Origin of the sequence: Dysgonomonas sp. ZJ709 (assembly GCF_011039195.1) — a bacterium.
Lineage (GTDB): Bacteria > Bacteroidota > Bacteroidia > Bacteroidales > Dysgonomonadaceae > Dysgonomonas.
Map to the genome: position 1 here is coordinate 57,672 of NZ_JAAKEM010000013.1, position 57,671 is coordinate 115,342.

A 57,671-nucleotide genomic window follows, 5' to 3' on the forward strand; every position below is an offset into this window, starting at 1 on the left:
TGCTGTATATAGATGTATGATATGGCAAATGATAGTAGAGGTATTAATACCACAGCTGCAATTTTGCGTAATGTGATAAATAGTGAATGTTTTTTTCGAGGAGTTTCCAGTTGCTTTATTCTCTCTTCTACACAGCGAAAAGAATCTTCGGTGGACGAATCGGCTTTTATATCCAGATTTTCCCATATTTCAAATAAAGTATTATCTTTTTCTTTCTCAAAAGCCCTATCATTGAGCCAATAGAAAAAGTTTTTCTTAACCATACCTGCATAGCTATGATTGAAGAAAAGATTAATAATACGATGTGTTTTCGACATAAGTTTTTCCTACCTGTTTATGATATGACAGGTAAGTATTGCCTTGCACCCAATGGAATTGTGATTTTCTTTACATAAAGAATACCAAGAAGAGAGAAATAGTCTTTCTTATCTCTTTTAAGGCTAGATTCAGGTGGTTTTCTACAGTCTTTTTCGAAAGGTTGAGTTGGTTGGCTATTTCCTCATTCGCCAAGCCATCTACACGGCTCATTTCGTACACTTTTTTGCGTTGAGGAGGCATATTGTTCACTGATAGCTGGATAAGAAGATTTATTTCTTTTGCATATAATTCTTCTTCGAATGGGAGTTCAACATGTTCTATATCCGATATATATTCGGCGTAATTTCTTTCTACTATTTGACTTTGACTATAATTAATGACCGCATTTTTGGCCATACGGTATATATAAGAATTAAAGGATTGGATTTTTAATACATCAGCTCTTCCCAACCAGATCTTTGTGAAAATATCTTGGGCAAAATCTTCAGCCAGTATATCTGATTTTATGAGGTGTGCAATAAAGTACTTAACTTTTGGAAAATATTTGACAAACAAAGCTTTAAATGCTTCATGATCGTTGGCAGCTAATCTTTTCAGATATTCCAGTTCTTTATCCTTTTCCATAGTAAGCCTAAAATTTAGGTGCGTAGCGCAAATTTATCACTTATTCCTTAATAACATTTAATAAAAGATAAAATTCCTTAGAGAATTATCTGTATGTTTTTAAGGAGCGATTATCAGCAAAAGTGTTTTTTCACATTTCTCTGTATTTATTCTCTTAGTATATCATTTAAAGCATCATCAATAGTTTCAAACCGAAACTTGTAGCCTAATTTTATCAAATGTTGAGGTACGACTCGCTGGCTGCCTAAAATCAAAGCCGAAGCTTCACCCATCAATAGAGATATAGCAAAGGACGGAATCCTGAAAAAGCAAGGGCGATTTAATTGTTTAGCCAAAACTTTCGAAAATTGTCTATTTGTAACAGGGTTTGGTGATGCTATATTAAAAACACCTTTTGTGTCATTGTGATTTAAAAGAAAGACAATGATATTTACCATATCCTCCAAATGAACCCATGAGAAATATTGCTTGCCTGTACCCATTACACTCCCAAGTCCCCACCTGAATGGTAAAAGAAGTTTTGGAAGCATTCCTCCGTTTAATGATAAAACAACACTTGTGCGTAATATACAGACTCTGGTCTGCTCACTTTGTGCCGCTAATGCATAATCTTCCCATTGCCTGCAAAGGTGATATGTAAATTCATCGTAAGGAACACTATCCTCTGTAATTATATTATCCGACTGAGCGCCATAGTAACCAATAGCTGAACCTGAAATGTATACTTCAGGAGGATTTTCACTAACTTTAATCAGTTGGGTTAACTTTTCTGTTATCTTCCAGCGGCTCTTACTCAAACATTCTTTTTGCTGATCCGTCCAACGTTTCCCGGCAATCGATTCTCCTGCAAGATTGATAATGGCATCATACTCATCCAATGATTGCAGAGTATTTAAGGATGCACAGTATTCTATCTTATTGCCCAGCTTTAATTTTGCCTTTTCTACATCACGGCTAAGAACCGTAATGTCGTGGCCTTGTAAGGCCAAAGTCTCTATCAATCGGCTTCCGACCAAGCCAGTGCCGCCCGTAATAAATATTCGCATAATCTTTATCTTTATATATAATGAACAGTTGAATGTCTTTTAATGTTTTATACCCAAAAGACATAGACTGATGAGAAATATTCTTATAATACTCATTCCAATAATAATCTGCTTTTTAGTGGGTTGTGCTTCCCAAAACTTTCAGGAGGATTCGATGGTTTCGTGGTATCCCTACCTCTGTAAGTCTCCACTAACTCCGCATAATATTGTATTTCCTGTTGCATGGAGTTTGTTATATCTTTTGATGGGTCTTTCTATCGGACTTTTTGTTACTTCTGATAAGCCACAAAAAAAGTATTTCATACTACTTTTCGCACTGCAATTATTTTTCAATTTTACGTGGAGCATTGCCTTTTTCTATATGGAAAATCCTCTGTTGGGACTAATCAACATTATTTTACTTGATTTCTTGATTATCTATTATGCCATTAAGATGTATCCCGTGTCGAAGATCAGCTCTATACTCTTTTTCCCTTATATCTTGTGGGTCGGTTTTGCAACTTATCTCAACCTCTATATTTTCTTATATAATTAAGCGGATTAATTTACATCCTTATTGAATGAATTCCTTTTCTTTGCAAAGATGTATTGTAAAGTTATGATATGGAATTGCAAAAACAAGATGTAGTTCGCTTACGAATGTTGAATTTATTAGCAATATGAAGAAATATTGGCAGATATTAAAAAAATACAAAGTAAATCTTATTGTTAGCCCCTTTCTGGTATTAATTTTTGTATTGTGCGAGACTATTCAGCCTTTATTCATGGCAAAAATTATAGATAAAGGTGTAATGGTTGGCGACTTGTCGGTTGTTACAACTACGGGTCTTTACATGATATTAATCTCATTAGCTGGTCTTGTTGTGAGTATTATTAATGTATTTATTTCTTCCCGAACAGCAATCGGTTTCGGTACCGATCTGCGGACTCTCTTATTTAATAAGATACAGCAACTCTCCTTTTTCGATATAGACCGCTTTAGTTCAGCATCATTAATCACCCGCTTGACGAACGATATATCGAAAATTCAGCAGGTAATACAAATGGCTATGCGTATACTTTTACGTTCGCCATTGATGATGGTATTGGCCGTTTTCTTTGTTGTCAGAATCAATTCCGATTTAGCAATGATTTTGGTTGCAGCCATTCCGATATTGTCTTTGGCTGTATATATAATACTTAAAAAAGCGTTTCCGTTTTTTATTAAAGTGCAACAAAAAGTCGATCGTTTGAACGGTGTTGTGAGAGAAAATCTCATAAATATACGGGTTGTGAAATCATTTGTAAGAGAAGATTTCGAAGCTAATAAATTTGTAAATAGTAGCGAAGACTTACGCGATATGGTAATCAGAGCATCTAACATAGTAGTTACAATATTTCCTGCTATGCAGCTGATAATGAATATATCTGTAACGGCTATTCTATGGTTTGGAGGGCGAAAAGTTATTTCAGGCGAATTGGAAGTAGGGCAACTTATTGCTTTTGTCAATTATTTGTCGCAAATACTGATTTCGTTGATGTTGCTTTCTATGATCATGATGTCTTTTTCGAGGGCATCGGCATCATCTGAACGTATTATTGAGGTTTTAGATACCGAGCCATCACTGAAAGATACGGCAGAAGGGTTATTAGATAAACATAAGATAAATGAAGGAAGTGTTGTTTTTCGCAATGTCTTTTTCAGATACGATGGTGGTGAAAATGATGTTCTGAAAGACATAAGTTTTCACGCCAAACAAGGTGAGACTATAGCCGTAGTTGGTGCGACGGGTTCGGCTAAAAGTTCGATGCTTCAACTGATACCCCGATTGTATGATGTTGCTTCGGGCGAAGTGTTGATAGATGGAGTAAATGTCAAAGATTATAATCTGGATGAATTGCATTCCCGTATCGGGATGGTGCTTCAAAACAATGAATTGTTTACAGGGACTATTATCGATAATCTGAAATGGGGAAAACCTGATGCCACGAACGAAGAAATTGAAGAAGCTGCGAAAGCTGCTCAGGCGCACGATTTTATAATGTCTTTTACCGATGGGTATGAAACATTGCTTGGTCGTGGAGGCATTAACGTATCGGGAGGGCAGAAACAGCGTATTTGTATTGCACGTGCTTTACTCCGAAAGCCCAAGATATTGATTCTTGATGATAGTACCAGCGCCGTAGATTCAGACACAGAGCAAAAAATACGAGCCAATCTGGATGCACTACTTCATGACACTACTGTTTTTATTATCACCCAACGGATTAATACGATGCAGTCGGCAGACAAAGTGATAGTTCTCGAAGACGGCGAAATTGACGCAATCGGTACTCCATCCGAATTGATAGAGAAATCGAAAGTGTATCAGGAAATATATTATTCACAACAAATCGCTTTTTGATATATGGGACATTCCAGCCATCTTAAGCAACACGAAAAACCGGTACATGCACGAAAAACTCTTTTCCGCTTGATGTCGTACCTGTCTTGTGACAAAAGCCTATTATTTGTTATCGGTTTCTTGATAATAGTAAGCATTATTTCTAATCTTTTAGGTTCGTATATGCTCCGTCCTATTATCAACGATTATATAATTCCACGCGATTTTGAAGGACTTGCTAAGATTCTTATTGTACTCGTTATAGTCTACTTAGTTGGTGTCGTAGCTGTCTATATTCAATACCGCCTGCTAAACAAAATAGGGCAACGGACAGTGACACGTATGAGAGTGGATCTGTTTAATAAAATGGAAAAGCTGCCCATAAAATATTTCGATAGGAATCAACATGGCGATTTAATGAGCCGATATACAAATGACATTGATCGGATAAGTGATGCGTTGACCGACAGCTTATCAGATATGTTATCGAGTGCATTAACCCTTATTGGTATCCTATGCCTGATGCTTTATATCAGTCCTATACTCACTTTAGTTGCCATGATTACAGTTCCACTGATGTTCTTGAGTGCTAAACTGATTGTGAAACGGAGCAGTAAATATTTCAAAGCACAGCAGGAAACATTGGGCGATGTGAATGGCTATATAGAAGAGATGATTAGTGGGCAGAAGGTTGTAAAAGTATTCGGACACGAAAAGAAAATAGAAGCTGATTTTGATAAACTGAACCAAGCCTTAAATGAAAAGTCTGAGAAAGCCCAGTTTTATTCGGGGATGATGATGCCTGTGATGCAGAATCTCAATACGCTAAATTTTGTCATAATTACGATTGCAGGTGCATTGCTTGCTATATTCAGAGGTTTCGATGTGGGTGGTTTGGCAGCCTTTTTACAATATTCCCGTCAATTTGGGCGTCCGATAAACGAACTTGCCAGCCTTTACAATAGTATACAAGCTGCAATTGCAGGAGCAGAGCGTATTTTTCAGGTAATAGATGAATCGCCCGAGAAGGTGGACGATTCAGATGCGATAATTCTCCGCGATGTAAAAGGTGAGGTTGTTATGAGAGATGTTTATTTCGGATATAAACCCGATAAGCTAATTCTGAAAGGAGTATCGATACACGCTTCTCCGGGTAGCAAGATAGCATTGGTCGGAGCTACGGGCGCAGGTAAAACAACAATACTGAATATGCTCCCCCGATTCTTTGATATCAAGTCGGGTGAGATTACAATAGACGGTCACCCCATTCAAAAAATAAAGCGGGAAAGCCTTCGCCGGTCTATGGCAATTGTTTTGCAGGACACACATCTTTTCACAGGGACAGTTTGCGAGAATATTCGCTTTGGGAGACTTGATGCAACCGACGATGAAGTTGTAGAGGCAGCAAAACTTACAGCGGCGAATTCTTTTATCAAAAGGTTACCCAAAGGTTACGATACTTTACTTGAGAATGATGGAGCTAATTTGAGTCAGGGGCAGCGTCAGCTACTCAATATTGCCAGAGCAGCAGTAGCCAATCCATCTATTTTGTTACTGGACGAAGCTACCAGTAATATTGATACCCGCAGTGAAATATTGATTCAGAAAGGTCTTGATCAATTAATGAAAGGTCGGACCAGCTTTGTTATAGCACATAGGCTATCTACGGTGAAAAATGCAGATAAAATATTGGTTCTCGATCATGGGCAAATTGTTGAACAGGGAAGTCATGAAGAACTCCTAAAAATGAGGGGGAAATATTACTCACTGTATCAGGAACAATTTAAATGAAGAAATAGATTTATCTCTCAAAATTTATTTCGGTCTATTCTTTGTTTTTTGTATTTTTGGGATTAATAAAAGTTTTCAAGAATACCGAAAAACACCAGTTATGAAAATCTTATTCCTTTCAATTGCTGTTCTATGCTCTAACCTTGCATTTTCTCAATCGAAAACCATTTATAAAAAAGGTTGGATTGATTTTAATAAAAACGGGAAGGTGGATATTTACGAGGATCCCACTGCCCATATAGATGCTCGTATAGACGATCTGCTGAAGCAAATGAGCACCGATGAGAAGACCGCTCAAATGGCTACCCTTTACGGTTCGGGGCGTGTACTGAAAGATTCATTACCAACTCCTGAGTGGAAGGTCGAAATCTGGAAAGATGGCATCGGTAATATAGATGAACAACATAACGGTTTAGGGAAATTTAAAGCTCAATTTGCATTTCCATTTTCTGCTCATGTCGATGCTAAACACAATGTTCAGAAATGGTTTGTAGAAGAAACCCGTTTGGGTATACCTGTTGATTTTACGAATGAGGGTATCCGTGGATTGTGTCATTATCAGGCAACGCTTTTCCCTGCGCAAAGTGGGCAAGGAGCAACATGGAATAAAAAACTTATCAGCCAGATAGCTGAAGTAACAGCTATCGAAGCAAAAGCATTGGGTTACACAAATATCTACTCGCCTATATTAGATATTGCACAAGATCCTCGTTGGGGTAGAGTTGTAGAATGCTATGGAGAAGATCCTTATCTAGTTAGTCAGTTGGGCAAAAGGATGATACGCGGTCTTCAAAAGCAAGGACTTGTATCTACGCCCAAACATTTTGCAGTATATAGTATTCCTGTTGGTGGAAGAGATGAGGAAACTCGCACAGACCCCCATGTGGCGCCAAGGGAAATGAGAACACTCTTTCTGGAACCTTTCCGTGTCGCTTTTCAAGAAGCGGGTGCATTGGGTGTGATGAGCTCTTATAACGATTATGATGGTATACCAATTACAGGCAATCGTCATTTCCTGACTGAAATACTTCGTCAGGAATGGGGATTCAAAGGGTATGTCGTTTCAGATAGCGAGGCGGTAGAATATTTATATAGTAAGCATAAGGTTTCTAAAGATGCTGTCGATGCGGCGGCAGAAACAGTCAATGCAGGATTAAATATAAGAACGAACTTCACACCTCCCGAAGATTTCATCCTTCCTTTACGCGAAGCTATAAAGCAAGGTAAGGTATCTATGAGCACAATCGACTCAAGAGTAAAAGATATACTCAGAGTGAAATTTATGCTCGGCTTATTCGATAATCCATACGTAGGCAATGGAAAAGAAGCTGACAAGATTGTGGCTAATCCCGAACATAAAATGATATCGCTTGATGCTGCCCGACAGTCAGTCGTGTTGTTGAAGAATCAAGATAATATTTTGCCGCTTGACAAAAATATCAAGAGAATTGCTTTAATCGGTCCTAATGCCGATGAACACAAAGATTTCGTATGCCGTTATGGTCCTGCAAACCCTCCTATTGTTACAGTGAAGGAAGGATTGCAAACGCTATTGCCTAATACAGAGATAATATATGAGAAGGGTTGTGATATCTTAGACAAGAATTTCCCTGAAAGTGAAGTAATTCCTTTCCCTTTATCTGCCGATGAGCAGGAAATGATAAACAAAGCAGTGAAAGCAGCACAGGAATCTGAAGTTGCTATTGTTGTATTAGGTGGGTCGGAAAAAACAGTAAGAGAATACTATTCCCGTTCTAATCTCGATTTACCGGGACGCCAATTCGATTTGTTGAAAGCTGTATATGAAACCGGTAAGCCAGTCATTCTCGTTCTGATAGACGGGCGAGCTGTATCAATCAACTGGGCAGATAAATTTATCCCGGGTATTATACAGGCATCCTTTCCCGGTGAGTTTACAGGAACTGCAATCGGTGAAGTATTATTTGGAGACTATAATCCGGGAGGAAAATTAGCTGTTACTTATCCCAAATCGGTAGGGCAGATTCCTTTTGCTTTTCCTTTCAAGCCGGGATCTGATACAGATGGTCCTGTTCGCGTATCAGGTGCGTTATATCCTTTCGGGTATGGACTTTCCTATACAACATTTGAATATTCAGATTTGAGAATAACACCGACTAATATGGGTCTTCTGTCAAATGTAGAAGTTTCATTTAAAGTAACTAACACTGGTAAACTAGCCGGTGACGAAGTGGTTCAACTATATTTGAATGACGAAGTAAGCAGTGTTACTACATATACTCAGGTATTGAGAGGTTTCGATCGCATTCACCTTAAACCGGGAGAAACAAAAGAAGTTAGCTATACATTAACTCCGCAAGATTTAGGCTTATGGAATAAGCACAACGAGTTTGTTGTAGAGCCTGGTTTTTTTGAAATCAGAATTGGTGCTTCATCTAAAGACATTCGATTAAAAGATCGTTTTGAAATTGTCAATAAATAATCGAATTATTAACTCTGAAATAGCAAAAAGTGCCTTTCGAATAAAGGTACTTTCTATTTACTAATGAGATGCCTGTATCTCAGTCTCAATAAGGGGTGATAGGCTCTCCGATAAATGAAAAATCTTATATTTCAGTGAGCAATAAACTATGTGTTAATTAATCTTAATCGCAAGGAAGTTATACATCTCTTGCATACTTTTGAATACAAATTTAATAAAGATGAAAACGAAAGATTTTGATACTCGTGATTTCTTACAAACAGGGGTAGAAGACCTTCTCCCCAGTGTTTCGGTTGATTGTGTTATCTTTGGTTTCCATGAAGGAACATTAAAAATTTTACTGAACAAATTCAAGTTCCACGGTACATGGATGCTTCCCGGAGGATTTGTATACAAGAAGGAAGATGTCGATGATGCAGCATACCGCATATTGAAAAGCAGAACCGGACTAGATAAAGTTTATTTGGAACAGTTCCACCTATTTGGAAATCACAACCGAACTAATATTCAAGAAAACGAAAAGATACTCAACCAAATTGATATGGGATCCGAAAAGCCTGAACACCATTGGTTCCTCAACCGATTTGTGAGTGTCGGATATTATGCTTTTGTCGAATACTCTAAAGTTGAAGTCTATACTGCTGATGGCGAAGATTTAAGATGGCATCATATTGACGAAATTCCGCAACTATATTCAGACCATAATAAAATTATAGAAAAAGCAATATTGACTATACGTTCCCAAATTGGAAATATACCGATTGGCTACGAGCTACTTCCTGAAAAATTTGCAATGACAGAACTTCGTATTATTTATGAAACCATATTTAATAAAAAGCTCGATAGACGAAATTTTCAACGTAAGATGCTTTCCACTGGTCTAATAAATAAGCTGGATGAAACAAGCAAAAAATGGGGTATAAAGTCCGCTACACTTTTCTCTTTCAATAAAGAAAAATACGAGCACGCAAAAGATAGTGAAAATGCTCTTTTCGATTAATAACGTTGCTTTTTACGGATAATTACTGACATAATCATCTTTTCATTCATGTATATACCATATCTATGGTATGAAAATACCGTATAAGAGGGATTTCATAGCATATGCTATACTTGTTACTTTGTAAATATTTTTTCATAGTAATTAAGTTTAATTATAGTATTATGCACCACCGACTAAAATTTAGAAAAGTTTATTTATTACTGCTGGTTAATATTTTCGCCGTATTAGCCCATTCGCAGACAGGCGAAGTGTTCACAATAAAAGGAAAAGTAACAGATGTTGCAGGTATAGAATTATCGGGTGTTACAGTATATCCAAAAGGTACGCCCAATGTAGGTACAATGACAGATGCTGATGGCAATTACTCAATATCAGCAAAAAAGAATGATTATTTAGTATTCTCCTTTATCGGATTCAAAACCGATGAAGTACAAGTTTTATCAAATAAAGCAATTAATGTAACTTTAGAAGAAGCTACTACCGAATTGAATGAGATTGTGGTAACTTCCTTAAATATACCAAGAGAACGGAAAGCATTGGGCTATTCAGTACAAGCTGTTCCGGGACAGGTATTAGAAACCCGTCCGGCAAATGCATTAAGTGCGTTGTCTGGTAGAATATCGGGTCTACAGGTAATCTCTAGTGGTGGTAATATGGGTGGATCATCCCGTCTTACACTCCGTGGTATTACCTCTATTACAGGAAACAATCAACCCCTATATGTTATCGATGGTATTCCATTAGACAATACCGATATGAACACAGCACTTACCATTGGTGGTAGTGCAGGTAAGGATGTGGGTAATACTATTCAGGATATCAACCCTGATGATATTGCAGACATTAGTGTTCTTAAAGGTCCTTCGGCCGCCGCGTTATATGGTAGCCGTGCCGCAAATGGGGTAATACTCATTACAACTAAAAAGGGTGATGGTGTAAACGATCGCATAGATATACAGGTAAATACAGGTATAGAATTAGAAAATGTAGTGCGCTTACCCAAACGTCAAAAATTATATGGCGGTGGCTATAATTCAACATTCGAGACTGCTAACATAAATGGTAAAGACTATAAAATAGTTGATTATGCAGCAGATGAAAGCTGGGGGCCGAGATTAGATGGAACTCCTGTGCTTCATTGGTATAATCTTGATCCTGAATTTGCCGGTGACTTCTTAAATCCTCAACCATGGGTATATCCCGAGAACGATGTAACAAGTTTCTTCAGAACAGGTATATCGAATACAAATAATATATCGTTGTCTAAGACTTCGGCAAAAGGTACGTTTCGTGTTTCTGTTACAAATAGAAATGTGACGGGTACAGTTCCCAATTCATCGTTAAGCCGTAACTCTGTGAACCTGTCAGGAAGTACTAAAGGTACAGTAGTATCATTCTTTGGTAACGTAAACTATATTAATAATAAGACCACAGGACGTCCCTGGACAGGTGCTTCGAATCGTAATATAATTCTCGAAGCATATCAATGGGGACAAGTGCAGGTAGATTATGAAAAACTGAGAGACTATAAAAGAGCCGATGGTACTCCTCGTCCATGGAACAGAACAAGCTGGGAAAATACACCTGCAGGAGAGAAAACAAAATATATTGATAATCCTTATTGGTCGGCTTACGAAAGTTATTTGAAAGAAAACAGAGATCGTGTTTATGGAAATGTGGGTCTTACGATAACTCCGGTTTCATGGTTAAATCTTTTGGGGCGTGTTAATGGTGACATTTACCAATACAATTCTCAAGACCGTATTGCTTATTATTCCCGTTCGCAATCGATGTATCAGGAATATTCTCAGAACTTCAGCGAGTTCAACTATGAATTTCTAGCAACAGCTAACAACCGTTGGGGCGAACACTCTTTAGTTACCAATGTTGGAGCAAACTATATGAGACGCAATAGAAGGATAAGTGATATTCAAACATCGGGCGGTCTGATCGTTCCACAGTTTTATAGTTTGAAAAATGCTACATCTGTTGTTATAAATCCGACAACAGGGCTGTATAAGAAAGCCATATCATCTATTTACGGAAGCTTCTCTTATGGTTGGAAAAGTATGGTTTATGTAGATGGTACATTACGTAACGACTGGTCGTCTACTTTACCAACTGATAATAATTCATTCCTTTATCCATCCCTTACGTCTTCTGTTGTATTGAGCGAGCTTGCTGCATTGAAGAATCAAAGCTGGTTGTCATTCGCTAAAGTTCGTTTAGGTTGGGCACAAGTAGGTAATGATACCGATCCGTATCAATTGTACAAAACCTACAAAGCAATGACTGCCGTTAATGGAAATGCGGCTTACGTCTTACCTGATCAGCTAAACAATCTGAATCTAAAACCGGAGATAACATCATCGTGGGAAACTGGTTTCGAATTGCAGCTCTTTAATAATCTGATTGGACTCGATTTTACTTATTATGATAATATGAGCCGTAACCAGATTATCTCGTTGCCTACATCGGATGCTTTCGGTTATAGCAGTAAGCTGATAAATGCGGGTAAGATAAATAATAAAGGTATTGAGGTTACACTTACTGCCAATATTATCAGACAAAAAGATTTGGACTGGACATCAGTAGTCAATTTTTCAAAGAATACGAATAAAATTATAAAACTATCCGATGCCGTTAATACATTGCAGTTAGACAATACACTTGTTTCTTTAGTGGCTAAAGAAGGTGATAGCTACGGACAAATAATGGGTTATGATTTTGTATATGCACCGGACGGGCAAAAAGTCGTAAATAGTGATGGAGTATATATGCGCACAGAACAATTAGTACCCCTAGGCAGTGTTATGCCCGATTTCTTATGGAGTATACATAATCAATTCCGCTATAAAGATTTTACATTTGGTTTCCTTGTCGATTCACGCATAGGTGGCAACTTCTTTTCACAAACATATAAAGTGGGGATGTACTCGGGTATATTAGAATCTACAGCTGCTAATAATATTCGTGAGACAGGTATTGTTGTAGATGGAGTAAGAGGAGATGTTGCGTTTAATCCCAATGGAACATATACAGTTACTAATACCTCGCCTAATGATAAGAATGTTAGTGCACAAGATTGGGCTCGCAATCAATATAATGGCCCTACGGCGCATACTGTTTTCGATGCAACATTCATCAAGCTAAGAGAATTGACACTAGGCTATACTTTCAATCTTCCTAAATATAAAATACAAAGTGTTTCGGTGACCGCTTATGCCCGTAACCTTTGGAATATTTATACCAAGAGTAAAGATATAGACCCTGAACTAACCAACAGTAGTGGTAATATACAAGGCGTAGAGGGTGGTAATATCCCCGTTCCTATTACCTATGGTCTCAATTTAGGTCTTAAATTTTAAAACAAGTAAAAGCATTTGATATGAAACTAAATAATAAATATATAATTGGGGCCGCTATTATTTCTCTACTGATATCTACTTCGTGTGTAGATGATATGAACGTAGACCCCAACCGCCCGTCTTCGGTGCCGACAACAACTTTGATTACATCGTCAGAGAAACTATTAATCGATAATATCCGTAACGAAAATATTTCGTTAAGAGGTTCGATGCTTTTTGTTCAATATTTTGCTCAGAATTCATATACTTCTCAGTCCCGATACGATATACCGTTCAGTTATTCTGATGATTACTGGCAAGACACATATTCGGTTCTGAATAATCTTCAGGATGTTATAAAACTGAACACGAATCCCGACACGAGAGATATAGCTGCAGCTAATGGAGTGGGGCGTAATACTACTCAGATTGCTATTAGCCGTATCTTGAAAACGTATGCATTCTATTCGTTAACAGATGTCTTTGGTAATATCCCCTATCAGTCGTACGGAAGCAATGATCCTGATTTTCAAGCATTGCAACAAGATCCCGATAATATTACTCCCAAGTATGCTTCGCAAGAAAAAATATATACAGATATGCTGAACGAACTGAAAGCTGCGGGCGATACTCTTTTAAGATACAACACTGAGAAAACCTTTGGTGCGGCGGATATTATTTACAAAGGAAGCAATGATAAATGGGCGAAATTTGCAAATTCACTTCGCTTACGCTTAGCAACGCGCCTGAAAGCTAAGAATCCTGCATTATATAAAGAGCATTTCGACGATGCTATAAACAAAGGAGTTTTCACCGGTAATTCGGACAATGCAGTATTTGCTTACTCCACAGCATCGCCTAACGAGGCTCCACTGTATAGAGCAACTATACCTGTCAATAGAACAGATTTTGCGGTGTCTGACGTATTTATGAGATTATTGAAAGGTGAGAATTCTGCATTGCCCATTGTCGATCCTCGTTTACCAATATATGCATCAGCATCGTCTGCAACAAAAGAGTATACAGGACTTCCTTATGGATTGACCGAAGCTGAAGCGGGTAAATTTGCGGTTACTAATGTTAGCTTGCCCGGTGCGGTAATTAATGCGGCAAACTACGCAGAAGTATTATTGGAATATTCAGAAGTTCAATTCTTGATTTCCGAGTATAAAGGCTGGTCGCAAGCCGAATATGAGGCAGGGGTTCAGGCATCACTCGATAAATGGGGTGTCTCGGCAGCTGATGCGGCTACTTATATAGCTGCACTTCCTGTCGCAAACCAAGAGAATGTGTTGAATCAAAAATATATTGCATTATACACACAAGGGTTAGAGGCATGGAGCGATTATCGCCGTACAGGCTATCCTAACTTCCTTTTGAACAAAGGTGATGTGAATTTTCAAGGAAAAATAGGAAATGTAGAGATAACTTACATTTTTAGTCCGCTATTTGGAGACGGAGGTGTGCCAAGTCGTCTTTATTATCCTATTAAAGAACAGAATGTAAATAAAGCTAACTATCAACAAGCTATTGCTGATCAAGGAAATGACAGGATAGAAACAACATTGTGGGTATTTAGGAAATAAGTAGAATAATATAGTCGGTGCTATATTTTAGTCATAACATTTTATTCTTGCTATACTTAAGCAAAGGATAACTTGTTATGACTTTTGTTCGTAGATTTGTATAAAACTGAAATAAAAAGAAACATGAAAAAGTATTTATTTATTATTGTCGCAGCACTGCTCATTTTTGTGTCATGTGACGGACAAAAAAACAATAAGCTGAAAAATGGTAAATGGCGCGGAGAGTTTTCGGCTTCCGATCAAAAAATCCCTTTTATACTCGATGTTGCAAATGCTGAAACAGATTCGGTAAAAGTATATCTGATCAATGGCGCAGAACGTGTCGCTTTAGATAGTATTACATATTCGGGAGATACAGTGACTATTCCTATTAAGGCGTATGATACACAACTTGTAGGGATTGTATACGATGGTAAAATAGATGGCTTCTTTAAAAAATTATATGTAGAGAATGACCCCGGTGTTCCTTTCACTGCAATATGGGGTGGTGCTCCACGCTTTGAAGTTGCTTCGGCTCCTTCTCCCGTGTCTTTAGTAGGTAAATGGGATATTAACTTTGTGAACCAAGAAGGCGATACGACTAAGAATGTCGGTGTATTCAGTCAGGAAAAAGATATCCTTACAGGATCTATTTTGACGAACTCGGGAGATTTACGTTATCTTGAAGGTGCATTAACGAATGATGGATTCCAGTTCTCTGCATTTGCCGGATTGAGTCCTTATCTGATCAAAGCGAAGTTTGAAGGTAATGACGCATTTACCGGTGAGTTTTATACCACAAGAGGAGTGACCAGGTTGATAGGAAAACGTAATTCGGAAGCTGCATTAGCTGACCCTTACAGTTTGACTTATCTCAAAAAAGGGTACGACCGCATCGATTTCACATTCCCGAATATAGAGGGAGAAAAAGTGTCTTTATCTGATCCTCGTTATAAAGGGAAAGTAGTTATTGTTTCTATTCTTGGTAGCTGGTGTCCCAACTGTTTAGACGAAATGGAATATCTTGCACCATGGTACAGAGAGAACAAGGAAAGAGGAGTCGAAATTATAGGGCTGGCTTTCGAGCGCAAAGATGATCCCGAATATGTGAAAACGGTCTTGTCCCGCCTTGTGAAACGATATGATGTTGATTATGAAATCTTATTTGCAGGTAAATTAGGTAATGATTCTGCTGAAAAAGCATTGCCGGCACTTAGTAAGATAGCAAGTTATCCCACAACTATCTTTATTGATAAAAAAGGTGTTGTTCGTAAAATACATACAGGATTTAATGGTCCTGCAACAGGGTTGTTTTACGATGAATTCAAGAAAGATTTCAACAAAATTGTTGACGATTTGCTTGCTGAGTAATCTATCATAATATAGTTAGTCCCGAAATATATCTGCTCTAGACAGTATATTTCGGGACTAATTGTATATATAGTATAACTATTATTGTTTCACCTCAACCCATTGTCCGGTGCTTCTGCTTTGCTCATCGGGATTGTACATTGCCTCGCAAGTGACTGCCGGCAGATAAAATCGTCCGCAGTAAGCTGCTTGCAATTTCACCTTGAATCCCATTGAATAGCCCGATCCGATATTGAAATAGGTCAACACTCTGTCATCACGTATGTCCTGATAATTGAATGATTGAGAATTCGAGTCTGCGGCTTCGTTGAACAGCCTATTATTAAATATCTCCCATCCCGAAGCGAATACCTGACTCAACGCCATATCGGTAAGAGCTTGTCCCGATATATTTTGAACAATCACATTGGCATAGAATTCTGTTCCTTGACGAAGCGATGTTACATCGATCTCTTTTCCATTATCATCCACATATTTTACATACAAATTAACACCGCCTTGTTGAGGAGGAATGTTGCCACCTAATGGTTGAGTTCTACCAAGCAAACGAACAAACAGTTCTCCTTGTCCTGTATTCTTGAAGTTAACATTAACCATCTCTTGTGGTTTGATTGTAATTTCTTGGAATACACTACCCGAGTTACCACTTTGTTGTTTCACGCCGTTCAGATGCCATTCGTAAGAAATAACACCCTTACCCATTTTTTCGGCTAGTTTAGACATAGCGATCAATCCGTAAGAAGCTGTTTGAGTAGAAATATAATTTGCACTCAAATCTTGCGATACCTTACGGGATAGTTTCAAGGCTTTATCTGTCTTATCCAATAATAGATATGTTTCCATAATCATAGCCATGTCACGACCGGGACTACCATAGGTATTATTATTGAACGAATAATTCTCAACCTCATCGCTTACGTTCGATATCAATTGGTTGGCAGCATCTTTCTTGCCTGCCACAGCATAGGCGGCAGCCAATCGCCAACGGGCTTGTATAGATAATCCACTCATTTCTTTTAAGCGATTCATTGCTCCCAATTCAGGATCTCCTGCTAAGGCAAGCGTATAGAGACGATATGCTTGTTGCAGATCGGTCATCGAATAATCGTAATACGAATTGTATATATCCTTTCTATCCCAATTTTGAGCAGTTTTCTTCTGGAATTTCTTCCATTTGTCAATCACTGAGTTCGGAACATCACGCCCTGCACGTTGAGCTTCTATAAGGAAATGTCCGGCATAACTTGTAACCCATTCGGTAGGATAGCGATTGCCCGGCCAGTAAGCAATACCACCATCGCCTAATTGGCGGGATGAAATAATCTTTATAGCCTCTTTTATGTTAGAATCAATCTTTTCTTTTTCCTTATCTGTAAATTGGCGGAAGGTTGCGACATACAGTAGAGGGAACGCCTTAGATGTTACTTGTTCGGTACATCCATGAGGATATTCAAGCAGGTAAGACAGATTCTTGTTCAGGTTGATCCCCGGCATACGCGACACCTCTAATTTTACCCAATCGCTGCTTTGTATAGCATCGAGCGTCAGTTTCAATTGAGCTGTATCACCTGCCGAAACAAGAGCTTGTTCACTTAACAATATGGCAGGGTTAGGATTGCGTACCTCTATATCGATAGTCTCGGTTGCGGTTTCTCCACCACCTGTTGCTTTGATGATAACCTTTTCTTGTCCTGTGCGTTTGGCTACTTTCACTTTGAAGTAAACCATCTTATCTCCGACATCGGAGAATGAAACTGTTTTGGTCGTTCCATCAGTGAACTGGAATAGCCCTGTTGACTGAACGGTGACAGTTACACTCTTCACTTTTTTATCCATCGCAAATACATTTACGGGAACTAATATTTCCTCATCAGGACCTGCAACACGTGGAAGTGTAGATAATATCATTAAAGGATTTTTCACCTGTACCGTTTTTTCGGCATTACCATACGCTCCCTTTGCATTACCTGCTACGATCATTGTACGTACCGAGCCAAAGTAAGATGGAAGGGTAATTTTATGAGTGTCGGTTTTGCCCCCTTTCAGCGTAAATGGTCCCATGTATTTAACCACAGGTTTGAAGCGGTTCATTGTATTATTAGATGGTTTTAGAGCCTCATCACCACCAATACTCAATAGTGGGCCGAGTTTACCCGCGTTAGCACCAACAACAAGGTCGTACATATCCCAAGTGCGGACACCCAGTGCTTGACGTGCGTAGAAATCAGACCATGCATTTGGCGTTTTGAATGCAGTGAGGTCGAGTAAACCGTCATCTACAATAGCCAAAGTATAAGTCATATCCTTTTTATTCTTTTCGGATACTGAAACTGTGAATTCTTTTTCAGGACGCAGTTCATCAGGCATAGAAATAACCGGAGTTAATTCTGTGTCTTTATTCTCTACACTGATATTTAGCACTCCATACATACGTATAGGCAGATCATTATCTGTTTGGGCATGCGGTTGTAGTAGCGTAGCGAAGATATAGAAGTTCGGATTCATTTCTTCCGTTACCGTAAAGGTGTGTTTGGTATCTTCCGCTGCACTGGTTTCTACCCATTCGCGAGATATAACTTTCGATCCGTTTTCAATACTTATTAAAGCCCTGCCTTTCGAACTCTTCGGTAATATGACAGTCGCTTTTTCACCTACCTGATATGTTTGTTTATCGGTTGTGAACGAAAGCATAGTTAATCCGCTTGGGTCTTGTTTTTCGGAACGACCTCTCCACGATGGCCAATCTACATATAGAACCCTACCCGCAGTATGTCCGCTTTGCTCGTCTTTAACCATCACGAGATAACGTCCCCATTCAGGATAATTTATTCGGAAGTTGACTTTCGCTTTTCCACCCACTGTTGAAATATTCTGATCCAGTACAACTTCGGTCGATGTGTTATTTACATAAGACGATAGATTGTCGCTATTCTCGTTCCACCACCACGACCAACGTACCTTATAAACCTTCACATTAATGTTGGAACGGTTTACAGGTTTACCATCAGCAGTAAGCGTTATAATATCAAGGGCATTATCTTTATCGGTTTCCAACCATTCATACTCGCTTTCAGCAGGCGTTTTTACTCCTACATATGTTGAAAATGGAGAATATGGCATACTTTGCGCATAGATACTGGCATCACCACCCGATTCGAATACGCGTGATACAATATTCGCTTTCAGCATACCCGGCGCACTGGCTGCTTGCGGTAAATTAGCTCTTACCGTAGCGTTACCCGAGGCATCCAGACGCCCTTCGAATATAGTATATGTATCTGATGTGAAATTGGTAGCCGGATTGTTGAATGAATATTTTGTATATCCTTCGAATGGATTTGCAGCAGGAGTAAGTGTCATTTCTACTTTTGCAGCAAGGTTAGAAGCAGGAGAGCCGTGCAGCCATTGGGACGATAACGATCCTGTAAGTATGCCATGGCTTGCATCTATCATCTTGCCCGCATCGAGTCTTATTTTCAAGCGGTTGGGTTTTACTGTTTCAACCTTTATTCTCTTGCTGAATGTTGCACCTCCTACTTTTATCAGGGCTTGCCAGTTTCCTGTTATAGCATCCGGGTCGGTAGCCATACGGAAAGCATAAAATCCGTCTTTGCCCGAAGTAGACATGTAACGTTGGTATAGCTGTCCGCGAGGAGTGTAAAATTCGAGTGATACAGGATGATCTTTCGGAAGGGTTTTATCCTTGTCTTCAAGAATAAAGGTAAGATAAATAGAATCACCCGGGCGCCAAACACCACGTTCGCCATAAATATAGCCCTTCAATCCTTTTTGTATCTCTTTACCACTGACATCGAAGTTGCTAAGCGATAATGATAAGTTAGAACTGACTTTTAGGTATCCTTTTTCTTTACCTTTTGTAGCTATTACGACAAATGGAACACCACCTTTATAGTCGACAGAAGCGAACCCGTCGCCATCAGTCTTAGCTGTTCCGATACGTTGCATCTGATAATTGTAGACGTCTATAGTAACACCCGATAGTGGTTTTGTAGTTAATACATCATTGATAGCAACAAATAATTTCTTGTCAGAACCCAGTTTGGCTGTCATTCCTATATTTGAAGCGAGAACAACACAACTTTCGGTTTTATTCATATAGTATGTAGGTTTGCAAGGGTCTTCCCTTTCATTCCATACATACTGGTCCCAATCGGTATTTTCGTAATAGTAATAACCCGGTACATCCCACTGAGCTTCATCTTCTTCGCTCATCTTGTTGTCGAATCGTTCTAATGAAGCATCTTGAGGAACTTGAGGAATTATGCCATCACACGGATAAAGAGAATATTCTTTTCTGATACTAAACTCTATTTTATAGACTGCTCCCGGGTCTTGTTTTATCATTTTCGATAAATCGAGAGGAAAGTCGTTCCATTCGCTCAGATTCTTGGTCGGGTCAGCATCAAGGCGGATACGTTCTTTTAGAATAAGTCTGCCAAAGCGCTTCAATTCGTCACTGCCTCCGAAATTATTGGCTTGTAAGTATCCCAATATATTATTTTCAAATATCTTGATTACTTTTACATCGACAGCCCATAGATTTACGGCTTGGAAAGGAATAACGAGATTTTCAGAGTTGGGAAGTATATTTCCCGCATTAATCATTTTCACAGCCGGCTTGTTTTTCTCAAAGTTGAGGCTGTAAGTATAGCTTTTATCTAGTGGTTTGTTTTCAAAACTTTTTAATTCCTTAAATATCTGGAGGTCGATACTCGAACTTCCATTATAATTATCAAGATAAAGTTTCAGAACATTCTTTTGGATATCATACGAGAAATTCTCTATACCATTCGGATTTATCAGGCCTTGAATATTCTGATTGAGTGATAAAGGGTCGCTGAATGTGATGCGGATACACTCTTGTGGTTCGTAGGCTGTACGAACATCAATCACTTGGAAAGTGCTGCCTCCGATTTGGGGCAACGATATAGCTAAATCTTCGGTTCGTTTGGCCGATATAGGTGAGCCGTCTATGTGTAAAGTGTATTCTATAGGTTTGCTTTCGCGGCGAAGGCTATCGATCAATAGATTATATTTACCTTTTATTTCGGTGGGAGTAATTTTTACTTTAGCATCTTTCGAACCATCGCCCGATAATGAAAACATATTTTTCACATTGTCGATGTTTGCATCATCGGCCAGCGTGACTGTTCCTTGCACAGCATTCCATTTAAGGTCATTATCTTTAATCGGAGAATAAGGCAGGATATCTACTCTGAAATTTTGTTCAGGCACATGAAAGTAGAAGTAGAATTCTTTAAAGTCGCTCTCTACTTGTAATACCTTATCGAGTTTGAACCAGGCTTCGTATTCTTGTCCCGGTTTCAATTCTCCCGGTTCAGGTACAAATTTTATAGTACGTGTGCTTGTCCAATACGCCTTTCCGGCTATAGATGGCGAGAATTCGAATAGTTCCTGATCTATTTCCTTGTCAAGTTCTACACTAGGAATATCTTGTGTCAACTCAATTTGGATATCGGAGGTGGAAGACACTTTTCCGTACGAAAAGGCAGCGATATAACGGGCGAATTCAGGATTGATTTCGTGATTGCCACTCCTTTTACATGAACTGCACATTAGAAGCAGTATCATACTGAACAGACTGAAAATGGTTAGCTTTTTGCTCATGCTGTGTATTGTTGTTTGTTGTATTAATGTATTGAAGCTATTTATTCCTTTTGTAGTTTAAGATCATAAACGGTTGCTATGCAAATATATGACTAAAAATACAATACGTTACTTAATAGTAATTTACAAATATAAATAATATTTCAGGGCTTATAATAATGTATACTGTTTATTATTCGACTAATGTTTATAGAATTGGGTACTTTATGATGTTGGTAAATAGTTTTGAACCATGTGAATAAACTATAATATTGTTGTGATCAACCCTTTGTTCTTGTTACGAAAAACCGCTATCTTTGAATGTCTTATAGTTTTCATCAAATATTCGATAAAATGAACCGTCGTGTACATTACATACAGCATGTTGCTTTCGAAGGATTAGGTTATTTGGAAACATATGTAATAGAAAAGGGATATAGTTTGTCTGTATCCAGAATGTACGAAGATTATAAATTTCCGAATCCGGACTCTTTCGATCTGTTAATTATAATGGGTGGCCCGATGGGGGCATATGAAGATGATAAATATGCTTGGCTAAAAGAAGAAAAAGCTTTTATTCGTTCAACTATAGATGCTGGAAAAGTTGTTTTAGGCATTTGTTTAGGTTCACAGATTCTGGCTAGTGTGTTGGGTGCAGAAGTTTACCCGAATAAAGAAAAAGAAATAGGCTGGTTGCCGGTAACATTTACAAATCAGTCTTGTCAGAATTTTTTCGATAGCAGAGAGAAATCTCAGACAGTATTTCAATATCATGGTGATACATTCGATCTGCCCGAAAATGCCAAATTATTAGCTACGAGCGAAGTGTGTGCGAATCAGGCTTTTCTCTATAAAGACAAAGTGCTTGGCTTACAATTTCATTTGGAGGTGACAGAGCCAAGTTGTATTGAAATGTTGGATAACGGATCTGATGATTGGGAAGAGGGGGAATATATTCAATCCCAAGATTTGATCCGAACAAATATGCATAATATTCCGTTGTGTAACCAAATGATAAAATCGGTATTAGAGAAACTGACAGATAAAATATGACACATACCGCTTCGAAAACAAATACAGGTGCCCTGTTATTTATTATCTGTCTGGCTGCATCCTTAGTTCCCTTTATGGGTTCGGCATTGAACTTAGCTTTGCCCTATATTAACGAAGATTTATCGTTGAGTGCTGTTATGTCGGGGTGGGTTCCTACATCGTATATGCTGTCTACGGCGATACTCCAAATACCTTTCGCTCGAATGGCGGATATGGTAGGGCGTAGGAAAGTTTTTCTGGCTGGTGTAACTATACTTACGATATTCTCTGTATTAAGCGGTTTTGCAACAACGGGTGTGAGCCTTATTATATACCGTTTTCTGGCAGGAATCGGAAGTGCTATGATGTTTGGTACAAGTACCGCAATTCTTACTGCTTCTGTCCCTAACGAGAAAAGAGGGCAAGCATTGGGAGTAATAGCTGCAACCGTTTATTTTTCGCTTGCGGCAGGTCCTTTTGTTGGGGGGATATTAACGCAATATTTCAACTGGCATAGTATTTTTTTCGTTTCGGCCGCCCTTAGCCTTATTGTTGCTGTGGGAGGTTATGTTATAATAAAAGATGATTGGAAAGAAGAGACTAAGACAAAATTTGATTTTGTTGGTTCCCTTCTCTTTGTCGCAGGTCTTTCATCTCTCATATACGGATTCTCAAGACTTCCTCACACGCAGGGTTTTATATTGATTGGATTAGGCGTGATCGTATTATTATATTTCTCTCATTATGAGAAGAAACAAGAATATCCGGTATTCAATATCCGGATCTTTTTAGGGAACAGGGTATTCAGATTGTCGTCGTTATCGGCATTAATAAATTATTCGGCTACCTTTGCCATTTCTTTTATGTTAAGCTTGTATTTGCAATATGTTCGGGGACTATCTCCACGTGATGCAGGGCTTATACTTATCACTCAGTCGGTAATACAGGCTGTTGTATCGCTTAAATCGGGAAGGTTGTCTGATAAAATGTCCGCTACATTCTTAGCATCATTGGGTATGGCTATTATTGCTTTAGGATTGTTTGGCTTATGTTTTATTTCCGAAACAACCAATCTATATTACATTGGGGCAATACTCTTATTGTTGGGGTTGGGCTTTGGCATATTCTCATCACCCAATACAAATATCATAATGAGTTCGGTAGAGCGAGAGTATTATGGTTTTGCGTCGGCAACAATGGGAACAATGCGTCTTGTAGGACAAGCATTTAGTATGGGTATTGCTATTATGGCAATTTCTATATTTATAGGTAATGTGAAAATTACGCCTGCTGTACATACCGAATTGATAGGCAGTATGCGGATAACATTTATAATATGTCTGGCATTATGCCTTTTCGGGGTTTATGCTTCGCTAGTTAGGGAAAAAAGAAAAGAGGTAGAATAAAGTAAGTACAATGATAAATTATTTCAAGAAATTAAAGAAAGATTATAGGACTCGCAATCCAAAACTTAAATCAAGTGCATTTGAGTTGTTGAAATATATTGGTCCCGGACTATTGGTTACCGTTGGCTTTATCGACCCGGGCAACTGGGCTTCGAATTTTGCAGCCGGATCGGAATTTGGTTATGCCTTGTTGTGGGTAGTAACCCTATCTACAGTTATGCTGATTATTCTTCAACATAATGTAGCCCATCTCGGAATTGTTACAGGACTTTGTTTGTCGGAAGCTGCTAATAAATATCTGCCACGCGCCGGATCACGTTTTATTCTGTGGTCTGCAATCGGGGCATCCATATCAACATCTTTAGCCGAAATATTGGGAGGTGCAATTGCCTTGCAAATGCTTTTCGATATACCGATCAAGCTGGGTGCGGTTCTTGTGACAATATTTGTTTTTATAATGATGTTCTCCAACTCGTATAAAAAGATTGAGCGCTATATTATTGCCTTTGTGTCTTTGATCGGATTGTCATTTATTTACGAATTGTTTCTGGTCGAAATAGATTGGCCTGTAGCTATAGAATCGTGGGTGAAACCATCTATTCCGGAGGGCAGTATGCTTATTATTATGAGTGTATTGGGAGCAGTGGTTATGCCGCATAACTTGTTCTTACATTCCGAAGTTATACAAAGCCGCCAATGGAATCTTGAGGACGATAAGGTAATAGAGAAACAATTGAAATATGAGTTTTTCGATACTTTCCTTTCCATGGTTATTGGTTGGGCTATCAATAGTGCTATGATTTTACTTGCTGCTGCTACGTTTTTCAGAGAAGGTATGATTGTAGACGATCTCGGACAAGCACATTCTTTGCTTCAGCCACTTTTGGGAAACAATGCAGTTATTGTCTTTGCTATAGCATTGTTGTTTGCAGGTATCTCTTCTTCTATGACATCGGGTATTGCAGCCGGTTCTATTTTTGCAGGGATGTACGATGAGCCATATAATATAAAGGATATACATTCACGAACAGGGGTTGTTATCTCACTGGGAGTTGCGTTGCTGATTATATTTCTGATAAGTAATCCTTTTATGGGTCTGATCATTTCGCAAGCTATTTTAAGTATGCAGTTACCTATAACAGTCTTTTTGCAAGTGAGGCTGACTTCGTCGGAACAGGTTATGGGAAAATATGCAAATAAGTCTTTTACGAAGTGGATGCTCTATACTATTGCAGGGATAGTAACTATCTTAAATATTCTCCTACTTATAAGCTTTTTCGTAGATTTTAATTTTCAATAACACTCTATCCTTTTTATCTCCTTAATAAGCTGTATCTTTGCAACTATTTTTTAAAAGGATAACAGAAATGGGAAATACGAAACAAACAGGAACAGCTTTTGCAATGCTTACATTGCTCGGTATATCACACATGTTGAACGATACCTTGCAGTCGCTTATCTCTGCTATTTATCCATTGCTGAAAGATTCTTTATTGCTCAATTTTACTCAAATAGGGCTTATTACACTCGTCTTCCAGATGGCATCTTCTGTTTTTCAGCCGGTGATTGGGTGGATTACCGATAAGCGGCCTCAGCCCTATTCGTTACCTGTTGGGATGTCATTTACGATGGGCGGGATACTATTTCTTGCTTTCGCATCCGGCTTTGCTCAAGTCCTGATTGCTGTATTCTTTGTGGGTTTTGGCTCTTCTATTTTCCATCCCGAAGCATCTAGGCTGGCGTATCTGGCATCTGGAGGAAAACACGGATTGGCACAATCAATATTTCAGGTAGGAGGGAACTTCGGTTCTTCATTGGGCCCTCTCCTTGCACTTTGGGTAATTACTCCTTACGGACAACAAAATATAGCATGGTTTTCTATCGTAGCCTTTATCTGTATTGGTGTAATGCTTGTTATCAGCCGATGGTATAAAGCCAATCTTTACAGAATAAAACCCAAGGCGAAGGATGGTGATGTCCTTTCTGTTTCGCCTTATCCGCGTAAAACGATAATTATGGCAATATCTATATTGCTTGTTCTTATCTTTTCGAAATACATCTATATGGCTAGTCTTAGCAACTTCTATATGTTTTATCTGATCGATAAATTTGGAGTCGATGTACATGATGCCCAGTTATATCTTTTTGCTTTCTTGTTTGCTGTGGCAGTAGGTACAGTTGCCGGAGGGCCTATTGGTGACCGCATTGGGCGCAAGTATGTTATCTGGGGATCGATCTTAGGTACTGCACCTTTTGCTCTGGCTATGCCTCATGTCGGCTTGGTGGGAACATGTGTATTGAGTATTATTATCGGTTTGGTACTATCATCTGCTTTCTCAGCTATCTTGGTGTATGCACAAGAGTTGTTGCCGGGCAAAGTCGGCTTAATCGGAGGTCTATTCTTTGGGTTGGCTTTCGGTGTCGCGGGGATTGCGTCAGCGGCACTCGGCAAAGTTGCCGATGAAACGAGTATTCAGCACGTGTATAATATATGTGCTTATCTCCCTCTTATAGGTTTGGTGGCTGCTTTTCTTCCGAACACGAAGAAGCATAAGGCTGCTTAATTACGTTACATTATCATTTGAGGTGGTATATTGATAAGTTTTAACGTGAAGGGCAGGCCAGACTTTATTACTTTTGTTTCTCACAAAAAAAAGTATCAATGAGAAAAATATCCACTCTGTTTCTTCTTTTTACATCAATTATAGGGGCTCTTTATGCTCAGGAAACGATAATCACAAAATCACAAACTGCGAAAAAAATGCAGGAATCAGGTATTGTTCTACCCCATGCTCCTGCGCCTGTAGGTAGCTATGTTCCATATAAGAGAGTTGGCAATCTGATTTTTATCAATCAGGTTTCACTGGTAGATGGCAAAATACTAACTCCCGGCGTTATTGGAGAAGGTGTAACGGAGGAGCAAGCGAAGCAGGCTACCCGTCAAGCAATGTTGAATGTTGTTGCAATACTCAATCAGGCAGTAGGTGGAGATTTAGACAGAGTGAAACAAGCTGTGCAAATGACAGGCATATTCAATACGAGCAAAGGCTATACACAACATGCTGTTTTGATGAACGAAGGTTCATCCTTACTCATCGACATCTTCGGAGAAAGAGGAGTGCATACACGTGCTACTTTCGGTGCATCTTCATTGCCGATCAATTCGCCGGTGGAGATACAAGCCATATTTGAAGTGGAGTGATTATTCGGTATTCTATATAACAAAAAGAGAGAAGCTCCGAAAAGCTTCTCTCTTAATTTATTTCATCAGGAAATTGAAGTCATCTTTATTGCTTAATTCCTTAGGCTCTTCTCCATATTTAAATATACGGGCTGTCCGGTCTCCTATCAGTTCTAATTTGCCATCTTCGTAATGTAGCATTGTAGCTTCACGCAGTCCTACCACATACGTATCTTGATTTTGAGTTGTAAATTCATTGATACGAACCTCGCGCGTCTCTCCTCCATGGTTTGATGGATGGTCGTCCAAGTAGTGAGGATTAAGCTGAAAAGGTACAAGGTTAATTGTTTCAAACCCTTTTGGGTCTATAATTGGCATGTCGTTTGTCGTGCGTAGAGTGGGACAAGCTACATTCGATCCGGCGCTCCATCCTATATAAGGTATTCCTGCTTTTACCTTTTCGCCGATAAGCTCTATCAATCCATTATCGCGCATGGTGCGTACCAGTTTCCACGTATTTCCCCCACCGATAACGATTGCTTCCGCATCTTTTATCGCTTGTTTCGGATCATCGAAATGATGTATTCCTGTCACACTATGTCCTATTTCGGCCAATGCATCATTCACTCTTCGCTCGTACTCATCATACGAAAAAGTAACAACAGCATAGGGTATAAATACAGCTTTAACGGGCTTATCTCCTAAGAACTGTTTGATGTTATTTTTAGGATAACCCAGATAGGCTTCTCCGGGATTAGTCGAATTGCTTAGTAGTAATAGTCTCATGGTTTATGATATATTTATATTGTTTCGATTATTAGTATCAATAGTTTCTAAATTGTTCATTCGCTTTAACATCGATAACCTATTATTAGTAAGGGCGTCAAGTTGTTTAAATAACTGAAAATAGCCATCTTCTGTATAGAAAAACAAATCGATTTTTTTTGTTCCGTATGTATCATATCCAATTGAAATATCATTAAAGAAATCTTTAAAATACATATGGTCAGTCTCTCCTAATGAATGCCCAAATATTATAATACGAGAAGCTTTCTTTAAGATAGGATCAAAGTTTATGGTTTTAAAGTTACTATTATATGCTTTTTTTAAGAAAACATATTCTGATTTTATCCTAGCATTATCTTCAACTCCAAATATAATCTGACCTTCATCGATTGATCCATGTACTTTTATATGATTATTCATCAAAATATTTGATGGTTTTTGAAGTCTCTCCATAATGACTTTTATAGTATTGGTATAATTAAAGTCAATTATTAAAAGATTATCAAGTCCTATAGATTTGAGGATGTCAAAAGGGATTGATTTTTCAGGTATATTTGAGTAGTCAATGGTTGATAAATAATTTATTAGAGATTTAGATAGCAAAGTGAAATCGGATTTAAACGTATTTGGAGATTCATTTTTGCTAGAATAAATTTTCAGTTCATTTTCTATATCAATCCAATTCTTCAGTTCATGTTGACTTTGCAAATATTGGCATAGGTGATTTTCTTTTATTAAATCAGTAAAAAACACACTTTGAATAAAATCTGTATATCCTGTTTTTAATCCCAAATTTAGATCAAATCCATTTCCTAAAATAAGGATGGTGTCATATTCTTTAGACTTGTTCATTAATTAATCTTTAATATTAGTTATTGCAAATATACTGAAAATACAGATACATTCTTAAGTGATAATTTCATCATCTTTTACAAAAAGGAGACATAGGTAACAAAAGTGACACTTTTTAGTTGGTTTTCGAATGTAACCTTTTCCGCTTTCTTGTATTTCATCAATCAAGCCACTATGCACTAATATTAATAAATTTAGTTATATTTTTTCATAAAAAAAGCCGATACCCTTTCGAGCATCGGCTTTTATATGTTAAAGAAATTAATTTCTTATTTCTTTTGAACTCTTGTGTAACCATAAACAGCTTTGTCACCCAATTCTTCTTCGATACGAAGTAGTTGGTTGTATTTAGCCATACGGTCTGAACGGCTAAGAGAACCTGTTTTGATTTGACCTGAATTAGTTGCAACTGCTATGTCAGCAATTGTAGAATCTTCAGTTTCACCCGAGCGGTGAGAAGTTACGCTGGTGTAGCCTGCACGGTGAGCCATTTCGATAGCATCTAAAGTCTCAGTAAGAGAACCGATTTGGTTTACTTTGATTAGGATTGAATTAGCGCAACCTGTTTCGATGCCTTTTTTCAAGAAATCTACGTTAGTTACGAATAAATCGTCACCTACTAGTTGAATTTTGCTTCCGATTTCGTCAGTAAGCAATTTCCATCCATCCCAGTCAGCTTCGTGCATACCATCTTCGATTGAATCGATAGGGTATTTTTCAGAAAGGCTTTTCAAGAATTTCACTTGGTCAGCAGAAGTGCGTTTAGCACCGTCTTTTCCTTCAAATTTGCTATAGTCATAAACTTTAGCTTTTTTGTCGTAAAATTCAGAAGCAGCACAGTCAAGAGCGATAGTGATATCTTTTCCTGCTTTGTAACCTGCATCTTTGATAGCTTTAAGAATTGAATCAAGAGCATCTTCTGTTCCTTTCAATGTAGGAGCAAAACCACCTTCATCACCAACAGCAGTACTAAGACCTCTGCTTTTGAATTCTTTAGCAAGAGCATGGAATACTTCAGCACCCATTCTCAAACCTTCTTTGAATGATTTAGCACCTACCGGGCGGATCATAAACTCTTGGAATGCAATAGGAGCATCAGAGTGAGAGCCTCCGTTGATGATATTCATCATCGGTACAGGAAGAGTATAAGTGTTTGTTCCGCCGATATAGCGATACAAAGGAATATCAAGATAGTTAGCAGCAGCTTTAGCAACAGCTAGAGAAACACCCAAAATAGCGTTAGCTCCTAGTTTCGATTTAGTTTTAGTTCCGTCAAGAGCGATCATTTGTTGATCGATGCCTCTTTGGTTCAATGCCGATTCTCCAAGTAGAGCAGGTGCGATAACATTGTTTACGTTATCTACAGCTTTGATTACACCTTTACCGCCATATCTTTTTTTGTCGCCATCACGAAGTTCTAATGCTTCGTTTTCACCTGTAGAAGCTCCCGATGGAACAGCAGCACGACCAAATGCACCACATTCAAGGGTAACATCAACTTCGATTGTTGGATTACCTCTTGAGTCCAAAATCTCACGTGCGAAAATTTTTTCGATTCTCATGTTTTATTGATTTTTAAAAATTGAATAATATATTCTAATTGTTGTTGTTAAATTTAGCTGAACAAAAATACATTTTTTTCTTTTAATACAGAAGAGTAAGTAAATGAATTTATGCTTTTTTAGACCATTATTGTAAACTATTCAGCAATGCGTTGATATTTGATGTGAATAATTTTACGGCAATAGCCATTAATATGATTCCAAAGAATTTACGCATCACATATACGCCACCAATGCCTACGACTTTTTGTATTAGTTTTAAATTTTTCAGAACAAAAAATACGATAATCATATTTGCGAATAGGGCTATGAGAATATTCAATACCGAAAATTCGGCACGCATTGATAATAAGGCGGTAAACGTTCCCGGACCTGCAATTAACGGAAATACAATTGGTACAAATGTCGAAGCCCCATTGGGAGCATCGTTCCTGAATACCTCAATTCCAAATATCATTTCTATCGAAATAATAAAAATAACCAATGCTCCTGCTACAGCAAAAGAAGAGACATCCACATTGAATAAATTCAACAATCCTTCGCCGACGAAAAGGAATGCAGCCATAATGATAAATGCATATAATGCTGTTTGAAATGGATTTACATCCTTTTTGTCTTTTGTGAAACCGAGAAATATAGGCACAGACCCTAATACATCTATCAGTGCGAATAATACAACGAATGTGCTTAATATTTGCTTGAAACTAATCGCTAAGTCCATAATCAATAGATGCTTTAATGGGTTTATTGTGCAAATTTAATGTTTTTTCGATTATAAACTTTATATATAATACTAAATCATTACTTTACTGAAGTCCGATTATAAATGTTTTTGTCTTTAATGAAAAGCATAAAGCAAAAACTTTTGTAAGTTTGTATAAATATATCGACCCTTATGGCTAACTACGGATTTGTACGAGTGGCGGCAGCAACACCAAGTGTGAAAGTCGCAGACTGTGATTATAATACAGAAGAAATAATAAAATTGATCGCTGAGGCTGAAAAGCAGCAGGTGTCGATTATCGTTTTTCCGGAGCTAAGTATTACAGCTTATACTTGTGCCGATCTTTTCCATCAACGTTTGTTGTTGGATGGTGTAGCCCGGTCTATTGTGAAAATAAATCAATTGCTCGAAAATAAAACCGTTACTGCTATTGTAGGGATGCCTTTGTTTATAAATGGCAGCCTGTATAATGTAGCGGCAGTGTTGTCTGGTGGCAAAATTCAAGGTTTTGTACCCAAAACGTATTTGCCCAATTATAGTGAGTTCTACGAAAAACGTTGGTTTGCTTCATCAAGCGAGCTATCTGTAAAAACAGTCAGCTATTTAGGGCAGGAAATCCCTGTCGGAATTGATCTGATATTTGAGACTCCAACTCTCAAATTCGGTATCGAAATATGTGAAGATTTATGGACTCCTGTTCCTCCTTCCAGCCTCTTGGCATTGAATGGTGCTGAGATAATATTTAATCTTTCGGCAAGTAACGAAACAGTAGGGAAGAATGTCTATCGTAAATCTCTTATCAGCCAACAGTCGGCTCGTTGTATTGCGGGTTACGTATATGCCGCAGCGGGAAGTGGCGAATCTACGACCGATATTGTTTTTTCGGGAAGTAGCTTGATTGCTGAAAACGGTTCATTCTTAGCGGAGTCGAAACGTTTCGAACTGTCGAGCCAACTCATAACCGCAGATATCGATATCGAGCGTTTACAGAAAGATCGTATTTCCAATTCTTCATTCACAACAGACGAACAAGGTCTTTCATCCAAAGAATATCGTATTATTGAACTTGCGACAGAAATTTATCAATTAAATAAATTGGATCGTTATGTTTCACCAACTCCTTTTGTTCCGGTGAATGATGAAACATTAGATGAGCGTTGCGGTGAGATATTCTCCATTCAAGTAGGGGGATTGGCAAAGCGCTTGCTTCATACTAATTGTAAGACTGCCGTAATCGGTGTTTCAGGAGGTCTTGATTCTACATTGGCATTACTTGTTTTGGTAAGAGCTTTTGATAAACTGGATATTCTCCGCAAAAATATATATGGTATTACCATGCCTGGTTTTGGTACTACCGATCGCACCTATACCAATGCTATCGAGTTGATGAAGTCATTGGGGGTAACTACTAAAGAGATATCTATCAATAAATCTGTCCTTCAGCATTTCGAAGATATAGATCATGATATTAATCTACATGATGTGACTTACGAAAATTCGCAAGCACGTGAACGCACGCAGATATTAATGGACTATGCTAATAAAGTAAACGGTCTTGTGATTGGTACAGGTGACTTGTCGGAGTTGGCGTTAGGCTGGTGTACATATAATGGAGATCATATGTCTATGTATGCTGTGAATACAGGCGTACCTAAAACCCTTGTTCGTACTCTTGTTAAATGGGTATCTGATACCCAAATGGATTCTCAGTCTAAGGCAATTTTGAATGATGTTATCGATACTCCTGTAAGTCCCGAATTATTACCTGCGGGTGCAGATGGTGAGATTGCACAGATAACGGAGCATGTGGTAGGTCCGTATATTCTCCACGACTTTTTTCTTTATTATGTACTTCGGTTTGGTTTTAGTCCTGTCAAAATATACTTCTTGGCACAGCATGCTTTCGATGGTGAATATTCAAAAGATGAAGTGTTAAAATGGCTAAAAGTGTTTTTCCATCGTTTCTTTTCTCAGCAATTTAAGCGCTCGTGTTTGCCTGATGGACCCAAAGTGGGTTCGGTGAATCTTTCTCCGCGAGGGGCTTGGCGTATGCCTAGCGATGCGTCGTCCGCTTTGTGGATGAAAGAGTTAGATACTTTGTCTTAATCTTTACTTTGTTTCGCTTCGAAAACAGGACGCAATGCAATAGTTGCTCAAACAACAAATGAATGATTATCAATATGATAGATCATAAAATTTAAGTTAGTTTCTTTTGTAACTAACTATTTAGTCCTATCTTTGCCACCGATTTTTAACCAAGTTTAAATATAATGAATAAGAAAAGATTGGCGGTAGGTATCATCGCAATGTGTTCTGTCCCTTTTATGTTTGCCGGAGGCATATTGACAAATACAAACCAAAGTGCTCGTTTTGCGAGACTAATGGCATTGGAGGCTTCTACAAGTGTAGACGCCGCCTATTATAATCCTGCCGGATTAGTAAAATTGCAAGATGGTTTTCATTTTTCATTCTCTAATCAGAGTGTATATCAAACCAGAGTAATTAATTCTACTTACGCTCCTTTTGCTCAGTCGGGAGGAGATCCAACTAAAACATATAAAGGAACAGCTTCGGCTCCTATTGTACCAAGTCTTCAGGCTGCATACAAAAAAGGTAAATGGGTTCTTTCGGGAAGTCTGGCTGTTGTGGGTGGTGGTGGAAAAGCTACCTTTAGCAACGGTCTACCAATGTTTGAAGCAGGCGCATCCGCTTTGCCCGGTATTTTCAGTCAGGTAGCAGCAGGCCTGAATAATAAACTAGGTACATCGGGAACCATAAGCTCCAACCGTTACTCAGTCGATCAATATATGTCAGGCTCATCATTCATCTATGGAGCACAAATGGGTGGAACATATCAGATAAATGAAATCTTCTCAGCTTATGCAGGCTTCCGTCTTAATATTGTAAACAATCACTACGAAGGATACCTAAGAAGTCTGAGAGCAAACATTAACGCCGAAGGCTTCCCTCCCGGACTCATGGACTATGATGGCAGTTCGATGGTTAGCCCAGCTGCTATTCTGGGAATGGCAATGCAAGGTCAGACAGATCAAAGCACAATCAACTCATTGAATCTTCTACAACAAGCATCGCTTGATGGTGCATACCTTGACTCAAAACAGTCGGGATGGGGTGTTGCACCTATTATTGGATTCAATATTAACTATCAGAAACTCAATGTCGGAATGAAATATGAATTCAAGACAAGCCTTAACGTAGAAAATAAAACCAAAGTAGACGATACCGGTCTTGATGGAACCGGTATGTTTGCTGATGGAGTCAATACGGCTCACGATATTCCCGCTTTGTTTACAATCGGTGCTTCTTATGCAATATTACCTCAATTGACAGCCAGTGTTGGTTACCATCACTTTTTCGATAAGAGTGCAAGAATGGAAGGTGACAAACAAAAACTTCTTGAAGGAGGTACTAACGAATATCTAGGTGGACTAGAATATCAGATAGATAAAATGTTCTTAGTGAGTGCCGGAGGGCAAATTACTCGCTACGGAGTGACAGATGAATATCAAAGAGATCTTAGCTTCTCTCTTAATTCTTACTCGTTAGGGTTTGGTGGTGCTGTGAATGTGTCGGAAAAGGTTCAAATTAATATTGGCTACTTCTGGACAACATATTCAGACTGGACTAAAAAGACAGGTAATGATAATCCTGCTTTGATACGAACCGATGTCTATTCTCGCACAAATAAAGTATTTGCCGCAGGTGTAGACTTTTCGTTCTAAATTAGGGATAACTTATATAAAAACGGGTCGGATTTGATTTCAAATCCGACCCGTTTCTGTTTGGAGAATATTTCAATAAATTAAATTTGAACGAATCGGCAACATGATCAAATTTGATTTAAGAGATTATAATTAATCTTGAGCGGTATACTATTCCCTTGTCTGTAAGCGCTTAATTGCTCAAAAAATATTATAAAAACTTGCGTATTTAGTTGATTATGTATACATTTGCAACCCAATAATGATTAGGACGAGACTTGTTTCGATGATAATAATTTGATTATCACTGAGATAGTTTCGGATTCTTTGTATTATTGGTAGATAAAAATGTATAACAAAAAATTGAATTTAAAGTTCTAAAGATTAAAACAAGATGCCTACAATTCAACAATTAGTAAGAAAAGGACGTACTGTTTTGGTTGAGAAGAGTAAATCTCGTGCCCTCGATTCATGTCCTCAACGTAGAGGTGTGTGTATTCGTGTGTATACGACTACTCCTAAAAAACCAAACTCAGCAATGCGTAAAGTAGCACGTGTGCGTTTAACAAACTCAAAAGAGGTAAATGCTTATATTCCTGGAGAAGGACATAACTTGCAAGAGCACTCGATTGTACTTGTTAGAGGTGGTCGTGTAAAAGACCTTCCAGGGGTTCGTTATCACATTGTTCGTGGAACATTGGATACAGCCGGAGTTGGTGGTCGTACGCAACGCCGCTCTAAATACGGAGCAAAACGTCCTAAACCGGGAGCAGCTACGGCAGCGAAAGGCGCGCCAGCTAAAGGTAAAAAGAAATAATTACCGCCTCCTTTAACCGAGATTTTTAATTAAGTATTAAAACGGTTTAAGTTTATTGGATAGGCAATATACAGGTTGAGTAAATAGTTCAGCGGAGCTATTGAAGACATCTAAAATCATTGGCAACCAAAAACAAAAACAAAATTTTTAAGTAAAAAATGAGAAAAGCAAAACCAAAGAAAAGACAGATCCTCCCGGATCCGATTTTCGGTGATGTAAAGGTTACAAAGTTTGTTAACCACCTGATGTATGATGGTAAAAAATCTACATCGTTCAGCATCTTCTATTCGGCACTGGAAACTGTGAAAGCTAAATTGCCTAATGAAGAAAAGTCTGCTTTGGAAATTTGGAAAGCAGCATTAGATAACGTAACTCCACAAGTAGAAGTGAAGTCTCGCCGTGTAGGTGGTGCAACATTTCAAGTTCCTACAGAAATACGTCCTGATCGCAAAGAATCAATTTGTATGAAAAATCTTATCCTATATGCTCGCAAGAGAGGTGGAAAGACAATGGCTGACAAATTAGCAGCCGAAATTACAGATGCATTCAACGGTCAAGGTGGTGCATATAAAAGAAAAGAGGACATGCATAAGATGGCAGAAGCCAACCGTGCATTTGCTCACTTCAGATTTTAATATATAAGCAAGGAGTATAAAATACAATGGCAAAAGTTTTAGATAGTTTAAGAAATACAAGAAATATCGGTATCATGGCCCACATTGATGCTGGTAAAACTACAACTTCCGAACGTATCCTGTTTTATACTGGGTTAACTCATAAAATTGGAGAAACTCATGACGGTACAGCCACTATGGACTGGATGGCGCAAGAGCAAGAGCGTGGTATCACGATCACTTCTGCTGCTACTACAACTCAGTGGAAATACAATAACGAGTTATATAAAATTAATTTGATTGACACTCCGGGACACGTTGACTTTACTGTAGAAGTAGAGCGTTCACTACGCGTACTTGATGGTGCCATTGCAACATTTTGTGCTGTAGGTGGTGTTGAACCGCAATCAGAAACAGTTTGGCGTCAAGCTGATAAATATAGCGTTCCACGTATTTGTTATGTTAACAAAATGGACCGTTCAGGAGCTAACTTTTTTGAAGTAGTTCGTCAAGTGAAAGAAGTATTAGGTGCAAACCCTTGTCCTATTCAAATTCCTATCGGAGCCGAAGAAAGCTTCAAAGGTATTGTGGATTTGGTAACAATGAAAGCGCTATACTGGCACGATGAAACAATGGGTGCTGACTATGACGTTGCTGAAATTCCGGCTGACGTTTTAGAAGAAGCTCAAGAGTGGAGAGAAAAAATGCTTGAAAAAGCAGCAGAATGCGATGAAGCACTAATGGAAAAGTTCTTTGATGATCCATCTACTATTACAGAAGATGAAATTATGACGGCTCTTCGTATTGGTACTCTTGCTATGCAAATCAATCCGATGCTTCTAGGTTCTTCTTTCAAAAACAAAGGAGTACAACCACTATTGGATGCGGTATCTAAATATTTACCAAGTCCACTAGATACATTGGCTATCGAAGGTATCGACCCTAGAACAGATGCTCAGATTGTACGTCATCCAAGCCCGGATGAGCCTATGTGTGCTTTAGCATTTAAAATTGCTACTGACCCATTCGTAGGTCGTCTGTGTTTCTTCCGTGTTTACTCGGGAGAATTACCTGCTGGATCGTATGTTTACAATCCTCGTTCTGAGAAAAAAGAACGTATTTCTCGTTTGTTCCAAATGCACTCAAACAAACAAAATCCAAAAGATGTGATTGGTTGTGGTGATATCGGAGCAGGAGTAGGATTTAAAGATATTCGTACAGGTGATACATTATGTGACGAAAATAATCCGATCATACTTGAGTCTATGGACTTCCCTGAACCGGTTATTGGAATCTCAATCGAGCCAATCACTCAAAAAGATATAGATAAACTTTCTACTGGATTAGCTAAGCTATCAGAAGAAGATCCAACATTCCGTGTACATACAGACGAGGATTCTGGTCAAACAATTATCGAAGGTATGGGTGAGCTTCACCTTGAAATTATCATCGACCGTTTGAAACGTGAATTCAAAGTTGAATGTAACCAAGGTCGTCCTCAAGTTTCATATAAGGAAGCGTTGACTCAAATGGTTGAGCTTCGCGAAGTTTATAAGAAACAATCAGGTGGTCGCGGTAAATTTGCGGATATCATTGTTAAAGTTGGTCCGACTGATGCAGATTTCGAAGGTGGTCTTCAATTCGTAGATGAAGTAAAAGGTGGTAACATTCCAAAAGAATTTATCCCTTCAATTCAAAAAGGATTTTTGGCTGCAATGAAAAATGGTGTATTGGCTGGTCATGCTCTAGACAAATTGAAAGTAGTAGTTGTGGACGGTTCATTCCATCCGGTTGACTCTGACCAATTGTCGTTTGAGCTTTGTGCTAAGTTTGCGTTTAAATCGGCTTCTGAAAAAGCAAGTCCGGTATTACTGGAACCTATCATGAAATTAGAAGTTGTAACTCCAGAGGAAAGTATGGGAGATGTGATTTCTGACTTGAACAAACGTCGTGGACAAGTAGAAGGTATGGAATCTAGTCGTTCGGGTGCACGTATCGTGAAAGCGAAAGTGCCTTTGGCTGAGATGTTCGGTTATGTAACATCGTTACGTACGATCACTTCGGGTAGAGCAACATCAGCAATGACGTTCTCTCACTACGAAAACGTATCACCGTCTATCGCACGTCAAGTACTTACAGAATGTAAAGGTCGCGTAGACTTGATCAAATAATAAAAAAAGAGATTACGGGTTACAGTTAGTAAATGACTCTTAACTGTAATCTGTTTCCTCAAGTAATAATTTTTATAACAAACAGATTCAATATGAGTCAAAAAATTAGAATTAAACTAAAATCGTACGACTACAACTTGGTTGATAAATCAGCTGAGAAGATCGTTAAAACAGTAAAAGCGACAGGTGCAGTAGTAAGCGGTCCAATTCCGTTACCAACACACAAACGTATCTTTACTGTAAACCGTTCTACTTTCGTAAACAAGAAATCTCGTGAGCAATTCGAGCTTTGTTCTTACAAAAGACTAATCGATATCTACAGCTCAACAGCTAAAACAGTAGATGCGCTTATGAAACTTGAGTTACCAAGTGGAGTAGAAGTTGAAATTAAAGTTTGATAGATTTATACTAGTTTAAATAAATAATTTAGAGAAATGCCAGGATTATTAGGAAAAAAAATCGGAATGACATCCGTTTTCAGTGCCGAGGGAAAAAATATTCCATGCACTGTTATCGAAGTGGGTCCTTGTGTTGTTACTCAAGTAAAAACAGCAGCAACTGACGGCTACGAGGCTATACAGTTAGGGTTTGTCGAAAAGAAAGACAAGCACACAACTAAGCCAGAAGCAGGTCACTTTAAGAAAGCTGGAGTAGCACCTCAAAGACACTTGGCCGAGTTCAAAGGATTTTCAGATCGCAAGTTAGGCGATGTAGTTACAGTTGATCTTTTCGAAGATGCTATCTATGTAGATGTAATCGGAACGTCAAAAGGTAAGGGATTCCAAGGGGTTGTGAAACGTCATGGTTTTGCCGGAGTAGGACAAGCTACGCTTGGACAACATAACCGTTTACGTGCTCCAGGTTCTATCGGTGCTTGTTCTTACCCTGCTAAAGTATTCAAGGGAACGAAAATGGGTGGACAAATGGGTAATACCCGTACAACAGTTCAAAACCTTGAAGTAATTAAAGTAATTCCAGAACATAATCTTTTGTTGATCAAAGGATCTGTTCCAGGAAGTAGAGGTTCAATCGTATTAATTGAAAAGTAATGGAACTAAGTGTATTAGATAGAAACGGGAAAGACACCGGTAAAAAAGTAGCTTTAAATGAAGCTATTTATGGAATTGAGCCTAACGAGCATGTTCTTTGGTTGGATGTGAAACAATATCTTGCAAATCAACGCCAAGGTACTCACAAAACTAAAGAAAGAAGTGAGTTGTCGGGTAGTACACGTAAATTGATCCGTCAAAAAGGTGGAGGTGGAGCCCGTCGTGGTGACATCAAATCTCCGCTTCTAGTTGGTGGTGCTCGTGTATTCGGACCTCAACCAAGAGACTACGGCTTCAAATTAAATAAAAAAGTAAAAGTATTGGCTCGTAAGTCAGCACTTTCTGCTAAAGCAAAAGGAAATCAAATCGTATTAGTTGAAGATTTTTCATTCGAAACACCTAAAACAAAAGATTTCATTGCGCTAACTAAAAACTTGCAAGTAGCTGATAAAAAGATACTTTTAGTTTTGCCTGACCAAAATAAAAATGTATATTTGTCGGCTCGCAATTTGCAAAGAGTAAATGTTATAAGTGCTTCTGATTTAAACACTTATGCCATCCTTAATTGTTCAAGTTTGGTAATAGTAGAGTCTTCAGTTGCAATTATTGATAATCTTTTAAAAGCATAAGGAGGTAAATTATGGGAATTATAATAAAACCAGTACTAACAGAAAAACAAACAGCGATAACAGAAAAATTCTCGAATCGTTATGGTTTTCGTGTTGCTCCAAGTGCAAATAAAGTGGAGATAAAGAAAGCAATAGAAGAGCTTTACGGAGTAACAGTTGAGTCTGTGAACACAATGAACTACTCGGGAAAGCGCAAAAGCCGCTACACTAAAGCTGGTGTAGTAAACGGAAAAACTTCTGCTTTCAAAAAAGCGATAATCACTTTGAAAGAAGGTGAAAGTATAGACTTTTTTAGTAATATCTAAATAGAAAATGGCAGTACGTAAATTAAAGCCCACAACACCGGGGCAGAGACACAAAGTTATTGGTACATTTGAGGAAATCACTGCAAGTGCACCAGAGAAATCTCTAGTAGTCGGCAAAAATACATCTGGTGGTCGTAACAACACAGGTAAGATGACAATGCGTTATCTTGGTGGCGGTCACAAGAGAAAATACAGGTTGATTGACTTCAAGAGAACTAAAGATGCTATTCCTGCAACAGTAAAATCAATCGAATACGACCCGAATCGTTCGGCTCGTATCGCTTTGTTATATTATGCAGATGGAGCAAAAGCTTACATGCTAGCCCCAGAAGGCTTGGTAGTAGGCCAAACAGTGATATCAGGAGCTGATGCTGCTCCTGAGGTAGGAAATGCATTGCCATTGGCAAAGATTCCTGTAGGTACAGTTATTCATAATATCGAATTACGTCCTGGTCAAGGAGCTAAAATGGTTCGTTCGGCAGGTGTATTCGCACAGTTGACTTCTCGCGAAGGAAACTATGTGATCATCAAAATGCCTTCAGGCGAAACACGTAAAATCCTATCGAGCTGTAAAGCTACTATCGGTAGCGTAGGTAATTCGGATCATGGACTTGAAAAATCAGGTAAAGCTGGACGCTCTAGATGGCTTGGACGCCGTCCTCGTAACCGAGGAGTAGTGATGAACCCTGTCGATCACCCAATGGGTGGTGGTGAAGGTCGCGCTTCAGGAGGTCACCCAAGATCACGTAACGGATTGTATGCTAAGGGACTTAAAACAAGAGCTCCTAAGAAACATTCTTCTAAGTACATAATCGAAAGAAGAAAGAAATAATAACCTGATTTAATAAAAAGAAATTATGAGTCGTTCATTAAAAAAAGGCCCGTATATTAATGTTAAGCTTGAGAAAAAAGTCTTGGCTATGAATGAGTCAGGGAAAAAGGCTGTGGTTAAAACATGGGCAAGAGCTTCAATGATATCGCCTGACTTTGTAGGTCACACTATTGCTGTTCATAACGGGAATAAATTTATCCCTGTATATGTAACAGAAAATATGGTAGGACATAAACTAGGAGAATTTTCACTTACCCGTACATTCCGTGGACACGGTGGTAAGAAGAAATAACCAAGCAGAGCTTAAAAATTAATAAAAGAAAACAGTATAATAATGGGTGCTAGAAAAAGAATAACAGCTGAAAAAAGAAAGGAAGCTAAACAGTCCGTCTCTTTTGCCAAGTTGAACAATGTGCCAACCTCACCTCGTAAAATGCGCCTTGTGGTAGACATGATTCGTGGTATGGAGGCTTTCAAAGCGCTTGGCGTTTTGAAATTTTCAAACAAAGAGGCCGCTGCTAGAGTTGAAAAATTATTACGTTCAGCTATCGCAAACTGGGAAGCTAAAAACGAACGTAAAGCAGAAGGTGGCGAACTATATGTGTCGTTAATCAACGTAGATGGAGGAACAATGCTTAAGAGAATGCGTCCTGCTCCGCAAGGAAGAGGATATAGAATTCGCAAGCGTTCTAATCATGTTACTCTTCACGTAGATACACTTAAAAATGAAAATCAAAATTAATTAGCAGATGGGACAAAAAGTAAATCCAATAGCAAATCGTTTAGGAATCATCCGTGGATGGGATTCTAATTGGTATGGAGGCAAAAATTACGGAGCTACGCTATTAGAAGATAGCAAAATCCGTAAATATTTGAATGCCCGTCTAGCTAAAGCTAGTGTATCGCGTATCGTAATTGAAAGAACTTTGAAACTTGTAACTATTACAGTTTGTACAGCTCGTCCGGGTATCATTATTGGTAAAGGTGGACAAGAAGTAGACAAACTTAAAGAAGAGTTGAAAAAGATCACAGATAAAGATATTCAAATCAACATTTTTGAGATCAAGAAACCAGAGTTAGATGCAGTTATTGTAGCTAACAATATTGCTCGTCAGGTAGAGGGTAAAATCGCTTACCGTCGTGCAATTAAAATGTCTATTGCCTCAACAATGAGAATGGGTGCCGAAGGTATCAAAGTTCAAATATCAGGACGTTTGAACGGAGCTGAAATGGCTCGTTCAGAAATGTATAAAGAAGGAAGAACTCCACTTCATACATTCCGTGCAGATATTGACTATGCACACGCAGAAGCGCTTACCAAAGTTGGTTTGATAGGAATAAAAGTGTGGATTTGCCGTGGAGAAGTTTACGGTAAGAAAGACCTTGCTCCATCATTTGTAGTGTCGAAAGAAGCAGGAAACTCTGCTAATCGTCGCCCAGATGCAGGAAAGGGAGGTTTCAAGAGAAATAAGAGAAAGTAATTAAAACGTTTTAAGTAAAATGTTACAACCGAAGAAAACAAAATTCAGAAGACAGCAAAAAGGTCGTATGAAAGGCAATGCTCAAAGAGGGCATGAATTGGCATTCGGTTCATTTGGAATCAAGACTCTTGATTGCAAATGGATAACAGGACGCCAGATTGAAGCGGCTCGTATTGCAGTAACTCGTTACATGCAACGTCAAGGGCAAGTTTGGGTAAGAATTTTCCCAGACAAACCGATCACAAAGAAACCAGCCGAAGTCCGCATGGGTAAAGGTAAAGGTTCTCCGGAAGGATTCGTTGCACCAGTAACACCAGGAAGAATACTATTCGAAATCGAAGGTGTTTCTTATGAAGTTGCAAAAGAAGCATTGCGCTTAGCTGCACAAAAGCTTCCCGTAACTACAAAATTTGTAGTACGTAGAGATTATGACTTAACTCAAATTGTTTAAAAGTTATGAAAATTGCAGAAGTAAGAGAATTATCTGACAAAGAATTAGTAGAAAGATTAGATGCTGAAAGAAAAGCATTAGATCAAATGGTGTTAAACCACAGTGTATCTCCATTGGATGCTCCGTCTAAGATTAAAGTAAAACGTCGCGATATCGCACGCTTCTTAACAGAGTTACGTCAAAGAGAATTAAACAAATAATTAAGAGCTGATGGAAACGAGAAATTTAAGAAAAGAAAGAATCGGGGTCGTTTTCAGTAACAAGATGGAGAAAACTATCACAGTTGCTGTAAAATGGAAAGAAAAACACCCTATTTACGGAAAATTCGTTAACAAAACGAAGAAATATCATGCTCACGACGACAAAAACGAGTGCAACATAGGCGACACAGTTCGCATCATGGAAACTCGTCCGACGAGCAAAACAAAGAGATGGAGATTAATTGAAATAATCGAGAGGGCTAAATAATTATGATACAACAAGAATCGAGACTAGTCGTAACTGATAACAGTGGAGCTAGAGAAGCATTATGTATCCGCGTTTTAGGCGGAACAAGAAGACGCTATGCGTCGGTAGGGGATGTGATTGTAGTTGCTATCAAGAATGTGATCCCTTCGAGTGACATCAAGAAAGGTGCTGTAACAAAAGCAATAGTTGTACGCACGAAAAAAGAAGTACGCCGTGCAGACGGGTCTTACATTCGTTTCGACGACAACGCATGTGTATTGTTAAACGCCGGTGGTGATATTAGAGGAAGCCGTATTTTCGGACCTGTTGCCAGAGAACTTCGCGCAACTAACATGAAGATAGTTTCGTTGGCACCAGAGGTACTTTAATTCAAAAAACTAAAAAGCAATGAGTAAATTACATATCAAAAAAGGCGATATAGTTTATGTGAATACAGGTATCGACAAAGGTAAAACTGGACGCGTGCAAAAAGTGTTAATAGACAAAAGTCGCGCAATAGTTGAAGGCCTTAACATGGTATCGAAACATACTAAGCCTAATGCAAAAAGTCCTCAAGGAGGAATAGAGAAAATAGAAGCTCCGATACACATCTCTAACCTAAATGTTGTGGATCCTAAAACAGGAAAACCAACAAGAATAGGTCGTAAGAAAGATGAAGTAACTGGTAAGCTAGTACGTTATTCTAAAAAATCAGGGGAGGAAATTAAATAATGAGCAATACAACGAATCTTAAAACAGAATATAAAGACCGTATTGTTTCTTCGTTGATGAAAGAATTCGGATACAAATCAACAATGCAAGTACCGGTACTTAAAAAGGTTGTTCTCAACCAAGGTCTTGGAATAGCAGTTGCTGATAAGAAAATTATAGAAACTGCAATTAACGAGATGACTACTATTACAGGTCAAAAAGCTGTTGCAACATTCTCTAAGAAAGATATTTCAAACTTCAAATTACGTAAGAAAATGCCTATCGGTGTGATGGTTACATTACGTGGTGACAAAATGTATGAGTTTTTAGAAAGACTTATCCGTGTAGCACTACCTCGTATCCGTGACTTCAAGGGTATCGAAAGTAAGCTTGATGGAAGAGGAAACTATACACTAGGAATCGAAGAGCAAATCATGTTCCCGGAAATTAATATTGATAATATTAGTAAAATTTTGGGAATGAATATTACCTTTGTAACTTCTGCTCAAACAGATGAAGAAGGTTATGCACTTTTGAAAGAGTTTGGGTTACCATTTAAGAACGCAAAAAAAGAATTGATATAAGATGGCAAAAGAATCAATGAAAGCTCGTGAAGTGAAAAGAGCAAAATTAGTTGCAAAATATGCAGCTAAAAGAACGCAACTTAAAGCCGATGGCGATTACGAAGCGTTACAAGCTCTTCCAAAAAATGCTTCACCAGTTCGTTTGCACAATCGCTGTAGCATAACCGGTCGTCCAAAAGGGTATTTACGCCAGTTTGGAATTTCTCGTATCCAATTTAGAGAAATGGCATCGAAAGGTTTGATACCGGGTGTGAAAAAAGCAAGTTGGTAAGAAATTATTTTTTAGTATAGAATTAAATATTGTTCCGGTAGTCGGAATTAATTTAAATCAATTTAATTATGACAGATCCAATAGCAGATTATTTGACGCGCTTGAGAAACGCTATTCAAGCTAAACACAGAGTGGTAGAAATGCCAGCGTCAAATTTGAAAAAAGAGATTACTAAAATTCTCTTAGAAAAAGGCTACATACTTAACTATAAGTTTGTAGACGAAGGACCTCAAGGTTCAATTAAAATTGCCTTGAAGTACGATCCTGTAAACAAAGTGAATGCAATTAAGAAATTAATTCGTATTTCAACACCAGGTCTTCGTAAATATGTAGGGTATAAAGAAATGCCTCGTGTCCTTAACGGACTAGGTATAGCTGTATTATCTACCTCTAAAGGAGTGATGACAGACAAAGAAGCTCGTAACTTGAAAGTTGGCGGCGAAGTATTATGTTATGTTTATTAATTAATAGAGAAGAAGATAATAAGTTATGTCAAGAATAGGAAAATTACCCATAAATATCCCTGCCGGAGTAACAGTTACTGTTGGCAGTGATAACGTAGTTACTGTAAAAGGACCCAAAGGAGAACTATCGCAAGAAGTAAATCCTGATATCAAAGTCTCTGTAGATGGTGCAGTATTAACTGTAACACGTCCAACTGACGGAAAAGAACACCGTTCTCTGCATGGTCTGTACAGATCATTGTTGAGCAACATGGTTGTTGGAGTTTCTGAAGGTTATCGCAAAGAACTAGAACTAGTAGGGGTTGGTTATCGTGCTTCTAACAATGGTCAAATCATTGAGCTATCTTTAGGTTATACACACAATATCTTTTTGATGTTGCCTAAAGAAGTGATTGTAGAGACTAAATCGGAGAGAAACAAGAACCCTCTAATCATTCTAGAATCTTGTGATAAACAACTGATCGGTCAAGTTTGTGCTAAAATTCGCTCATTCCGTAAACCTGAGCCGTACAAAGGAAAAGGTATACGTTTCGTAGGCGAAGTAATACGTCGCAAATCTGGTAAAACCGCAGGTAAATAATTCATAAACTGTAATAATCATGGTAACAAAGACAGATAGAAGAAAAAAGATAAAATTGCGTGTACGCGGTAAGATCGAAGGTACTACCGAGCGTCCACGTCTGACAGTGTTCAGAAGCAATAAGCAAATTTATGCACAAGTTATCGACGATTTGACAGGTAAAACTTTGGCAGCCGCTTCATCTCTTAAATTAACAGATAAAGCGCCTAAAAAAGAAATAGCTGCAAAAGTTGGAGAGCTAATTGCTAAAACTGCTCAAGAAGCTGGAGTAACAACTGTGGTGTTTGACCGTAACGGTTATTTATTCCACGGTAGAATTAAAGAATTGGCAGATGCTGCCCGTAAAGGTGGACTTAAATTTTAATAGAAATGGCAGGAGTTAATAATAAAATAAAATCGACCAACGATATCGAATTAAAAGATAGACTAGTGGCCATAAACCGTGTTACGAAAGTAACAAAAGGGGGTCGTACTTTCAGCTTTGCTGCTATCGTCGTTGTAGGTAATGAGGATGGTATAGTAGGCTGGGGACTAGGAAAAGCTGGTGAAGTAACAACAGCCATTGCTAAAGGAGTTGAAGCTGCTAAGAAAAATCTTATCAAAGTTCCTTTGCTTAGAGGTACAATCCCTCACGAGCAAATTGCTCGTTTCAGTGGATCAGAAGTATTCATCAAACCGGCTGCTCCCGGTACAGGGGTTAAAGCAGGGGGTGCGATGCGTGCCGTACTAGAGAGTGTTGGTGTAACAGACGTATTGGCGAAATCGAAAGGTTCGTCTAATCCACATAACTTGGTGAAAGCTACTATCGAAGCTTTAGACCAATTACGTGATGCATATACTGTTGCTCAAAACAGAGGAGTATCTTTAGAAAAAGTGTTTAAAGGTTAATTTAGGAAGGAGATTCAATTATGGCAAAAATTAAAATTAAGCAAGTAAAAAGCAGAATCAAAAGCCCTATAGATCAAAAAAGAACACTTGATGCTCTTGGTCTAAAGAAGTTGAACCGTGTAGTAGAACACGAAGATACACCTGCTATCAGAGGAATGATCAACAAAGTGAAACATTTAGTTTCAATTGAAGATTAATTAGTTTAAAAGATAAGAAAATATAGAAAATATGAATTTATCAAATTTGAGACCAGCAGAAGGAGCTACTAAAACTAGAAAAAGAATCGGTCGTGGTACAGGTTCTGGTTTAGGTGGTACTTCTACAAAAGGTCATAAAGGGCAAAAATCTAGATCAGGCTATTCTCGCAAGGTCGGTTTTGAAGGAGGGCAAATGCCTATTCAACGCCGTCTGCCTAAATTCGGTTTCAAAAACATTAACCGTATTGAGTACAGACCGATTAATCTAGACGTGTTACAACGTTTGGCAGAAGCTAGAAATCTAACGAAGATTGATATTCAAACATTGATCGATGCTGGATTTGTATCTGCAAAACATTTAGTGAAAATTTTAGGAAATGGAGCATTAACAGCTAAAATTGATGTTGAAGCTCATGCATTTTCGAAATCAGCGGAAGCTGCTATCGAAGCTTTAGGTGGAACTATAACAAAACTAAAGTAAGATGGGATTCATTAAAACGATAGAAAATATATGGAAGATTGAGGATCTCAGAAAGAGACTCCTCATTACTTTCTTTTTTGTAGTGATCTATCGATTTGGGTCATTTGTCGTACTTCCCGGAGTTGATCCTGCTGCACTTGCTGCATTAGAATCAAAAGCATCGGGCGGGCTGCTCGGACTACTTAATATGTTTTCCGGAGGAGCGTTCGCTAATGCCTCTATCTTTGCATTAGGTATCATGCCTTATATCTCAGCGTCTATTGTTATACAATTGCTGGGTATGGCTGTGCCATATTTTCAAAAACTGCAAAGAGAAGGAGAAAGTGGTCGTACTAAAATGAACCAATATACCCGCTATCTTACAGTTGCGATTCTTTTATTCCAAGGACCTGCTTATTTATTAGGAGCTTTAGGTAACGCTGCTCCCGGTGGATTTTGGGACTTTCTAGTACCTTCTACCATTATTTTGGCTGGAGGTAGTATGTTTGTACTATGGTTAGGAGAGCGTATTACTGATAAAGGTGTAGGTAATGGTATTTCATTTATCATCCTAGTAGGTATTATTGCCCGTCTTCCGCATGCATTAATTGGTGAGTTTACATCTCGCTTAACTAATCAGGCCGGAGGTTTGGTAATGTTCTTAGCCGAAATCGTTCTATTACTATTGATCATAGCTGGAGCCATTCTTCTTGTACAAGGTACACGTAGAATACCGGTTCAGTATGCTAAACGAGTAGTTGGTAACAAACAATATGGTGGTGCACGTCAGTATATTCCTTTGAAAGTGAATGCGGCTAACGTGATGCCTATCATCTTTGCTCAGGCAATTATGTTTATTCCAATTACTATCGCAGGATTCTCTGCTAAAGAAAGTGGCTTTTGGGCTGCATTTATGGATCATACCAGTGTTTGGTATAATCTTGTATTTGCACTTCTTATCATTCTCTTTACATGGTTTTATACTGCTATGACAATAAATCCGGTTCAGATGGCTGACGAATTGAAACGTAATAATGGATTCATTCCTGGTATCAAGCCCGGTAAGAAGACAGCAGACTATATTGACCAAGTTATGTCTCGCATCACATTGCCGGGCTCACTATTCTTGGCTTTAGTTGCTATACTTCCTGCCTTCGCAAGTTATTTTGGCGTGAGCCGTGAATTCGCTCAATTCTTTGGTGGAACATCATTGCTGATTCTTGTTGGTGTTGTGTTAGACACACTACAACAAATAGAGAGTCACTTATTGATGAGACACTATGATGGCTTGTTGAAAACAGGTAGAATTAAAGGTCGTTCAGGTTCAATCGCTGCATATTAAGAAGCTATAATGATATTTCTGAAAACAGACGAAGAAATCGAATTGATGCGTGAGAGCAACCGACTGGTGGGTATGACCCTCGGAGAGGTTGCCAAACACGTTCAACCAGGAGTAACAACCCTGCATTTAAATAAAATAGCAGAAGAGTTTATTCGTAGTCATGGTGCTGTCCCATCTTTTTTGGGTTATAATGGTTTTCCATTTTCGCTGTGTATCTCGGTAAATGAAAATGTTGTTCATGGTTTCCCTTCCGAATATGTAATGAAAGAAGGAGATATAATATCCGTTGACTGTGGTACTGAGAAGAATGGTTTTTGTGGCGACTCAGCCTATACTTTTTGTGTAGGAGAAGTAGCCGAAGATGTGAAAGCATTACTAAGAACAACCAAAGAGTCTCTTTATCTGGGGATAGGAAAAGCAGTAGAAGGTAATCGTATTGGAGATATTGGAAATGAGATCCAAACATATTGCGAAAAACATCGCTACTCGGTTGTTCGCGAACTTGTAGGGCACGGCATTGGTCGAAAGATGCATGAATCGCCCGAAGTTCCTAACTATGGAAAACGAGGCACAGGTCCTTTGCTTAAAAAGGGAATGTGTATTGCCATAGAGCCAATGATCAACATGGGAAGTAAAAATGTTGTTTTCGAAAGTGATGGCTGGACAGTAAGAACCAAAGATCACAAACCTTCGGCACATTTTGAGCATACTGTGGCTATCCGCGAAGGAAAAGCTGATATTCTTTCGACATTTGAGTTTATAGAATCTGTTTTAGGAGATAGAGCAATTTAATTTTTTAATATATTTATGGCTAAGCAATCAGCAATAGAACAAGACGGAGTAATCATAGAAGCACTCTCTAATGCAATGTTTCGTGTAGAGTTGGAAAACGGACACGAAATAACCGCACATATTTCGGGAAAAATGCGTATGCATTATATAAAAATACTTCCCGGAGATAGAGTACGTGTAGAGATGTCTCCCTATGATCTGACCAAAGGACGAATTTCATTTAGATACAAATAAAAAACGAAGATATGAAAGTAAGAGCATCATTAAAGAAGCGTACTGCAGACTGCAAGATTGTCAGAAGAAACGGACGCTTATACGTAATAAACAAAAAAAATCCTAAGTTCAAGCAACGTCAAGGATAATTTATTAATTTTGCAAATTAATCTAAAGAATATATGGCAATAAGAATAGTTGGGGTCGATTTACCACAAAATAAGAGAGGCGAGATCGCTTTGACATACATTTTTGGTATCGGACGTAGTTCTGCTAACAAAATTCTTGCTGAAGCAGGGATTGATAGAGATATCAAAGTTAAAGACTGGAACGATGACCAAGCAGGTCAAATCCGTGAAATTATTTCTACAAGATTCAAAGTAGAGGGAGATTTACGTTCTGAAGTGCAATTGAACATCAAGCGATTGATGGATATCGGTTGCTATAGAGGTATCCGTCACCGTATTGGTTTACCATTAAGAGGACAAGGTACTAAAAACAACGCCCGTACACGTAAGGGAAGAAAGAAAACTGTTGCTAACAAGAAAAAAGCTACAAAATAATTAAGTTGATATGGCAAAGAAAACAGTCGCAGCGAAAAAAAGAAATGTTAAGATCGATGCAAACGGAGAAGTTCATGTGCATTCTTCTTTCAATAACATTATTATATCGATTACAAACAGCGAAGGCCAAGTTATAAGTTGGTCGTCAGCTGGAAAGATGGGTTTTAGAAGTTCTAAAAAAAATACCCCTTATGCAGCACAAATGGCAGCACAGGATTGTGCTAAAGTTGCATTTGATCTTGGTTTAAGAAAAGTGAAAGTGTTTGTGAAAGGTCCTGGTAACGGACGTGAATCTGCTATTCGTACAGTTCACGCTACAGGAATAGAAGTAACAGAAATTGTTGACGTTACTCCGCTTCCTCACAATGGATGTCGCCCTCCAAAACACAGAAGAGTTTAATCAAATTTAAGAAGTTGAAAACTTCAATTGTGATTTTGATTACAAATGACCCTCTCTGTAATCGCGGCTGCACAATTTTAGCTTTCGTTTAATTATTAATTAAGAAAGAAAATGGCAAGGTATACTGGACCAAAATCAAGAATCGCCCGTAAATTCGGTGAGCCAATATTCGGACCTGATAAAGTTCTATCAAGAAAGAACTATCCTCCGGGACAACATGGTAACGGAAGAAAGAAAAAATCTTCTGAGTACGGAATCCAATTACGTGAAAAGCAAAAAGCTAAATATACTTATGGAGTTCTTGAAAAACAATTCCGTAATTTATTTGAAAAAGCATTGAGCTCACGTGGTATTACCGGTGAGTTATTACTCCAATTCCTAGAATCTAGGTTGGATAACCTCGTTTATCGTTTAGGTTTGGCTCCAACAAGAGCAGCTGCACGTCAGCTTGTTTCTCATCGTCACATTGTGGTAGATGGTAAAGTTGTGAACATCCCTTCATATTCGGTAAAACCGGGACAGCAAATTGGAGTTCGTGAGAAATCTAAATCTCTAGAGGTTGTTAATGATGCATTATCAGGATTCAATCATAGTAAATATCCTTGGATCGAGTGGGATCAAGCATCTATGACAGGTAAATATCTGCATATTCCAGAGAGAGCAGATATTCCAGAAAACATAAAAGAACAGTTGATCGTAGAATTGTATTCTAAATAATAAATTTTCATGGCTATATTGGCATTTCAGAAACCGGATAAAGTATTGATGTTAGAAGCGGATGATTTCTTCGGAAAATTCGAGTTTCGTCCCTTAGAACCAGGCTATGGTATTACTGTTGGTAATGCTCTACGTCGTATTCTGCTTTCGTCTCTTGAAGGTTTTGCAATCACATCTATAAAAATCGATGGTGTTGAGCATGAGTTTGCTACAGTACCGGGAGTTATAGAAGATGTTACAAACATCATTCTAAACTTAAAACAAGTTAGATTTAAGCAAATCGTAGAAGAGATCGAAAATGAGAAAGTAAGTATTACTATCTCAGGTACAGAAGTATTCAAAGCTGGAGATATTGGAAAACATCTATCAGGATTTGAAGTTTTAAACCCTGATCTCGAAATTTGTCGTTTAGATAAGAGTGCAAACTTTCAAATCGAGTTGAATATTAACAAAGGACGTGGATATGTGCCTGCTGACGAGAATCGTAATCTATCCGACGATGTTAATGTTATAGCTGTTGATTCTATTTATACTCCTATTCGTAACGTAAAATATTCTATCGAGAACTATCGTGTAGAACAAAAAACGGATTACGAGAAACTAGTAATAGAAATAGCGACCGATGGATCTATTCATCCCAAAGATGCTTTGAAAGAAGCAGCTAAAATTCTTATTCATCACTTTATGTTGTTCTCGGACGAGAAGATCCTTCTTGAACAAAGTGAGGCTGATGGTAACGAAGAGTTTGACGAAGAGATACTTCACATGCGTCAGTTACTTAAAACTAAGTTGGCAGATATGAACCTTTCGGTTCGTGCTCTTAACTGTTTGAAGTCGGCAGAAGTAGAAACTTTAGGAGAACTTGTTCAATTCAATAAGAATGATCTTCTTAAATTCAGAAACTTTGGTAAGAAATCTCTTACTGAGCTTGATGAATTATTAGATAGCCTGAATCTTTCTTTTGGAATGGATATTTCTAAATATAAATTAGACAAAGAGTAATAAGCTATATGAGACATAATAAGAAATTTAATCATTTAGGACGTACTAGCTCGCATAGAAATGCTATGTTATCTAATATGTGCGTATCCTTGATTATGCATAAGCGCATCTTTACAACTGTTGCTAAAGCGAAAGCTTTAAGAAAAGTTGTTGAACCTATTATCAATAAATCAAAAGAAGATACTACTCACTCAAGACGTTTAGTATTTCAAGACCTTCAAAGCAAAGCTGCTGTAACTGAGTTATTCCAAAATGTATCTCAGAAAGTAGCTGATCGTCCGGGAGGATACACACGTATTATCAAAACAGGCGCACGTCTGGGAGATAATGCTTCAATGTGTTTTATTGAGCTAGTTGATTACAACGAAAATATGTTGAAAGAGAAGAAAGCTGCTGCTAAGGGTAAAACTCGTAGATCTTCTGCTAAGAAGAAAGATGAAGTTGTTGCAACAGAAGCAAAAGCATCTACTAAAAAAGCTGAAGTAGCTCCTGAAGCTCCTGTGGTTAGTGAGGAAACTCCTAAAACAGAAGAATAAGAAGTTACGCTATGCGTATAAAAACAAAAAAGTATCCTAATTTTAGGATACTTTTTTGTTTTTGTAAGTTTAGCGATCTTATAATTAAGGCGAGAGCCTTAACGAATGTAGCATTCAGTTCTGTTTAGTAAGGTTGGAAAGTCTTCGCAAGCAATAGTTACATAACGTTTATGATTACTTGTCTAAATAGAAGACGCATTCCAATCCCAAACGCTGCATTTGTATTTGTAATTTTTTCATCTTTTTTCAATTTATTTTACGAAAACAATGTAAGTATCTGTTTAGAAGTGTATTACTCTTTGTCTATTTTACTGAAAATTTTATTGAAAGGCTCGCCCCTGTTTCATCAACTACGGTTAATCTATGTTCACCTTTCGACGGAGTATATTCCTTTTTATGAAAATCTTTTGTTTCACCAATGAATTCGTTATCCAAATGCCAGAATACACGATTGTGGGGAGAACGATGAGCCAACTCGAATACAATTTGTCCTTCAGACCCATCCAGCTGTTTAGGTAAATTTACAGTTGTATTCGGAAACGGATAAATGAATTCCATTAATTTCACGTTCGAGTCTTTTCTGCACTCGGGCGAATAGGGTGGAAGTGCACGATAGACGGGGTGCTGTTCTTTATAATACCATTCCCACGATGGGGGAAGAATAAACCACGATGTATGCACAATGCCCCTACTGCCGGCACAGTCCTCATATACTTGGTATTGCATATCTTCTGACAGATGTACTAATTTGTGATAAGCACATACCGCCGCATCTAATCCTTTTTTAGGTATCCATGTCGTATCTGCCGATGATTCGGGACAATTAATACTTTTTAAACAACCACTTTCGCGACAAGTCTCAGCTTGTACCAAATCGTCTGTTGGCTGTGCAAACCATCTGCTCTGAGGCAGAGAATTAAATATATCGAACAATACCATTCCGGCAGTGCGTGCTCCGGTTAGCCCCGGGCGACCCTCGCCATCGGAATTACCTACCCAGACACCCACTACATATTTAGGGTTGACTCCTACTGCCCAACCATCTCTAAATCCAAAGCTGGTGCCGGTTTTCCATGCTATTTTTTGCATAGAGGGGATTGATCGCCAGTCTATCTCTTCGGGTCGGTTGACATTCGTTAATGCCTCAAGCGTGAGCCATGATGCTCCTGCAGTGAATATAGGTTGTCTGTTGCGGTCTCCTTTTTCATTATTGTCGTCCTTCAATATGTAGGCAAGAGGCTTGTGCTGGTAATATCTGCCATCGTCGTTAAAATCATTTACCGATTGAGCCATCTGCAAGTACATGCAGCTGATATCCCACAGTTTGCCTTCTGCACCACCGAGAATGAGAGATAAGCCGTAATTATCGGCAGATCGGCTTAAAGTAGTCATTCCTGCCTCTTTAAGTAAATTGTAAAATTTAGGAACACTATAGTTGCGGAGCGAAACGACAAATGGGACGTTTAGGGAGCGAGCCAGAGCCTCGGAAGCAGGAGCGGCTCCATCGTATTGCAAGCTGAAATTTTTAGGTGCGAATCCGTTTAGATTGATCGGTACATCGGCTAGCAATTGGTTGGGCAATAGTTGACCTTCCTGTAGCATGGCACAATAAAGAAATGGTTTTAGTATACTGCCTGTACTCCGGGGTGCTTGTATCACATCAACTTGATTGGCTGATATACTTTTCTCGAAATGTACATTTCCGCAATAGGCAATAACTTCATTCTTTTCAATATCAATCACTAGAGCTGCTATGTTATTAACCCCATTCTGAGCAAATTCGGCATTCCAACGTGTTAAGATAGATTCTGTACGTTCTTGTTGGTATTTGTCTATTGTAGATATAATATGTTTTCCTCCCTCTTCTTTATATAACTTGGTTACTAAATGAGGAGCTGTCTGTGGAAGCGCTAGCGGATGGGGTGGGAGTAACTCTGATGTGGCGAGTTCATAATCTATTTTATCTATGATGCCTTTACTATATAGTTGCTCCAGAAGTTTATTTCTTTTAGTCAACAGTTTATCTCGGTTTTTTCCGAAGTGCATCAATGAAGGTGAATTGGGTAAAACAGCCAGTGTTGCTGCTTCTGCCCACGACAGATATTTTATATCGTGCCCGAAATACCGCCACGAGGCAGCCTCTATGCCTACTACATTTCCGCCCATAGGTGCGTGTGAGGCATATAGGTTGAGTATTTCGTCTTTAGAGCAAGAAAATTCCAGACGTGTGGCCAATATTACTTCAATTAGTTTTTCGCCAAAAGTTCGGCTCTCTTTGCGCGAAAGACGAATCGTTTGCATGGTGATCGTGCTTGCTCCGCTTACAATTCTTCCTTTTGCAACATTCTGTTTCGCGGCACGTGCTACTGAAAGTAAATTGACTCCCCAATGGTAGCGGAAATGCTGATCTTCGAATTCTATAAGGCATGTTTTATATTTATCTGGAATAGAGTCTGACGGGGGAAAACGCCATTGCTGATCGTCGGCAATACGGGCTCCCAATAATTCGTTATCTCTGTCTGAAACGACTGTACTGTATGGAACATCGAATAAGGGAGAGGGTAGGGATAATATATACCAAATAAGCAGAATAAAACAAGAAGGGATCATTATCTGATACCTTCTTTTACTGTTTTTATATTTGGTAAGAAGGTGTTTTATATATGATGTTATTATATCCTTATATTTTTTTATCATCTATTTTTAGTTTGCAGTAAGCTTATTAGCATGTAAATGTACGAAAGAAAAGAAAATGACGAAATGTTTTGTTATTTTTGTCTGAATTGAATCGTAATAAATGGAAAAGTCGTCGCAAAGCCTTAATATATGGAAGATTCTTCTGCCCACTTTTATTGGGGTAGGGGTTATTCTGTATATGTTTGGCAAGGAGTTTAATATTGAAGACCTGAAGCAGATATCAATAACCGGGCATACTGTCTTTTGGATTTTTATCGCTTTTTGTTTCATGTTGGGTAGAGATATCGGTTTCACTATTCGTTACCGCTATCTTACTGAGAAGCAACTGTCTTGGAAACAGTGTTTAAAGGTGACCTTCTTAGCCGAATTTGGTACAGCTATAACCCCGTCGTCTGTCGGTGGGTCGAGTATGGCTGTAATCTTCTTATCTAAAGAAAACATTCCCGTAGGTAAAAGTACTGCTATGGTATTTGTTACCTTATTGTTGGACGAACTATTTTTTGTAGTCACTTTTCCCGTTTTATTGTTATTTATTCCTGTTAGCGAGTTATTTGGCGATGCCTCGACTGTAGGAACCAGTGTGTTTATCTTTTTCATTGTAGCCTATATAATGAAAGCCCTATTGTGCACATTATTGATAATCGGTCTTTTCTTTAAACCGCAGGTTATACGGTGGCTTATTATAAAAATATTCAGATTACCGTTTTTAAATCGTTGGCATCGAAGTGCAGTTAAGGCGGGAGACGATTTGATAATCAGTTCGCGCGAAATACGAGGAAAGACGCTATCTTATTGGTTCCCTTTGATCGTTGCTACAATCCTCTCATGGTTCTCCCGATATCTGGTGGTGAATTCGCTGTTTATTGCGTTTTTTCCGGTATACGATAACCTGTTGATTTTTGCTCGGCAGTTTGTAATGTGGGTGTTGATGATGATAAGCCCTACCCCTGGAGCGAGTGGAATTAGCGAAGTCGTTTTCAAACAGTACTTAGGTGAGTTTATACCATTTGTTGGTGTTGTGCCTATAATTGCTTTGCTGTGGCGATTGCTCACCTATTACAATTATTTATTTGTGGGAGCTATAATTGTTCCCCGATGGGCAAAAAAAGCTTTTAGCAAGAAGAAAGAAGAATAAATAAAAAAGTGCAAGTATATGAAAAAGCAATTAAATATTTTATATCTATTCTGTTTTGTTCTCCTGTTGGGGACACCGTCATGTGCGTATGCAGTTCAGCCTACTGAATCTATTGCTTTTGTCGATACGGTAGAAGTATATAGTAACAAAATGGGACGGAGTATAAAGAACGTAGTAATACTCCCGGATGGTTATGATAAAACTAAGGATGTAAAATATCCTGTGCTATATCTTTTGCATGGTCATGGCGGTCGTTACGATACATGGGTGAATGGTACAAAGAAAACACTTCCGCAGGATGCAACCAAGTGGGGGATGATTGTTGTTTGTCCTGACGGACAGAACAGTTGGTATTGGGATAGCCCTATAAATCCTAAGTTGCAATTTGAAACGTATTTAAGTAAGGAGTTAGTTGATTACATTGACAAACAATATAATACTTTGGCTACGCCAAAAGGTCGGGCGATCACTGGATTCAGTATGGGAGGACATGGCGGTTTATGGCTGGGTATCAATCATCCCGATGTATTTGGTGCTTGTG

59 protein-coding genes (2 of these 59 cut by a window edge) are annotated in these 57,671 nt (G+C 38.4%); 50 read left to right on the plus strand and 9 right to left on the minus strand.

Going from position 1 to position 57,671, the window contains the following annotated elements; all coding sequences use genetic code 11:
* From G7Y56_RS10365 to G7Y56_RS10375, 3 genes are all read right to left on the minus strand, one after another.
* Positions 1 to 317: the beginning of a FecR family protein gene (locus G7Y56_RS10365; protein WP_165043257.1), read on the minus strand. Its footprint begins 691 nt before the window's first position; only the first 317 of its 1,008 coding nucleotides appear in the window; it begins with the start codon at positions 315 to 317; the stop codon falls past the left edge of the window.
* 70 nt (positions 318 to 387) lie between these two features.
* Positions 388 to 942: an RNA polymerase sigma-70 factor gene (locus G7Y56_RS10370; RefSeq protein ID WP_165043259.1), complete on the minus strand. Its 555-nt coding sequence runs from the start codon at positions 940 to 942 to the stop codon at positions 388 to 390.
* A 146-nt stretch (positions 943 to 1,088) separates the two neighbouring features.
* A complete protein-coding gene (locus G7Y56_RS10375) occupies positions 1,089 to 1,988 on the minus strand; it encodes a TIGR01777 family oxidoreductase (protein ID WP_165043261.1) in 900 nt (299 codons plus the stop codon).
* A gap of 70 nt (positions 1,989 to 2,058) precedes the next feature.
* On the opposite strand from G7Y56_RS10375, the gene G7Y56_RS10380 reads away from it, so the two are divergent.
* The 8 genes from G7Y56_RS10380 to G7Y56_RS10415 all read left to right on the plus strand — a co-directional run bounded on the left by G7Y56_RS10380 (position 2,059) and on the right by G7Y56_RS10415 (position 15,889).
* Complete coding sequence (locus tag G7Y56_RS10380) at positions 2,059 to 2,523, plus strand: TspO/MBR family protein (protein WP_165043262.1); 465 nt, start codon at positions 2,059 to 2,061, stop codon at positions 2,521 to 2,523.
* Between the two features lie 124 nt (positions 2,524 to 2,647).
* Positions 2,648 to 4,372 (plus strand): ABC transporter ATP-binding protein, encoded by a 1,725-nt coding sequence (locus G7Y56_RS10385; protein WP_165043264.1) that lies wholly within the window; start codon positions 2,648 to 2,650, stop codon positions 4,370 to 4,372.
* 3 nt (positions 4,373 to 4,375) lie between these two features.
* Positions 4,376 to 6,142 carry an ABC transporter ATP-binding protein gene (locus G7Y56_RS10390; RefSeq protein WP_165043266.1) on the plus strand — a complete coding sequence of 589 codons (1,767 nt, stop codon included), beginning with the start codon at positions 4,376 to 4,378 and terminating at the stop codon, positions 6,140 to 6,142.
* Between the two features lie 100 nt (positions 6,143 to 6,242).
* Positions 6,243 to 8,603 (plus strand): glycoside hydrolase family 3 N-terminal domain-containing protein, encoded by a 2,361-nt coding sequence (locus G7Y56_RS10395; protein ID WP_165043268.1) that lies wholly within the window; start codon positions 6,243 to 6,245, stop codon positions 8,601 to 8,603.
* Between the two features lie 220 nt (positions 8,604 to 8,823).
* The gene (locus G7Y56_RS10400) at positions 8,824 to 9,603 is read left to right on the plus strand and encodes an NUDIX domain-containing protein (RefSeq protein WP_165021023.1); all 780 of its coding nucleotides are present in this window, start codon (positions 8,824 to 8,826) and stop codon (positions 9,601 to 9,603) included.
* Between the two features lie 164 nt (positions 9,604 to 9,767).
* Entirely contained in the window at positions 9,768 to 12,974 is a 3,207-nt protein-coding gene (locus tag G7Y56_RS10405; protein WP_165043270.1) for a SusC/RagA family TonB-linked outer membrane protein, read from the plus strand.
* Positions 12,975 to 12,994: 20 nt separating this feature from the next.
* Complete coding sequence (locus tag G7Y56_RS10410) at positions 12,995 to 14,539, plus strand: SusD/RagB family nutrient-binding outer membrane lipoprotein (RefSeq protein WP_165043272.1); 1,545 nt, start codon at positions 12,995 to 12,997, stop codon at positions 14,537 to 14,539.
* A gap of 123 nt (positions 14,540 to 14,662) precedes the next feature.
* Complete coding sequence (locus G7Y56_RS10415) at positions 14,663 to 15,889, plus strand: TlpA disulfide reductase family protein (protein WP_165043274.1); 1,227 nt, start codon at positions 14,663 to 14,665, stop codon at positions 15,887 to 15,889.
* Positions 15,890 to 15,970: 81 nt separating this feature from the next.
* On the opposite strand, the gene G7Y56_RS10420 is transcribed toward G7Y56_RS10415, so the two are convergent.
* Positions 15,971 to 21,538: an alpha-2-macroglobulin gene (locus G7Y56_RS10420; protein ID WP_165043275.1), complete on the minus strand. Its 5,568-nt coding sequence runs from the start codon at positions 21,536 to 21,538 to the stop codon at positions 15,971 to 15,973.
* Between the two features lie 300 nt (positions 21,539 to 21,838).
* Here G7Y56_RS10420 and G7Y56_RS10425 point away from each other — a divergent pair, with 300 nt between their 5' ends.
* The 5 genes from G7Y56_RS10425 to G7Y56_RS10445 all read left to right on the plus strand — a co-directional run bounded on the left by G7Y56_RS10425 (position 21,839) and on the right by G7Y56_RS10445 (position 27,157).
* On the plus strand, positions 21,839 to 22,570 hold the full coding sequence (locus tag G7Y56_RS10425; RefSeq protein WP_221412554.1) for a type 1 glutamine amidotransferase: 732 nt from the start codon (positions 21,839 to 21,841) through the stop codon (positions 22,568 to 22,570).
* Positions 22,567 to 23,955 carry an MFS transporter gene (locus G7Y56_RS10430; protein WP_165043277.1) on the plus strand — a complete coding sequence of 463 codons (1,389 nt, stop codon included), beginning with the start codon at positions 22,567 to 22,569 and terminating at the stop codon, positions 23,953 to 23,955. The genes G7Y56_RS10425 and G7Y56_RS10430 overlap by 4 nt, the downstream gene beginning before the upstream one ends.
* 10 nt (positions 23,956 to 23,965) lie before the next feature.
* Positions 23,966 to 25,255 (plus strand): Nramp family divalent metal transporter, encoded by a 1,290-nt coding sequence (locus G7Y56_RS10435; protein WP_185153995.1) that lies wholly within the window; start codon positions 23,966 to 23,968, stop codon positions 25,253 to 25,255.
* A 67-nt stretch (positions 25,256 to 25,322) separates the two neighbouring features.
* Positions 25,323 to 26,519, plus strand: coding sequence for an MFS transporter (locus G7Y56_RS10440; protein WP_165021017.1), 1,197 nt, complete (start codon positions 25,323 to 25,325; stop codon positions 26,517 to 26,519).
* Between the two features lie 98 nt (positions 26,520 to 26,617).
* On the plus strand, positions 26,618 to 27,157 hold the full coding sequence (locus tag G7Y56_RS10445) for a RidA family protein (protein WP_165043279.1): 540 nt from the start codon (positions 26,618 to 26,620) through the stop codon (positions 27,155 to 27,157).
* Positions 27,158 to 27,214: 57 nt separating this feature from the next.
* Here the strand turns inward: G7Y56_RS10445 and pepE are convergent, their stop codons facing one another.
* From pepE to G7Y56_RS10465, 4 genes are all read right to left on the minus strand, one after another.
* Positions 27,215 to 27,922 (minus strand): dipeptidase PepE, encoded by a 708-nt coding sequence (gene pepE / locus G7Y56_RS10450; RefSeq protein WP_165043280.1) that lies wholly within the window; start codon positions 27,920 to 27,922, stop codon positions 27,215 to 27,217.
* Between the two features lie 3 nt (positions 27,923 to 27,925).
* Complete coding sequence (locus tag G7Y56_RS10455) at positions 27,926 to 28,774, minus strand: AbiH family protein (RefSeq protein WP_165043282.1); 849 nt, start codon at positions 28,772 to 28,774, stop codon at positions 27,926 to 27,928.
* Between the two features lie 269 nt (positions 28,775 to 29,043).
* Positions 29,044 to 30,336: a phosphopyruvate hydratase gene (gene eno, locus G7Y56_RS10460; RefSeq protein WP_165043284.1), complete on the minus strand. Its 1,293-nt coding sequence runs from the start codon at positions 30,334 to 30,336 to the stop codon at positions 29,044 to 29,046.
* Positions 30,337 to 30,463: 127 nt separating this feature from the next.
* The gene (locus G7Y56_RS10465; RefSeq protein ID WP_165021013.1) at positions 30,464 to 31,057 is read right to left on the minus strand and encodes a MarC family protein; all 594 of its coding nucleotides are present in this window, start codon (positions 31,055 to 31,057) and stop codon (positions 30,464 to 30,466) included.
* A gap of 174 nt (positions 31,058 to 31,231) precedes the next feature.
* Between G7Y56_RS10465 and G7Y56_RS10470 the strand changes: the two genes are divergently transcribed.
* The 35 genes from G7Y56_RS10470 (at position 31,232) to rplQ (ending at position 53,298) form a co-directional block, all read left to right on the plus strand.
* Positions 31,232 to 33,166 (plus strand): NAD(+) synthase, encoded by a 1,935-nt coding sequence (locus G7Y56_RS10470; RefSeq protein ID WP_165043286.1) that lies wholly within the window; start codon positions 31,232 to 31,234, stop codon positions 33,164 to 33,166.
* Positions 33,167 to 33,330: 164 nt separating this feature from the next.
* Positions 33,331 to 34,803, plus strand: a complete 1,473-nt coding sequence (locus tag G7Y56_RS10475) for an aromatic hydrocarbon degradation protein (RefSeq protein ID WP_165043288.1) — start codon at positions 33,331 to 33,333, stop codon at positions 34,801 to 34,803.
* A 373-nt stretch (positions 34,804 to 35,176) separates the two neighbouring features.
* On the plus strand, positions 35,177 to 35,599 hold the full coding sequence (rpsL, locus tag G7Y56_RS10480) for a 30S ribosomal protein S12 (RefSeq protein WP_165043290.1): 423 nt from the start codon (positions 35,177 to 35,179) through the stop codon (positions 35,597 to 35,599).
* 158 nt (positions 35,600 to 35,757) lie between these two features.
* Positions 35,758 to 36,234 carry a 30S ribosomal protein S7 gene (rpsG, locus tag G7Y56_RS10485; RefSeq protein WP_165021009.1) on the plus strand — a complete coding sequence of 159 codons (477 nt, stop codon included), beginning with the start codon at positions 35,758 to 35,760 and terminating at the stop codon, positions 36,232 to 36,234.
* A 26-nt stretch (positions 36,235 to 36,260) separates the two neighbouring features.
* Positions 36,261 to 38,384, plus strand: a complete 2,124-nt coding sequence (fusA, locus tag G7Y56_RS10490; RefSeq protein ID WP_165021008.1) for an elongation factor G — start codon at positions 36,261 to 36,263, stop codon at positions 38,382 to 38,384.
* 92 nt (positions 38,385 to 38,476) lie between these two features.
* Entirely contained in the window at positions 38,477 to 38,782 is a 306-nt protein-coding gene (gene rpsJ / locus G7Y56_RS10495) for a 30S ribosomal protein S10 (protein WP_165021007.1), read from the plus strand.
* A gap of 36 nt (positions 38,783 to 38,818) precedes the next feature.
* Positions 38,819 to 39,433, plus strand: coding sequence for a 50S ribosomal protein L3 (gene rplC / locus G7Y56_RS10500; protein WP_165043292.1), 615 nt, complete (start codon positions 38,819 to 38,821; stop codon positions 39,431 to 39,433).
* Positions 39,433 to 40,062, plus strand: coding sequence for a 50S ribosomal protein L4 (gene rplD / locus G7Y56_RS10505; RefSeq protein WP_165021005.1), 630 nt, complete (start codon positions 39,433 to 39,435; stop codon positions 40,060 to 40,062). The genes rplC and rplD overlap by 1 nt, the downstream gene beginning before the upstream one ends.
* Positions 40,063 to 40,073: 11 nt before the next feature.
* Positions 40,074 to 40,367, plus strand: coding sequence for a 50S ribosomal protein L23 (gene rplW / locus G7Y56_RS10510; protein ID WP_165021004.1), 294 nt, complete (start codon positions 40,074 to 40,076; stop codon positions 40,365 to 40,367).
* Positions 40,368 to 40,374: 7 nt separating this feature from the next.
* The gene (gene rplB, locus G7Y56_RS10515; protein ID WP_165021003.1) at positions 40,375 to 41,199 is read left to right on the plus strand and encodes a 50S ribosomal protein L2; all 825 of its coding nucleotides are present in this window, start codon (positions 40,375 to 40,377) and stop codon (positions 41,197 to 41,199) included.
* A gap of 25 nt (positions 41,200 to 41,224) precedes the next feature.
* On the plus strand, positions 41,225 to 41,491 hold the full coding sequence (gene rpsS / locus G7Y56_RS10520; RefSeq protein ID WP_165021002.1) for a 30S ribosomal protein S19: 267 nt from the start codon (positions 41,225 to 41,227) through the stop codon (positions 41,489 to 41,491).
* 42 nt (positions 41,492 to 41,533) lie between these two features.
* Positions 41,534 to 41,941, plus strand: coding sequence for a 50S ribosomal protein L22 (gene rplV, locus G7Y56_RS10525; protein ID WP_165021001.1), 408 nt, complete (start codon positions 41,534 to 41,536; stop codon positions 41,939 to 41,941).
* Between the two features lie 7 nt (positions 41,942 to 41,948).
* A complete protein-coding gene (rpsC, locus tag G7Y56_RS10530; RefSeq protein WP_165021000.1) occupies positions 41,949 to 42,680 on the plus strand; it encodes a 30S ribosomal protein S3 in 732 nt (243 codons plus the stop codon).
* A gap of 19 nt (positions 42,681 to 42,699) precedes the next feature.
* A complete protein-coding gene (rplP, locus tag G7Y56_RS10535; protein ID WP_165020999.1) occupies positions 42,700 to 43,131 on the plus strand; it encodes a 50S ribosomal protein L16 in 432 nt (143 codons plus the stop codon).
* 5 nt (positions 43,132 to 43,136) lie between these two features.
* Positions 43,137 to 43,331: a 50S ribosomal protein L29 gene (gene rpmC, locus G7Y56_RS10540; protein ID WP_165020998.1), complete on the plus strand. Its 195-nt coding sequence runs from the start codon at positions 43,137 to 43,139 to the stop codon at positions 43,329 to 43,331.
* Positions 43,332 to 43,341: 10 nt separating this feature from the next.
* Positions 43,342 to 43,599, plus strand: coding sequence for a 30S ribosomal protein S17 (gene rpsQ / locus G7Y56_RS10545; RefSeq protein ID WP_165020997.1), 258 nt, complete (start codon positions 43,342 to 43,344; stop codon positions 43,597 to 43,599).
* 2 nt (positions 43,600 to 43,601) lie between these two features.
* A complete protein-coding gene (gene rplN, locus G7Y56_RS10550) occupies positions 43,602 to 43,967 on the plus strand; it encodes a 50S ribosomal protein L14 (RefSeq protein WP_165020996.1) in 366 nt (121 codons plus the stop codon).
* A 19-nt stretch (positions 43,968 to 43,986) separates the two neighbouring features.
* Complete coding sequence (gene rplX, locus G7Y56_RS10555; RefSeq protein ID WP_165020995.1) at positions 43,987 to 44,310, plus strand: 50S ribosomal protein L24; 324 nt, start codon at positions 43,987 to 43,989, stop codon at positions 44,308 to 44,310.
* Positions 44,310 to 44,873, plus strand: coding sequence for a 50S ribosomal protein L5 (rplE, locus tag G7Y56_RS10560; protein ID WP_165020994.1), 564 nt, complete (start codon positions 44,310 to 44,312; stop codon positions 44,871 to 44,873). The genes rplX and rplE overlap by 1 nt, the downstream gene beginning before the upstream one ends.
* A 1-nt stretch (position 44,874) precedes the next feature.
* Positions 44,875 to 45,144 carry a 30S ribosomal protein S14 gene (gene rpsN, locus G7Y56_RS10565; protein WP_165020993.1) on the plus strand — a complete coding sequence of 90 codons (270 nt, stop codon included), beginning with the start codon at positions 44,875 to 44,877 and terminating at the stop codon, positions 45,142 to 45,144.
* Positions 45,145 to 45,212: 68 nt separating this feature from the next.
* The gene (gene rpsH, locus G7Y56_RS10570) at positions 45,213 to 45,608 is read left to right on the plus strand and encodes a 30S ribosomal protein S8 (RefSeq protein WP_165020992.1); all 396 of its coding nucleotides are present in this window, start codon (positions 45,213 to 45,215) and stop codon (positions 45,606 to 45,608) included.
* Positions 45,609 to 45,633: 25 nt separating this feature from the next.
* A complete protein-coding gene (rplF, locus tag G7Y56_RS10575) occupies positions 45,634 to 46,188 on the plus strand; it encodes a 50S ribosomal protein L6 (RefSeq protein ID WP_165020991.1) in 555 nt (184 codons plus the stop codon).
* 19 nt (positions 46,189 to 46,207) lie between these two features.
* The gene (rplR, locus tag G7Y56_RS10580) at positions 46,208 to 46,552 is read left to right on the plus strand and encodes a 50S ribosomal protein L18 (protein ID WP_165020990.1); all 345 of its coding nucleotides are present in this window, start codon (positions 46,208 to 46,210) and stop codon (positions 46,550 to 46,552) included.
* A 5-nt stretch (positions 46,553 to 46,557) separates the two neighbouring features.
* Complete coding sequence (rpsE, locus tag G7Y56_RS10585; RefSeq protein ID WP_165020989.1) at positions 46,558 to 47,076, plus strand: 30S ribosomal protein S5; 519 nt, start codon at positions 46,558 to 46,560, stop codon at positions 47,074 to 47,076.
* Between the two features lie 20 nt (positions 47,077 to 47,096).
* Positions 47,097 to 47,273 (plus strand): 50S ribosomal protein L30, encoded by a 177-nt coding sequence (gene rpmD, locus G7Y56_RS10590; RefSeq protein ID WP_165020988.1) that lies wholly within the window; start codon positions 47,097 to 47,099, stop codon positions 47,271 to 47,273.
* Between the two features lie 31 nt (positions 47,274 to 47,304).
* Complete coding sequence (gene rplO, locus G7Y56_RS10595; protein WP_165043293.1) at positions 47,305 to 47,754, plus strand: 50S ribosomal protein L15; 450 nt, start codon at positions 47,305 to 47,307, stop codon at positions 47,752 to 47,754.
* A 1-nt stretch (position 47,755) separates the two neighbouring features.
* Complete coding sequence (secY, locus tag G7Y56_RS10600; protein WP_165020986.1) at positions 47,756 to 49,075, plus strand: preprotein translocase subunit SecY; 1,320 nt, start codon at positions 47,756 to 47,758, stop codon at positions 49,073 to 49,075.
* 9 nt (positions 49,076 to 49,084) lie between these two features.
* Positions 49,085 to 49,867 (plus strand): type I methionyl aminopeptidase, encoded by a 783-nt coding sequence (gene map / locus G7Y56_RS10605; protein WP_165020985.1) that lies wholly within the window; start codon positions 49,085 to 49,087, stop codon positions 49,865 to 49,867.
* A 15-nt stretch (positions 49,868 to 49,882) separates the two neighbouring features.
* The gene (gene infA / locus G7Y56_RS10610) at positions 49,883 to 50,101 is read left to right on the plus strand and encodes a translation initiation factor IF-1 (RefSeq protein WP_165020984.1); all 219 of its coding nucleotides are present in this window, start codon (positions 49,883 to 49,885) and stop codon (positions 50,099 to 50,101) included.
* An 11-nt stretch (positions 50,102 to 50,112) separates the two neighbouring features.
* Positions 50,113 to 50,229: a type B 50S ribosomal protein L36 gene (ykgO, locus tag G7Y56_RS10615; protein ID WP_165020983.1), complete on the plus strand. Its 117-nt coding sequence runs from the start codon at positions 50,113 to 50,115 to the stop codon at positions 50,227 to 50,229.
* 33 nt (positions 50,230 to 50,262) lie between these two features.
* Positions 50,263 to 50,643 (plus strand): 30S ribosomal protein S13, encoded by a 381-nt coding sequence (gene rpsM, locus G7Y56_RS10620; RefSeq protein ID WP_165020982.1) that lies wholly within the window; start codon positions 50,263 to 50,265, stop codon positions 50,641 to 50,643.
* A 10-nt stretch (positions 50,644 to 50,653) separates the two neighbouring features.
* Positions 50,654 to 51,043 carry a 30S ribosomal protein S11 gene (gene rpsK, locus G7Y56_RS10625; RefSeq protein WP_165020981.1) on the plus strand — a complete coding sequence of 130 codons (390 nt, stop codon included), beginning with the start codon at positions 50,654 to 50,656 and terminating at the stop codon, positions 51,041 to 51,043.
* A gap of 111 nt (positions 51,044 to 51,154) precedes the next feature.
* A complete protein-coding gene (gene rpsD, locus G7Y56_RS10630) occupies positions 51,155 to 51,760 on the plus strand; it encodes a 30S ribosomal protein S4 (RefSeq protein WP_165020980.1) in 606 nt (201 codons plus the stop codon).
* Positions 51,761 to 51,769: 9 nt separating this feature from the next.
* Entirely contained in the window at positions 51,770 to 52,762 is a 993-nt protein-coding gene (locus G7Y56_RS10635; RefSeq protein WP_165043296.1) for a DNA-directed RNA polymerase subunit alpha, read from the plus strand.
* Between the two features lie 8 nt (positions 52,763 to 52,770).
* Complete coding sequence (rplQ, locus tag G7Y56_RS10640; protein WP_165020978.1) at positions 52,771 to 53,298, plus strand: 50S ribosomal protein L17; 528 nt, start codon at positions 52,771 to 52,773, stop codon at positions 53,296 to 53,298.
* 303 nt (positions 53,299 to 53,601) lie between these two features.
* Here the strand turns inward: rplQ and pbpC are convergent, their stop codons facing one another.
* Positions 53,602 to 55,908: a penicillin-binding protein 1C gene (gene pbpC, locus G7Y56_RS10645; RefSeq protein ID WP_370457686.1), complete on the minus strand. Its 2,307-nt coding sequence runs from the start codon at positions 55,906 to 55,908 to the stop codon at positions 53,602 to 53,604.
* Positions 55,909 to 56,095: 187 nt separating this feature from the next.
* On the opposite strand from pbpC, the gene G7Y56_RS10650 reads away from it, so the two are divergent.
* Together G7Y56_RS10650 and G7Y56_RS10655 are read left to right on the plus strand one after the other, a co-directional pair.
* Entirely contained in the window at positions 56,096 to 57,130 is a 1,035-nt protein-coding gene (locus tag G7Y56_RS10650) for a lysylphosphatidylglycerol synthase transmembrane domain-containing protein (RefSeq protein ID WP_165043300.1), read from the plus strand.
* A gap of 18 nt (positions 57,131 to 57,148) precedes the next feature.
* A protein-coding gene (locus G7Y56_RS10655) for an alpha/beta hydrolase family protein (RefSeq protein WP_165020975.1) crosses the window boundary here: on the plus strand, positions 57,149 to 57,671 show its 5' portion. Its footprint extends 335 nt past the window's final position; 523 of the gene's 858 nt are visible here — the first part of the coding sequence; it begins with the start codon at positions 57,149 to 57,151; the stop codon falls past the right edge of the window.

Bases quoted from the DNA above. Each gene is read 5' to 3' on its own strand.
- G7Y56_RS10370 (WP_165043259.1), bottom strand. From the start codon at position 942: ATGGAAAAGGATAAAGAACTGGAATATCTGAAAAGATTAGCTGCCAAC.
- G7Y56_RS10375 (WP_165043261.1), bottom strand. From the start codon at position 1,988: ATGCGAATATTTATTACGGGCGGCACTGGCTTGGTCGGAAGCCGATTG.
- G7Y56_RS10380 (WP_165043262.1), top strand. From the start codon at position 2,059: ATGAGAAATATTCTTATAATACTCATTCCAATAATAATCTGCTTTTTA.
- G7Y56_RS10385 (WP_165043264.1), top strand. From the start codon at position 2,648: ATGAAGAAATATTGGCAGATATTAAAAAAATACAAAGTAAATCTTATT.
- G7Y56_RS10390 (WP_165043266.1), top strand. From the start codon at position 4,376: ATGGGACATTCCAGCCATCTTAAGCAACACGAAAAACCGGTACATGCA.
- G7Y56_RS10395 (WP_165043268.1), top strand. From the start codon at position 6,243: ATGAAAATCTTATTCCTTTCAATTGCTGTTCTATGCTCTAACCTTGCA.
- G7Y56_RS10400 (WP_165021023.1), top strand. From the start codon at position 8,824: ATGAAAACGAAAGATTTTGATACTCGTGATTTCTTACAAACAGGGGTA.
- G7Y56_RS10405 (WP_165043270.1), top strand. From the start codon at position 9,768: ATGCACCACCGACTAAAATTTAGAAAAGTTTATTTATTACTGCTGGTT.
- G7Y56_RS10410 (WP_165043272.1), top strand. From the start codon at position 12,995: ATGAAACTAAATAATAAATATATAATTGGGGCCGCTATTATTTCTCTA.
- G7Y56_RS10415 (WP_165043274.1), top strand. From the start codon at position 14,663: ATGAAAAAGTATTTATTTATTATTGTCGCAGCACTGCTCATTTTTGTG.
- G7Y56_RS10420 (WP_165043275.1), bottom strand. From the start codon at position 21,538: ATGAGCAAAAAGCTAACCATTTTCAGTCTGTTCAGTATGATACTGCTT.
- G7Y56_RS10425 (WP_221412554.1), top strand. From the start codon at position 21,839: ATGTCTTATAGTTTTCATCAAATATTCGATAAAATGAACCGTCGTGTA.
- G7Y56_RS10430 (WP_165043277.1), top strand. From the start codon at position 22,567: ATGACACATACCGCTTCGAAAACAAATACAGGTGCCCTGTTATTTATT.
- G7Y56_RS10435 (WP_185153995.1), top strand. From the start codon at position 23,966: ATGATAAATTATTTCAAGAAATTAAAGAAAGATTATAGGACTCGCAAT.
- G7Y56_RS10440 (WP_165021017.1), top strand. From the start codon at position 25,323: ATGGGAAATACGAAACAAACAGGAACAGCTTTTGCAATGCTTACATTG.
- G7Y56_RS10445 (WP_165043279.1), top strand. From the start codon at position 26,618: ATGAGAAAAATATCCACTCTGTTTCTTCTTTTTACATCAATTATAGGG.
- pepE (WP_165043280.1), bottom strand. From the start codon at position 27,922: ATGAGACTATTACTACTAAGCAATTCGACTAATCCCGGAGAAGCCTAT.
- G7Y56_RS10455 (WP_165043282.1), bottom strand. From the start codon at position 28,774: ATGAACAAGTCTAAAGAATATGACACCATCCTTATTTTAGGAAATGGA.
- eno (WP_165043284.1), bottom strand. From the start codon at position 30,336: ATGAGAATCGAAAAAATTTTCGCACGTGAGATTTTGGACTCAAGAGGT.
- G7Y56_RS10465 (WP_165021013.1), bottom strand. From the start codon at position 31,057: ATGGACTTAGCGATTAGTTTCAAGCAAATATTAAGCACATTCGTTGTA.
- G7Y56_RS10470 (WP_165043286.1), top strand. From the start codon at position 31,232: ATGGCTAACTACGGATTTGTACGAGTGGCGGCAGCAACACCAAGTGTG.
- G7Y56_RS10475 (WP_165043288.1), top strand. From the start codon at position 33,331: ATGAATAAGAAAAGATTGGCGGTAGGTATCATCGCAATGTGTTCTGTC.
- rpsL (WP_165043290.1), top strand. From the start codon at position 35,177: ATGCCTACAATTCAACAATTAGTAAGAAAAGGACGTACTGTTTTGGTT.
- rpsG (WP_165021009.1), top strand. From the start codon at position 35,758: ATGAGAAAAGCAAAACCAAAGAAAAGACAGATCCTCCCGGATCCGATT.
- fusA (WP_165021008.1), top strand. From the start codon at position 36,261: ATGGCAAAAGTTTTAGATAGTTTAAGAAATACAAGAAATATCGGTATC.
- rpsJ (WP_165021007.1), top strand. From the start codon at position 38,477: ATGAGTCAAAAAATTAGAATTAAACTAAAATCGTACGACTACAACTTG.
- rplC (WP_165043292.1), top strand. From the start codon at position 38,819: ATGCCAGGATTATTAGGAAAAAAAATCGGAATGACATCCGTTTTCAGT.
- rplD (WP_165021005.1), top strand. From the start codon at position 39,433: ATGGAACTAAGTGTATTAGATAGAAACGGGAAAGACACCGGTAAAAAA.
- rplW (WP_165021004.1), top strand. From the start codon at position 40,074: ATGGGAATTATAATAAAACCAGTACTAACAGAAAAACAAACAGCGATA.
- rplB (WP_165021003.1), top strand. From the start codon at position 40,375: ATGGCAGTACGTAAATTAAAGCCCACAACACCGGGGCAGAGACACAAA.
- rpsS (WP_165021002.1), top strand. From the start codon at position 41,225: ATGAGTCGTTCATTAAAAAAAGGCCCGTATATTAATGTTAAGCTTGAG.
- rplV (WP_165021001.1), top strand. From the start codon at position 41,534: ATGGGTGCTAGAAAAAGAATAACAGCTGAAAAAAGAAAGGAAGCTAAA.
- rpsC (WP_165021000.1), top strand. From the start codon at position 41,949: ATGGGACAAAAAGTAAATCCAATAGCAAATCGTTTAGGAATCATCCGT.
- rplP (WP_165020999.1), top strand. From the start codon at position 42,700: ATGTTACAACCGAAGAAAACAAAATTCAGAAGACAGCAAAAAGGTCGT.
- rpmC (WP_165020998.1), top strand. From the start codon at position 43,137: ATGAAAATTGCAGAAGTAAGAGAATTATCTGACAAAGAATTAGTAGAA.
- rpsQ (WP_165020997.1), top strand. From the start codon at position 43,342: ATGGAAACGAGAAATTTAAGAAAAGAAAGAATCGGGGTCGTTTTCAGT.
- rplN (WP_165020996.1), top strand. From the start codon at position 43,602: ATGATACAACAAGAATCGAGACTAGTCGTAACTGATAACAGTGGAGCT.
- rplX (WP_165020995.1), top strand. From the start codon at position 43,987: ATGAGTAAATTACATATCAAAAAAGGCGATATAGTTTATGTGAATACA.
- rplE (WP_165020994.1), top strand. From the start codon at position 44,310: ATGAGCAATACAACGAATCTTAAAACAGAATATAAAGACCGTATTGTT.
- rpsN (WP_165020993.1), top strand. From the start codon at position 44,875: ATGGCAAAAGAATCAATGAAAGCTCGTGAAGTGAAAAGAGCAAAATTA.
- rpsH (WP_165020992.1), top strand. From the start codon at position 45,213: ATGACAGATCCAATAGCAGATTATTTGACGCGCTTGAGAAACGCTATT.
- rplF (WP_165020991.1), top strand. From the start codon at position 45,634: ATGTCAAGAATAGGAAAATTACCCATAAATATCCCTGCCGGAGTAACA.
- rplR (WP_165020990.1), top strand. From the start codon at position 46,208: ATGGTAACAAAGACAGATAGAAGAAAAAAGATAAAATTGCGTGTACGC.
- rpsE (WP_165020989.1), top strand. From the start codon at position 46,558: ATGGCAGGAGTTAATAATAAAATAAAATCGACCAACGATATCGAATTA.
- rpmD (WP_165020988.1), top strand. From the start codon at position 47,097: ATGGCAAAAATTAAAATTAAGCAAGTAAAAAGCAGAATCAAAAGCCCT.
- rplO (WP_165043293.1), top strand. From the start codon at position 47,305: ATGAATTTATCAAATTTGAGACCAGCAGAAGGAGCTACTAAAACTAGA.
- secY (WP_165020986.1), top strand. From the start codon at position 47,756: ATGGGATTCATTAAAACGATAGAAAATATATGGAAGATTGAGGATCTC.
- map (WP_165020985.1), top strand. From the start codon at position 49,085: ATGATATTTCTGAAAACAGACGAAGAAATCGAATTGATGCGTGAGAGC.
- infA (WP_165020984.1), top strand. From the start codon at position 49,883: ATGGCTAAGCAATCAGCAATAGAACAAGACGGAGTAATCATAGAAGCA.
- ykgO (WP_165020983.1), top strand. From the start codon at position 50,113: ATGAAAGTAAGAGCATCATTAAAGAAGCGTACTGCAGACTGCAAGATT.
- rpsM (WP_165020982.1), top strand. From the start codon at position 50,263: ATGGCAATAAGAATAGTTGGGGTCGATTTACCACAAAATAAGAGAGGC.
- rpsK (WP_165020981.1), top strand. From the start codon at position 50,654: ATGGCAAAGAAAACAGTCGCAGCGAAAAAAAGAAATGTTAAGATCGAT.
- rpsD (WP_165020980.1), top strand. From the start codon at position 51,155: ATGGCAAGGTATACTGGACCAAAATCAAGAATCGCCCGTAAATTCGGT.
- G7Y56_RS10635 (WP_165043296.1), top strand. From the start codon at position 51,770: ATGGCTATATTGGCATTTCAGAAACCGGATAAAGTATTGATGTTAGAA.
- rplQ (WP_165020978.1), top strand. From the start codon at position 52,771: ATGAGACATAATAAGAAATTTAATCATTTAGGACGTACTAGCTCGCAT.
- pbpC (WP_370457686.1), bottom strand. From the start codon at position 55,908: ATGATCCCTTCTTGTTTTATTCTGCTTATTTGGTATATATTATCCCTA.
- G7Y56_RS10650 (WP_165043300.1), top strand. From the start codon at position 56,096: ATGGAAAAGTCGTCGCAAAGCCTTAATATATGGAAGATTCTTCTGCCC.